This is a genomic window from Streptomyces sp. NPDC020983 (assembly GCF_044333485.1).
GTDB lineage: Bacteria > Actinomycetota > Actinomycetes > Streptomycetales > Streptomycetaceae > Actinacidiphila.
Genome location: NZ_JBIRRA010000008.1, coordinates 278,651 through 335,013 on the forward strand (window position 1 = coordinate 278,651; position 56,363 = coordinate 335,013).

Annotated in this window: 46 protein-coding genes, 1 pseudogene and 1 riboswitch; of the genes and pseudogenes, 25 read left to right on the forward strand and 22 right to left on the reverse strand. The window is 74.6% G+C overall.

The features are described 5' to 3' along the window. The first annotated feature begins 47 nt into the window (after window positions 1-47). Together ACH4SE_RS20350 and ACH4SE_RS20355 are read left to right on the forward strand one after the other, a co-directional pair. Window positions 48-1,445, forward strand: a complete 1,398-nt coding sequence (locus ACH4SE_RS20350) for a PspC domain-containing protein (RefSeq protein WP_398544785.1) — start codon at window positions 48-50, stop codon at window positions 1,443-1,445. Then, window positions 1,442-2,128, forward strand: a complete 687-nt coding sequence (locus ACH4SE_RS20355; RefSeq protein WP_398544786.1) for a LuxR C-terminal-related transcriptional regulator — start codon at window positions 1,442-1,444, stop codon at window positions 2,126-2,128. The genes ACH4SE_RS20350 and ACH4SE_RS20355 overlap by 4 nt, the downstream gene beginning before the upstream one ends. Window positions 2,129-2,186: 58 nt before the next feature. Here ACH4SE_RS20355 and ACH4SE_RS20360 read toward each other — a convergent pair whose 3' ends face one another. After that, window positions 2,187-2,972 (reverse strand): SDR family oxidoreductase, encoded by a 786-nt coding sequence (locus ACH4SE_RS20360; protein ID WP_398544787.1) that lies wholly within the window; start codon window positions 2,970-2,972, stop codon window positions 2,187-2,189. A 101-nt stretch (window positions 2,973-3,073) separates the two neighbouring features. Between ACH4SE_RS20360 and ACH4SE_RS20365 the strand changes: the two genes are divergently transcribed. Continuing rightward, window positions 3,074-3,733, forward strand: a complete 660-nt coding sequence (locus tag ACH4SE_RS20365) for a TetR/AcrR family transcriptional regulator (protein WP_398544788.1) — start codon at window positions 3,074-3,076, stop codon at window positions 3,731-3,733. A gap of 132 nt (window positions 3,734-3,865) precedes the next feature. Next, window positions 3,866-4,795, forward strand: a complete 930-nt coding sequence (locus ACH4SE_RS20370; protein WP_398544789.1) for a transglutaminase-like domain-containing protein — start codon at window positions 3,866-3,868, stop codon at window positions 4,793-4,795. A gap of 34 nt (window positions 4,796-4,829) precedes the next feature. Here ACH4SE_RS20370 and ACH4SE_RS20375 read toward each other — a convergent pair whose 3' ends face one another. The 3 genes from ACH4SE_RS20375 to ACH4SE_RS20385 all read right to left on the reverse strand — a co-directional run bounded on the left by ACH4SE_RS20375 (window position 4,830) and on the right by ACH4SE_RS20385 (window position 8,734). Next, entirely contained in the window at window positions 4,830-5,951 is a 1,122-nt protein-coding gene (locus ACH4SE_RS20375; RefSeq protein WP_398544790.1) for an NlpC/P60 family protein, read from the reverse strand. Window positions 5,952-6,260: 309 nt separating this feature from the next. Continuing rightward, complete coding sequence (locus ACH4SE_RS20380; protein WP_398544791.1) at window positions 6,261-7,301, reverse strand: NlpC/P60 family protein; 1,041 nt, start codon at window positions 7,299-7,301, stop codon at window positions 6,261-6,263. 6 nt (window positions 7,302-7,307) lie between these two features. Further along, window positions 7,308-7,465: riboswitch (cyclic di-AMP (ydaO/yuaA leader) on the reverse strand. A gap of 141 nt (window positions 7,466-7,606) precedes the next feature. Then, complete coding sequence (locus ACH4SE_RS20385; protein ID WP_398544792.1) at window positions 7,607-8,734, reverse strand: NlpC/P60 family protein; 1,128 nt, start codon at window positions 8,732-8,734, stop codon at window positions 7,607-7,609. Window positions 8,735-8,934: 200 nt separating this feature from the next. On the opposite strand from ACH4SE_RS20385, the gene pcrA reads away from it, so the two are divergent. Beyond that, the gene (pcrA, locus tag ACH4SE_RS20390; RefSeq protein ID WP_398544793.1) at window positions 8,935-11,400 is read left to right on the forward strand and encodes a DNA helicase PcrA; all 2,466 of its coding nucleotides are present in this window, start codon (window positions 8,935-8,937) and stop codon (window positions 11,398-11,400) included. A 99-nt stretch (window positions 11,401-11,499) separates the two neighbouring features. Here the strand turns inward: pcrA and ACH4SE_RS20395 are convergent, their stop codons facing one another. Beyond that, complete coding sequence (locus ACH4SE_RS20395; RefSeq protein ID WP_398544794.1) at window positions 11,500-12,945, reverse strand: peptidoglycan DD-metalloendopeptidase family protein; 1,446 nt, start codon at window positions 12,943-12,945, stop codon at window positions 11,500-11,502. A gap of 139 nt (window positions 12,946-13,084) precedes the next feature. Next, the gene (locus ACH4SE_RS20400; protein ID WP_398544795.1) at window positions 13,085-14,053 is read right to left on the reverse strand and encodes an esterase/lipase family protein; all 969 of its coding nucleotides are present in this window, start codon (window positions 14,051-14,053) and stop codon (window positions 13,085-13,087) included. A gap of 401 nt (window positions 14,054-14,454) precedes the next feature. Between ACH4SE_RS20400 and ACH4SE_RS20405 the strand changes: the two genes are divergently transcribed. Both ACH4SE_RS20405 and ACH4SE_RS20410 read left to right on the forward strand, forming a co-directional pair. Continuing rightward, window positions 14,455-14,862 (forward strand): cobalamin B12-binding domain-containing protein, encoded by a 408-nt coding sequence (locus ACH4SE_RS20405; protein ID WP_398544796.1) that lies wholly within the window; start codon window positions 14,455-14,457, stop codon window positions 14,860-14,862. A gap of 496 nt (window positions 14,863-15,358) precedes the next feature. Next, complete coding sequence (locus tag ACH4SE_RS20410) at window positions 15,359-16,834, forward strand: FAD-dependent monooxygenase (RefSeq protein WP_398544797.1); 1,476 nt, start codon at window positions 15,359-15,361, stop codon at window positions 16,832-16,834. Window positions 16,835-17,444: 610 nt separating this feature from the next. Here ACH4SE_RS20410 and ACH4SE_RS20415 read toward each other — a convergent pair. Both ACH4SE_RS20415 and ACH4SE_RS20420 read right to left on the reverse strand, forming a co-directional pair. After that, window positions 17,445-19,037 carry a DUF5691 domain-containing protein gene (locus tag ACH4SE_RS20415; RefSeq protein WP_398544798.1) on the reverse strand — a complete coding sequence of 531 codons (1,593 nt, stop codon included), beginning with the start codon at window positions 19,035-19,037 and terminating at the stop codon, window positions 17,445-17,447. 106 nt (window positions 19,038-19,143) lie between these two features. Then, window positions 19,144-20,490: an SWIM zinc finger family protein gene (locus tag ACH4SE_RS20420; protein WP_398544799.1), complete on the reverse strand. Its 1,347-nt coding sequence runs from the start codon at window positions 20,488-20,490 to the stop codon at window positions 19,144-19,146. 138 nt (window positions 20,491-20,628) lie between these two features. Between ACH4SE_RS20420 and ACH4SE_RS20425 the strand changes: the two genes are divergently transcribed. The 5 genes from ACH4SE_RS20425 (at window position 20,629) to sucD (ending at window position 28,174) form a co-directional block, all read left to right on the forward strand. Then, the gene (locus ACH4SE_RS20425) at window positions 20,629-21,741 is read left to right on the forward strand and encodes an AAA family ATPase (RefSeq protein WP_398544800.1); all 1,113 of its coding nucleotides are present in this window, start codon (window positions 20,629-20,631) and stop codon (window positions 21,739-21,741) included. Further along, a complete protein-coding gene (locus ACH4SE_RS20430; RefSeq protein WP_398544801.1) occupies window positions 21,738-24,374 on the forward strand; it encodes a DUF5682 family protein in 2,637 nt (878 codons plus the stop codon). Before ACH4SE_RS20425 ends, ACH4SE_RS20430 begins: the two co-directional genes overlap by 4 nt. 266 nt (window positions 24,375-24,640) lie before the next feature. Beyond that, window positions 24,641-25,747 (forward strand): VWA domain-containing protein, encoded by a 1,107-nt coding sequence (locus ACH4SE_RS20435; protein ID WP_398544931.1) that lies wholly within the window; start codon window positions 24,641-24,643, stop codon window positions 25,745-25,747. A gap of 337 nt (window positions 25,748-26,084) precedes the next feature. Continuing rightward, the gene (sucC, locus tag ACH4SE_RS20440; RefSeq protein ID WP_398544802.1) at window positions 26,085-27,263 is read left to right on the forward strand and encodes an ADP-forming succinate--CoA ligase subunit beta; all 1,179 of its coding nucleotides are present in this window, start codon (window positions 26,085-26,087) and stop codon (window positions 27,261-27,263) included. 26 nt (window positions 27,264-27,289) lie between these two features. After that, window positions 27,290-28,174 carry a succinate--CoA ligase subunit alpha gene (sucD, locus tag ACH4SE_RS20445; RefSeq protein ID WP_398544803.1) on the forward strand — a complete coding sequence of 295 codons (885 nt, stop codon included), beginning with the start codon at window positions 27,290-27,292 and terminating at the stop codon, window positions 28,172-28,174. Between the two features lie 88 nt (window positions 28,175-28,262). Here the strand turns inward: sucD and ACH4SE_RS20450 are convergent, their stop codons facing one another. After that, window positions 28,263-29,390: an RNA polymerase sigma factor gene (locus ACH4SE_RS20450; protein ID WP_398544804.1), complete on the reverse strand. Its 1,128-nt coding sequence runs from the start codon at window positions 29,388-29,390 to the stop codon at window positions 28,263-28,265. A gap of 162 nt (window positions 29,391-29,552) precedes the next feature. Between ACH4SE_RS20450 and ACH4SE_RS20455 the strand changes: the two genes are divergently transcribed. Next, window positions 29,553-31,631: a DUF6350 family protein gene (locus ACH4SE_RS20455; protein WP_398544932.1), complete on the forward strand. Its 2,079-nt coding sequence runs from the start codon at window positions 29,553-29,555 to the stop codon at window positions 31,629-31,631. Window positions 31,632-31,637: 6 nt separating this feature from the next. Here the strand turns inward: ACH4SE_RS20455 and ACH4SE_RS20460 are convergent, their stop codons facing one another. Continuing rightward, window positions 31,638-32,453, reverse strand: a complete 816-nt coding sequence (locus ACH4SE_RS20460) for a hypothetical protein (RefSeq protein ID WP_398544805.1) — start codon at window positions 32,451-32,453, stop codon at window positions 31,638-31,640. A 320-nt stretch (window positions 32,454-32,773) separates the two neighbouring features. On the opposite strand from ACH4SE_RS20460, the gene purN reads away from it, so the two are divergent. Next, entirely contained in the window at window positions 32,774-33,442 is a 669-nt protein-coding gene (gene purN / locus ACH4SE_RS20465; RefSeq protein WP_398544806.1) for a phosphoribosylglycinamide formyltransferase, read from the forward strand. Continuing rightward, window positions 33,439-35,022: a bifunctional phosphoribosylaminoimidazolecarboxamide formyltransferase/IMP cyclohydrolase gene (gene purH / locus ACH4SE_RS20470; RefSeq protein WP_398544807.1), complete on the forward strand. Its 1,584-nt coding sequence runs from the start codon at window positions 33,439-33,441 to the stop codon at window positions 35,020-35,022. The genes purN and purH overlap by 4 nt, the downstream gene beginning before the upstream one ends. Window positions 35,023-35,142: 120 nt before the next feature. On the opposite strand, the gene ACH4SE_RS20475 is transcribed toward purH, so the two are convergent. After that, complete coding sequence (locus tag ACH4SE_RS20475) at window positions 35,143-35,799, reverse strand: RDD family protein (protein WP_398544808.1); 657 nt, start codon at window positions 35,797-35,799, stop codon at window positions 35,143-35,145. Window positions 35,800-35,944: 145 nt separating this feature from the next. Between ACH4SE_RS20475 and ACH4SE_RS20480 the strand changes: the two genes are divergently transcribed. The 3 genes and pseudogenes from ACH4SE_RS20480 to ACH4SE_RS20490 all read left to right on the forward strand — a co-directional run. Further along, complete coding sequence (locus ACH4SE_RS20480) at window positions 35,945-36,871, forward strand: bifunctional methylenetetrahydrofolate dehydrogenase/methenyltetrahydrofolate cyclohydrolase (protein WP_398544809.1); 927 nt, start codon at window positions 35,945-35,947, stop codon at window positions 36,869-36,871. After that, window positions 36,861-37,259 (forward strand): DUF3017 domain-containing protein, encoded by a 399-nt coding sequence (locus tag ACH4SE_RS20485; RefSeq protein WP_398544810.1) that lies wholly within the window; start codon window positions 36,861-36,863, stop codon window positions 37,257-37,259. Before ACH4SE_RS20480 ends, ACH4SE_RS20485 begins: the two co-directional genes overlap by 11 nt. Window positions 37,260-38,345: 1,086 nt before the next feature. Continuing rightward, a pseudogene (locus tag ACH4SE_RS20490) lies at window positions 38,346-38,441 on the forward strand (hypothetical protein); the annotation flags it as partial. Window positions 38,442-38,488: 47 nt separating this feature from the next. Here ACH4SE_RS20490 and ACH4SE_RS20495 read toward each other — a convergent pair. After that, on the reverse strand, window positions 38,489-38,995 hold the full coding sequence (locus ACH4SE_RS20495) for a hypothetical protein (protein ID WP_398544944.1): 507 nt from the start codon (window positions 38,993-38,995) through the stop codon (window positions 38,489-38,491). Between the two features lie 274 nt (window positions 38,996-39,269). Between ACH4SE_RS20495 and ACH4SE_RS20500 the strand changes: the two genes are divergently transcribed. Next, the gene (locus ACH4SE_RS20500; protein ID WP_398544811.1) at window positions 39,270-40,259 is read left to right on the forward strand and encodes a malate dehydrogenase; all 990 of its coding nucleotides are present in this window, start codon (window positions 39,270-39,272) and stop codon (window positions 40,257-40,259) included. Window positions 40,260-40,328: 69 nt separating this feature from the next. Here the strand turns inward: ACH4SE_RS20500 and ACH4SE_RS20505 are convergent, their stop codons facing one another. Beyond that, window positions 40,329-41,810 carry a PLP-dependent aminotransferase family protein gene (locus ACH4SE_RS20505; protein WP_398544812.1) on the reverse strand — a complete coding sequence of 494 codons (1,482 nt, stop codon included), beginning with the start codon at window positions 41,808-41,810 and terminating at the stop codon, window positions 40,329-40,331. Between the two features lie 49 nt (window positions 41,811-41,859). On the opposite strand from ACH4SE_RS20505, the gene ACH4SE_RS20510 reads away from it, so the two are divergent. Beyond that, a complete protein-coding gene (locus ACH4SE_RS20510) occupies window positions 41,860-42,342 on the forward strand; it encodes a carboxymuconolactone decarboxylase family protein (RefSeq protein ID WP_398544813.1) in 483 nt (160 codons plus the stop codon). A 60-nt stretch (window positions 42,343-42,402) separates the two neighbouring features. On the opposite strand, the gene ACH4SE_RS20515 is transcribed toward ACH4SE_RS20510, so the two are convergent. The 5 genes from ACH4SE_RS20515 to rocD form a co-directional block, all read right to left on the reverse strand. Next, window positions 42,403-43,215: a hypothetical protein gene (locus ACH4SE_RS20515; RefSeq protein ID WP_398544814.1), complete on the reverse strand. Its 813-nt coding sequence runs from the start codon at window positions 43,213-43,215 to the stop codon at window positions 42,403-42,405. A gap of 63 nt (window positions 43,216-43,278) precedes the next feature. After that, window positions 43,279-44,538, reverse strand: coding sequence for an iron uptake transporter deferrochelatase/peroxidase subunit (gene efeB, locus ACH4SE_RS20520; RefSeq protein WP_398544815.1), 1,260 nt, complete (start codon window positions 44,536-44,538; stop codon window positions 43,279-43,281). After that, entirely contained in the window at window positions 44,538-45,686 is a 1,149-nt protein-coding gene (gene efeO, locus ACH4SE_RS20525; protein ID WP_398544816.1) for an iron uptake system protein EfeO, read from the reverse strand. Before efeO ends, efeB begins: the two co-directional genes overlap by 1 nt. 57 nt (window positions 45,687-45,743) lie before the next feature. Next, window positions 45,744-46,643 carry an iron uptake transporter permease EfeU gene (gene efeU / locus ACH4SE_RS20530; RefSeq protein ID WP_398544817.1) on the reverse strand — a complete coding sequence of 300 codons (900 nt, stop codon included), beginning with the start codon at window positions 46,641-46,643 and terminating at the stop codon, window positions 45,744-45,746. A gap of 149 nt (window positions 46,644-46,792) precedes the next feature. Continuing rightward, complete coding sequence (gene rocD, locus ACH4SE_RS20535; RefSeq protein ID WP_398544818.1) at window positions 46,793-48,037, reverse strand: ornithine--oxo-acid transaminase; 1,245 nt, start codon at window positions 48,035-48,037, stop codon at window positions 46,793-46,795. A gap of 239 nt (window positions 48,038-48,276) precedes the next feature. Between rocD and trpS the strand changes: the two genes are divergently transcribed. From trpS to ACH4SE_RS20555, 4 genes are all read left to right on the forward strand, one after another. Further along, window positions 48,277-49,287 carry a tryptophan--tRNA ligase gene (gene trpS, locus ACH4SE_RS20540; protein ID WP_398544819.1) on the forward strand — a complete coding sequence of 337 codons (1,011 nt, stop codon included), beginning with the start codon at window positions 48,277-48,279 and terminating at the stop codon, window positions 49,285-49,287. A 116-nt stretch (window positions 49,288-49,403) separates the two neighbouring features. Continuing rightward, the gene (locus ACH4SE_RS20545) at window positions 49,404-49,985 is read left to right on the forward strand and encodes a 2'-5' RNA ligase family protein (RefSeq protein WP_398544820.1); all 582 of its coding nucleotides are present in this window, start codon (window positions 49,404-49,406) and stop codon (window positions 49,983-49,985) included. Window positions 49,986-50,077: 92 nt separating this feature from the next. Next, complete coding sequence (locus ACH4SE_RS20550; protein ID WP_398544821.1) at window positions 50,078-51,613, forward strand: alpha-N-arabinofuranosidase; 1,536 nt, start codon at window positions 50,078-50,080, stop codon at window positions 51,611-51,613. A 4-nt stretch (window positions 51,614-51,617) separates the two neighbouring features. Then, on the forward strand, window positions 51,618-52,625 hold the full coding sequence (locus ACH4SE_RS20555) for a LacI family DNA-binding transcriptional regulator (protein ID WP_398544822.1): 1,008 nt from the start codon (window positions 51,618-51,620) through the stop codon (window positions 52,623-52,625). Between the two features lie 66 nt (window positions 52,626-52,691). On the opposite strand, the gene ACH4SE_RS20560 is transcribed toward ACH4SE_RS20555, so the two are convergent. The 4 genes from ACH4SE_RS20560 to ACH4SE_RS20575 all read right to left on the reverse strand — a co-directional run bounded on the left by ACH4SE_RS20560 (window position 52,692) and on the right by ACH4SE_RS20575 (window position 55,417). Next, a complete protein-coding gene (locus ACH4SE_RS20560; RefSeq protein WP_398544823.1) occupies window positions 52,692-53,180 on the reverse strand; it encodes a lamin tail domain-containing protein in 489 nt (162 codons plus the stop codon). Between the two features lie 290 nt (window positions 53,181-53,470). Then, a complete protein-coding gene (locus tag ACH4SE_RS20565) occupies window positions 53,471-54,286 on the reverse strand; it encodes a class I SAM-dependent methyltransferase (RefSeq protein ID WP_398544824.1) in 816 nt (271 codons plus the stop codon). A 3-nt stretch (window positions 54,287-54,289) separates the two neighbouring features. Beyond that, entirely contained in the window at window positions 54,290-54,763 is a 474-nt protein-coding gene (locus ACH4SE_RS20570; protein WP_398544825.1) for a GNAT family N-acetyltransferase, read from the reverse strand. 135 nt (window positions 54,764-54,898) lie between these two features. Next, entirely contained in the window at window positions 54,899-55,417 is a 519-nt protein-coding gene (locus tag ACH4SE_RS20575) for a GNAT family N-acetyltransferase (protein ID WP_398544826.1), read from the reverse strand. Window positions 55,418-55,514: 97 nt separating this feature from the next. Between ACH4SE_RS20575 and ACH4SE_RS20580 the strand changes: the two genes are divergently transcribed. Next, window positions 55,515-56,111 (forward strand): GNAT family N-acetyltransferase, encoded by a 597-nt coding sequence (locus ACH4SE_RS20580; RefSeq protein WP_398544827.1) that lies wholly within the window; start codon window positions 55,515-55,517, stop codon window positions 56,109-56,111. Window positions 56,112-56,363 lie beyond the last annotated feature (252 nt).

Genomic DNA, 56,363 nt, shown 5'->3' on the forward strand with positions numbered 1-56,363 from the left:
GTCAACCCTGATGCCCGGCGGGGGCCGGACGTGTGACGATCGGGGGTATGTCAGCGAGCAGCGCCCCGGCCGGGGCGCACACCGGACCGCCGGGCGGCGCCGCGCGCGCCGCGGGCGGCACCGGCGGATCCGCCGGTACGGGCGGCGGCGCCCGTCCGGGTACGGGCGCCCGTAACGGCGCGGGTGCCGGGCCCACGGGCGCGTCGTTCCTCAACCCGCCCGACCCCGCCGGCGGCCCGCGCCGCCTCTACCGCAGCTCCGAGGGGCGCTGGGTCGGAGGCGTCGCGCGCGGGCTGGCCGGGCACCTCGGGCTGCCGGTGCTGTGGGTCCGCGTGCTCTTCCTGACGCTCGCCTCCTTCAACGGCATCGGCGTGCTGCTCTACGCCGTCTTCTGGTTCTTCGTCCCGCTCGGTGTCGGCGGCGTCGCGGAGGCCAAGGAGCCGCGCGACGCCCGCTCGTGGCTGGCCGGCCGCCGTCCCGACAAGGGCCAGGTCATCGCGCTGGTCGCGCTCGCCGTGGGCACGGTCGTCCTGATCGACAACCTCAACCTGGGCGTCGCCAACCGCGCGGTGTGGCCGCTGCTGGTCATCGGCCTGGGCGCCGCGCTGGTGTGGCGGCAGGCGGACAACGCGCGCAAGGCCCGCTGGGTCGAGATGAGCCAGGGCAAGCGCTTCTGGCCGCTGGTGCGGGCGGCGGGCGGTATCGCCCTGGTCGTCGCGGGGGTGACCGGCTTCATCGTGGTGCGCGGCTCCGGCAGCCACCTCGGCGCGATCCTCCAGGCCGCGCTCGCCGTGCTGGTGGGTGTCGCGCTGATCGCGGGCCCCTACCTGGTGCGGATCACGCAGGACCTGTCGGCGGAGCGGCTGGCCCGTATCCGCGCGCAGGAACGCGCCGAGGTCGCCGCGCACGTCCACGACTCGGTGCTGCACACGCTGACGCTGATCCAGCGCAACGCCGACGACCCGCGCGAGGTCTCGCGGCTGGCCCGTGCGCAGGAGCGCGAGCTGCGCGCGTGGCTCTACCGTCCCGAGGGCACCGGCCGCGACGACGAGCCCACGACGCTCGCGGACGCCGTGCGCGCGGCCGCGGCCGAGGTGGAGGACGCGCACGGGGTGCCGGTCGAGGTGGTGTGCGTCGGCGACTGCCCGCTCGACGACCGCCTCGTCGCGACGATGCAGGCCGCGCGCGAGGCCATGGTCAACGCGGCCAAGTACGGTGGCGGCGGGGCCGTGCAGGTATACGCCGAGGTCGAGGACGGCAAGGTCTTCGTGTCGGTGCGCGACCACGGGCCGGGCTTCGACATCGACGCGGTGCCGGAGGACCGGATGGGCGTCAGGGAATCGATCATCGGCCGGATGCGGCGCAACGGCGGCGAGGCGCGGCTGCGCCCCGCCCCGGGCGGCGGCACGGAAGTCGAACTGGAGATGGAGAGGGCCACGACATGACGGACACCGAGAGCGGCGGCCACCGCCACGTGCGGGTGGTGCTGGTGGACGACCACCGGATGTTCCGCACCGGCGTGCAGGCGGAGATCGGGGCGACCGCCGAGACGGGCGTGGAGGTCGTCGGCGAGGCGGCCGACGTCGACCAGGCGGTCTCCGTCGTCACCGCGACCCGCCCGGAGGTCGTCCTGCTCGACGTCCACCTCCCCGGCGGCGGCGGTGTCGAGGTGCTGCGCCGCTGCGCGACCCTCGCGGCCGACCCCGAGCAGCCCGTGCGCTTCCTCGCCCTGTCCGTGTCGGACGCGGCCGAGGACGTCATCGGCGTCATCCGCGGCGGCGCGCGCGGCTACGTCACCAAGACCATCACCGGCCCCGACCTGGTGGACTCCATCTTCCGGGTGCGCGACGGGGACGCCGTCTTCTCCCCGCGGCTGGCCGGCTTCGTCCTTGACGCCTTCGCCTCCACCGACGCCCCGCCCGTCGACGAGGACCTCGACCGCCTCACCCAGCGCGAGCGCGAGGTCCTGCGCCTCATCGCCCGCGGCTACGCGTACAAGGAGATCGCGAAGCAGCTCTTCATCTCGGTGAAGACGGTCGAGTCCCATGTCTCCGCGGTGCTGCGCAAGCTCCAGCTCTCCAACCGCCACGAGCTCACCCGCTGGGCGACGGCCCGCCGGCTGGTGTGACGGCGGGGTCCGGCGCCGCCTCCGCCGCGGCGCCGGCCCGCCCCCGTCCCGCCCCCGGCTACAGGCCGGAGCCGCCCGTCGCGTCGATGACGCGGCCGGTGACCCAGCGGGCGTCGTCGGAGGCGAGGAAGGCGACCACGTCCGCGACGTCCTCGGGCTCGCCGACGCGGCCGAGGGCGGACAGGGCGGCGGCCTCGGCCTCCGCCTCCGGATTGCCCTGGAGCCAGGACGCGTTGATGTCGGTGTGGATGATGCCGGGGGCCACCGAGTTGGCGGTGATGCCGCGCGGGCCCAGCTCCTTCGCGAGGTTGAGGGTGAAGGTGTCGAGGGCGCCCTTGGTGGACGCGTAGGCGATGATGCGCGGCAGGGCGATGCGGGCGGCGCCGCTGGAGACGTTGACGATCCTGCCCCCGTCGCGCAGGCGCGCCAGGCCCTCCTTGACGATGAAGAAGGGCGCCCGGACGTTCACCGCGTAGACGGTGTCGAAGGTCTCCTCGTCGATGCCGGCCAGCTCGCTGTCGTAGCCGACGCCCGCGTTGTTGACGATGATGTCGACCACCGGCCGGTCCTCGTACGCGCGTACGCCCTCGTCGAACGCCGCCCAGAGCCGGGCCGCGTCGCCGTGCGAGCCCAGCTCCGCGTGCACCGCGAACGCCCGGCCGCCGTCCTTGGTGATGCGCCCGACCACCTCGCGCGCCGCCGCCTCGTCACGCGCGTAGCCGACCGCGACGGTCGCGCCGTCCCGGCCGAGCCGCTCCGCCACGGCCCGGCCGATTCCCCTGCTGCCACCCGTGACCAGCGCGACCTTGCCCGCGAGCCTGCCCTCGACTGCGTTCGTACCCATGGCTGTTCCACCCTTCCTTCGGTGCCCCGGTATTTGTTGAGCGATGACTCAACAAATCGACGACGCCGACGCTAGCACGCTTTTTGAGCGAACGCTCTAGAATGGTCGGTGTGAGCGAGACGACACCCCCCAGGCGCGGACGCCCCCGCGCCTTCGACCGTGACGAGGCCCTCGCCGCCGCGACCCGACTGTTCTGGGAGCGCGGCTACGAGGCCACGTCGATCGGCGATCTGACCCAGGCCATGGGCATCAGGCCCGGCAGCCTCTACGCCGCCTTCGGTGACAAGAAGTCGCTCTTCCGCGAAGTCGTCCGCGTCTACGGCAGCACCCCCAACGGCGCCTTCCTCGGCCGCGCACTCACCGAGGAGCCCACCGCGCGCGGCGCCGTCGCCCGCATGCTGAGCGAGGCGGCCGCGAACTACGCCTGCCCCGACCATCCCGGCGGCTGCCTGACGATCAGCGCCGCCACCAACGTCAGCCCGCAGGACGCCGAGATCCAGGACTTCCTGTGCGGCCTGCGCGCCGCGAACATCGACGCCTTCGAGGCCCGGCTGCGTACCGCCGAGCAGGCCGGCGAGCTGCCCCCCGGGACCGGCGCGCGGCCGCTCGCCGCCTACTTCGCCGCCGTCCTCCAGGGCATGTCGCAGCGCGCCCGCGACGGCGCCACCCCGCAGGAGCTGGCGGCCACGGCCGAACTGGCCCTCGCCGCCTGGCCGGAGCCCGCGCCCCCGCCGAAGGAGGACGCCCCGGGAGGGGGTTGAGCTGCGGTCGGCGGGTTAATGCCCTGGACACCGAGCGGCCAATTTTGGCACGGTGGACCGCGGCCGGCCGCGACCCCGGACGGGACCCACGACGGCGCCGGCCCACCCCTTCCGCCTCCCGGAGGTACCGCTGTGCCCGTTCCCCGTCTCGCCCCCGAGGTCGCCGCGTACTACGCCGCGCAGAGCCCCACGTCCGACCCCGGGGCGTACACCGGGCTCCTCGCGGACCTGCCACGGGACGCCGGCGCGCTCGCCCGGGTCGTGCGCGGGCTGATGATCCACCGGGTCGAGGGCGGGCAGTGGGACATCCCGATCGCGGACGACCGGATGCGCGACGACGCCGAGACGCGCTACATCGACGACATCCTCGCCCTCGTCGCCGCCCGCGACCCCGCCCCGCTGACCACCCCGCGCGCGTGGTCCGACCGCTTCGTCGGGATCTGCCGGGACTTCACGCTGCTGCACGTCGCGCTGCTGCGCCACGTCGGCATACCCGCCCGGCTGCGCTCCGGCTTCGCCACGTACTTCTCCGACGAGGGCTTCCACTGGGACCACGTCGCCACCGAGTACTGGGACGACGAGCGGGGCTGGCTGCTCGCCGACGCGCAGATCGCCGACCCCGGGCGCTACCCGTACGGCTTCGACCCGGTGGACGTCCCGCGCGACCGCTTCCTCGTCGCCGGGCAGGCCTGGCAGGCGATCCGCGCGGGCGACGCCGACCCGCTGCGCTTCGGCCTCGACCTGGAGGACACCCCGATGCTGGGCAAGCGCTTCGTGGCGGGCAACATCCGCTACGACCTCTCGGCGCTCAACAAGGTCGAGACCCTGCTGTGGGACGTGTGGGGTGAGGGATCGCAGGTCACTCCCGAGACCTTCATGGACGAGGAGCTGTCCGAGGAGACCTGCGTCCTCTACGACCACGCCGCCGCCGTGACGGCGGGCCCCGACCCGGACTTCGCCGCCGTCCGCGAGCTCTTCACCACCGACGACCGCCTCCGCACCCCGCGGACGCTGCGCTCCCTCGCCCCGCTGCGCGGCCCGGCGACGGTCACCCTGCGCTGAACGGGGACGGTACGGGGAGGGGCGGAGAGAGGGATCAGCTCGGGCGGACCGCGCCCGCGAAGGGCATCTCGCTGATCGGCGCGATCCGCACCGTCGAGCCGGGGTGCGGGGCGTGGATCATCTTCCCGGCGCCGATGTAGATACCGACATGGCTCACACCCGAGTAGAAGAAGACCAGGTCACCGGGCTGGAGCCGGCCGCGCGGCACACGCGTGCCGGCATTGATCTGGGTGTAGGTGGTGCGCGGCAGCGTCACACCCGCCGCCTTCCACGCCGCCTGCGTCAGCCCCGAGCAGTCGTACGCGCGCGGGCCCGTCGCACCCCACACGTACGGCAGGCCGAGCGCCCGGAAGGCGAACGCCACGGCCCTGGCGGCGCGCGGGGAGGGGGCCGCGACCGCGGGGAGCGACGGGCGGCCGTCGCCACGCGAGGCGGCGGGGGCGCCGGAGGACTCCGCCGCGGGACCGTCGTCCGCGGTGAGGGCCGTGCGCTGGGCGGCCGTCAGCCCGGCCAGCAGCGCCTGGGCGGCGGCGAGCTTGCGAGCGACGGTGTGGCGGTGGTCGGCGACGGCGGCCTGCGCGGTGCGCAGCGCCGCGAGCCTGCCGGTGGCCTGCGCGCGGGTGCCGGCGATGTCGCGCTGCTGGGCGGCGAGCTGGTGCAGCGTCACGGACTGCACGCCGCCGGCCTGGGCGAGGAAGGCGGCGCGCTCCAGGTAGGTGCCGGGCGAGGAGCTGAGCGCGAGCTGCAGCAGCGGGTCGATCCCGCCGGTGCGGTACTGGGCGGCGGCGAGACTGCCGAGCGCGTCCCGCGTGGTGTTGAGCGCGGCGGTCTTGCGGGCCAGCTCGTCCTGGAGGGCGGTGACCGCGGCGTTCGCGCTGTCGGCCCGCTCCTTGGCGCCGTCGTAGTCCTGTGTGGCCTGCTCCGCCTGCTGGTAGAGGGCCGCGACCTGGGCGCGTACCTGGTCGGGGGTGAGCCGGGGCTCGGCGTGGGCGGTCTCGCCGAGCAGCGAGACGGAGGCGGCCGAGGCGAGGGCGAGGGTGACGCCGACCCGCTTCGTGGCCGAGGCGGGGCCGCCGGCCGACGGGGGGCGTCTGCGGTGCGCGCCCGGGCCGTCGGGACTGCCGGTGGGACTGCCGGCGGGACTGTGGGAGGCCATCGCGGCCGTCACTCCTTCCAGGGGACGGCCCGGCGGCGCCTGCACGGGGGAGCAGGGCGCCGCCGGGCCTTCGGCGGGGGTGGCCGATGCCGTCCACGAACCGGGACGGCAGTGGGTTGTCGGCCACCTGAGGAGCGACGCTAGACCCGCCGGGGGCGGAAAAGGGGCGCACTGACCGGGACTGACCTCATCCGGTCGGCCCTGCCCGCTTTCGACCGCTGTTCGACGGGTGATGTGCCCGGGTCCGCCCGCAGCCTGACCGGACGACCCGGAAGGACAGCGCGCGGACCCCGGGACCGCCCGGACGCGTCAGGCGACCCGGCGCGCGGTCGAGAAGGGCATCCAGCTCATCGGGGCGACCTCGACGACCGCGCCGGTGTGCGGGGAGTGCACGATCTGGCCGTTGCCGAGGTAGATGCCGACGTGCGAGTTGCCGGAGTAGAAGAAGACCAGGTCGCCGGGCCGCAGATCGGACTTGGAGACGGCCACCCCGTCGTGGACCTGGTCCTGGGTGGTGCGCCCGAGCGTCACGCCCGCCGCGCGGAAGGCGGCCTGCGTGAGCCCGGAGCAGTCGTACGAGCCGGGGCCCGTGGCGCCGCGCACGTACGGCTTGCCGCGCTGCGCCAGCGCGAACTGGATGGCGGCGGCGGCGCGGCCGCTCGCGGGCCCGGAGTACGTGTAGTCGGACTTCGACGACGTGCCCTTGTGGATGTTCGCGACCTGGGCGCGCTGCTGCGCGGTGAGGCTGTTGAGCAGCTTCTGCGCCGCGGCGAGCTTGTCCTCCATCGTCTTCTTCTGCGTCGCGAGCTGCTGCTGCGCGGCGGTGAGCCGGGTGAGGCTCGCCGTGGCCTGCGCCCGCTTGATGGAGGCCTGCTCCTGCTGGATCCGGAAGTTCTTCAGCGCCGCGGTCTGGCTCGCCGACAGCTGGCTGAGCGTGTGCGACTGGTCCAGGAAACCGGCCGGGTCGCTGGACAGCAGCAGCTGGACGGTCGGGTCGATGCCGCCGTCGCGGTACTGGGCGCTCGCGAACTGGCCCAGCAGCCGCCGGGTGGCGTTCATCTGCTCGGTCTTCCTGGCGACCTCGGACAGCAGCGTGTTGGTCTTGTCGCGCTGCGCCTTGGTGTTCTCCACCGCCTGGTTGTACGCCTCCGTCGCCACCTCGGCCTGCTCGTTGAGGGTGTCGACCTGCTTCTTGACCTCCGCGACGGAGGGCTTGGGCTTGGCGGGCGCGGCGCTGGCGCTCTCGCTGAGCAGGGTGACGGAGGCGAGGGCCGCTGCGGTGACCCCGACCGCCGCGCGCGGGGCGGTGATGGCCAGCCGGCTCTGACGCGGCTTGCGGTGCGACGCCACGAAGGCGACTCCTTCCGTGAACCGCCGACCGGGTTAGCTGACGGGTTCGGGCCGGGAAGGTTGGCCCTACGGTCCGGCGCCTCGCGGCACCGTGTCCGATTCACCCCAACTGTGCTTGGTGGGTCCCCGGTTCCGGCCTGGGCCGGATTGAGCGGAGGCGCCGCGCAGCCGGTACGTCACCGGCGGGAAACGCGTCGCCTAGCGGGCTACGGTAGTTCAAACTCTCCCGTCTCTGGGAAGTTTGGATCGAAACGTGACCGAAATCGCTTTGTGATCTTACGGTTGGTGACCCCTCACCCGGGGCGTCAGTACGGGCGGACCACTCCGTAGATCGGCATCTCCGTGATCGGCGCGATCTTCACGACCGTGCCGGTGTGCGGCGCGTGGATCATGTTGCCGCCGCCGATGTAGATACCGACGTGGCTGTGGTCGCTGTAGAAGAAGACCAGATCGCCCGGCTGCATGTCGGACTGCGACACCCGGGTGCCGACGTTGACCTGGTCGCCCGTGGTGCGCGGCAGCGTCACGCCCGCCGCCTTGTACGCCGCCTGCGTGAGCCCCGAGCAGTCCCACGAGCCGGGGCCCGTCGCGCCCCACACGTACGGCTCGCCTATCTGGTCGCGGGCGAAGGCGATGGCCTTGTCGGCGATCGAGGTGTTCGCGGCGGAGGCCGAGGTGGTGGAGCCGGCCTGCTGGGCCTGCTGGGCCGCCGCGGCCTTCCTCGCCTGCTCCTGCTTCGCGATCTCGGCCGCCTTCTTCGCGGCCTCCTGCTCCTTCTTCTTCTCCAGGGCCGCGAGCCGCGCCTTCTCCTGCGCGGTGAGGCTGTTGAGGAGCTTCTGCGCGGCGCCCAGCTTCTTCTGCACGTCGGCCTTGGCGGACTTCAGCTGCGTCTGCTTGCTGGTGAGCGTCTGCAGCGCCTGCGCGGCCTCGATGCGCTTCTGCGTCGCGTCGGCCTGCTGCGCCCGGAAGTCCTCGACGGCGGCCTTCTGCCGCTTGCCGAGCAGGTCGGTCAGGTGCCGCGCGTCCAGCAGGTCCTGCGGGCTGGCCGCCAGCAGGTAGTTGGCGGTCGTGTCGTCGCCGCCGCTGCGGTACTGCGCGGCGGCGTAGATGCCCAGTTGCCGGCGGGAGTCGTTGAGGACCTGCGTCTTCCGGGCGGCCTGCGCCAGCAGCGTGTTGACCTTCGCGTTCTGCTGGCCGGTGGCCTCCTTGACCGCGTTGTAGTTCTCCGTGGCCACCTCCGCGTCGTGCTGGAGGGCGTCCACCTTCGCCTGGACCTCGGCGATGGAGGGCTGGGCGGACGGGGCCCCGGGCGCGGCGCTCGCCGCCTCCGCGAAGATGGTCATCGTGGCCAGCGCGGCCGTCGTCAGCCCCACGGCCGTGCGCGGCCCCGGGGTGCTGAGTAGCGCGGTGCGGGACCTGCGGTGTGTCGCCATACCCGACGGACTCCTTTCGGACGCTGCCTGGTGCGGCACCGTAACCAAAGGCCGGAGCCAGGGGAAGGCCGGTGTCCGGTTGGCCCCGATACCTTTTCGTAATCAATTGCTGTTCTCACTGAGTGTGATTCGCGAGCTACGGGGAAAGAGGGGCCGAACCGGACGCCGCTGTCGGTGCGGGCGCCTAGACTCGGGAGGCGATGAGCAGCCTCTTTGACGACGACTTTCTCTCCGGCCTCCAGTCCGGTCTGCACGTGGCACCCGAGCCCGCGGACCCGGACGCCCCGCCGCCCCCGGAGGACCCGGAGTTCGGCGGCGGTGCCCCCGCAGGCGGGCGCGATGCGTACTACCGCAACGGCGCCCCCCGCCCCGCCACCGACCCGGCGCAGCTCCTCGAAGGGCTGAACGAGCAGCAGCGCGCCGCCGTCGAGCACACCGGCGGGCCGCTGCTCATCGTCGCCGGCGCCGGCTCCGGCAAGACCCGGGTGCTCACCCACCGCATCGCGTACCTGCTCGCCGCCCGGGACGTCCACCCCGGCTCGGTCCTCGCGATCACCTTCACCAACAAGGCCGCGGGCGAGATGAAGGAGCGCGTCGAGGAGCTGGTGGGCCCGCGCGCCAAGGCGATGTGGGTGTCCACCTTCCACAGCGCGTGCGTGCGCATCCTGCGCCGCGAGTCCAAGGTGCTCGGCTTCACGTCGTCCTTCTCCATCTACGACGCCGCCGACTCCAAGCGCCTGATGGCCCTGGTCTGCCGCGACCTGGACCTGGACCCGAAGCAGTTCCCGCCGAAGTCCTTCAGCGCGAAGATCTCCAACCTCAAGAACGAGCTGATCGACGAGGAGACCTTCGCCGCACAGGCCGACGGGGGTTCCTCCCAGGGCGCGGGCTTCGAGAGGAAGCTCGCCGAGGCCTACGCGCTCTACCAGGCCCGGCTGCGCGAGGCCAACGCCCTGGACTTTGACGACATCATCATGACGACGGTCAACCTGCTCCAGGCCTTCCCGGACGTCGCCGAGCACTACCGGCGGCGCTTCCGGCACGTCCTCGTCGACGAGTACCAGGACACCAACCACGCGCAGTACACGCTGGTGCGCGAGCTGGTCGGGACGGGCGAGGACGCGGGGGAGCTGTGCGTCGTCGGTGACGCCGACCAGTCGATCTACGCCTTCCGCGGCGCCACCATCCGCAACATCCTCCAGTTCGAGGAGGACTACCCGCAGGCCCGCACGATCCTGCTGGAGCAGAACTACCGCTCCACGCAGACGATCCTGTCCGCCGCCAACGCCGTCATCGAGCGCAACGCCGGACGCCGCGCCAAGAACCTGTGGACACAGGCCGGCGACGGCCCCGTCATCACCGGCTACACCGCCGACCAGGAGCACGACGAGGCGCAGTTCGTCGCCGACGAGATAGACCGCCTCACCGACGCCGGCGACGCCCGCCCCGGTGACGTCGCCGTCTTCTACCGCACCAACGCGCAGTCCCGCGTCTTCGAAGAGGTCTTCATCCGCGTCGGCCTGCCGTACAAGGTCGTCGGCGGCGTGCGCTTCTACGAGCGGCGCGAGGTCCGGGACGTGCTTGCGTACCTACGCGTCCTCGCCAACCCCGAGGACGGCGTCCCGCTGCGGCGGATCCTCAACGTGCCCAAGCGCGGCATCGGCGAGCGCGCCGAGGCGATGATCGAGGCGCTGGCGCTGCGCGAGAAGATCTCCTTCGCGGCGGCGCTGCGCCGGGTCGACGAGGCGTACGGCATGGCGGCGCGCTCCGCCAACGCGGTCAAGCGCTTCACGACGCTCATGGACGAACTGCGCACCGTCGTCGAGTCCGGTGCGGGCCCCGCCGTGGTCCTGGAGGCGGTGCTGGAGCGCACGGGGTACCTCGCCGAACTCCAGGCGTCCACCGACCCGCAGGACGAGACCCGGGTGGAGAACCTCCAGGAGCTGGCCGCGGTCGCGCTGGAGTTCGAGCAGGAGCGCGGCGAGGAGGAGCCCGGCTCGCTGTCGGAGTTCCTGGAGCGCGTCGCGCTCGTCGCCGACTCCGACCAGATCCCGGACGACGACGAATCCGGCGGCGTCATCACCCTCATGACGCTGCACACGGCCAAGGGCCTGGAATTCCCGGTCGTCTTCCTGACCGGCATGGAGGACGGCGTCTTCCCGCACATGCGGGCGCTGGGCCAGGTCAAGGAACTGGAGGAGGAGCGCCGGCTCGCGTACGTCGGCATCACGCGCGCCCGCGAGCGGCTCTACCTGACCCGGTCGATGATGCGCAGCGCCTGGGGCCAGCCCGCGTACAACCCGCCGTCGCGTTTCCTGGAGGAGATCCCGGACAGCCTCATCCAGTGGCGGCGCACCGGCTCCGACGCGAAGGGCCCCGGCTTCGGCGGCCCGGCCTCCAAAGCGGCCGCGTCCCTGTCCTCGACCCTCGGTGCCGGTACGGGCGCGGGGCGGCGCGGCGCGGGCGGCTTCGCGACCCGGCGCGGGGCGGCCGACCGCCCGGTCATCTCGCTCGCGGTCGGCGACCGCGTCACGCACGACCAGTTCGGGCTCGGCACCGTCATCGCGGTGACCGGCCGCCCGGGTGACGAGAAGGCGACGATCGACTTCGGCGACGAGCGGCCCAAGCAGCTGCTGCTGCGGTACGCGCCGGTGGAGAAGCTCTAGGGGCCGGCTCTTCCGGGCCGGTCCTCCGGGCCGTCCGGGCCGCCTCGTGCGGGCCGGGCGGTTTCTCCGTGCGAACGGTTTCCCGTACGGCCGGGGGCGTCAGCGCGGGTCGAGGCCGTGCTTGAGGAGCCAGGCCAGCGGGTCGATGGGTGAGCCGCCGTTCGGGCGCACCTCCAGGTGCAGGTGCGGGCCCGTGGTGTTGCCGGTGTTGCCGGAGTAGGCGATCACCGTGCCCGCCTTCACCTTGCCGCTGCGGATCTTCGTGCTGCTCAGGTGGCAGTACCAGGTCTCGGTGCCGTCCGGCGCCGTGACGATGGCCATGTTGCCGTAGGAGCTGTTCCACTGCGTGCGGACCGTGCCGTCGGTCACCGCCATCACCGGGGTGCCGACCATGACCGGGAAATCGATGCCGGTGTGCACCGACATCCAGTTCACGCCCGACTGGCCGAAGTACGCACTGAGCCCGTGCTGCTTGACCGGCAGCACGAACTTCGGCCGCAGCGCCTCCTTGCGGGCGGCCGCGGCCTGCGCCGCCTTCTTGGCCGCCGCCTGCCGGTCCTTGAGGTCGATGCGCTCCTGGGTGCGGCTGGCGCGGTCGGCGAAGTCGGTGGCGTCCGCGCTCACACCGGCGAGCTGCCGGTCGAGCTGCGTCGAGGGCGCCTTGCCGCTGCTCGCGTCGGTCTTCGTGCCGCCGCCGTCCTGGGCCACGCCCACGCCGGTCACGGCCGCGGCGCCGACCGCCGCCACACCCATCACGGCGACCGAGGGGACCGCCACGGTGAGCAGCGCGGAGCGCCGCGCGGGCTTGCGGCGGCGGCTCCGGGCGGCGGGCACCTCGGGGTCGGGTCCGTCCGCGGCGAAGTCGTGCCGGTCCGCCTCGGGGGAGGCGGCCTCGGCCCGCGCGGCGGTGCCGAGGCCGGCGTCCGCCTGCTCGGGCTCCGCGGGGCCGGGATGGCCGGCGGGCGGCTCCGGCTCGTACGCGGCGGGCGCCGCGTAGCCGTACGGGTCCGTTTCCGGCTCCGCGGCGTAGTGCTGCGGGGCGGTCTGCGCGGAGTAGCCGTCGTAGCCGCCGGCCGCGTACGGGTCGTGGGCCTGCTGCTGCGGGGGGAACTGCTCGTAGACCCCGGTGTCGCCGCTCGCGTCGTAGCCGTAGCCGTACGCGGGGTAGCTGCCGGAGTCCCAGTCCTGCGACGGGTACGCGGGCTGGGCCTGCTGCTGCGGCTGCGCGTAGGACGCGAACTGGCCGGCGTCGAAGGTGCCCGTGTCGTAGTACGTCGTCCCGGACGGGTACGCGTACGGGTCGTAGGCCTGCTGCGGGGCGGTGCCGTCGTACCCGTACCCGTAGCCGCCCGTGCCGTAGCTCACGTCCGCGGACTGCTGGTCGTAGCCGTAGCCGGGGACCTGCTGCGGGACGTAGCCGTAGCTCCCGGTCGTGGTGTCGTCCGCGAAGGCGGTGCCGACAGCCTGGTAGGAGCCCGTGGAAAAGGCGTCGTACGTGTAGGCGTCGTGGTCGGGGGTGTGGCCCGACGGGTGACGTTCGTTCACCGCCAGCTTCTCTTTCGCCTCGGCAGCAGGAGAATTAGCGGTGACTGTAGCTGCCGGTGGGGGACCGGGACAATCTCTGCCCGTAACCTGACGTCCGCCTTGCCCGGTGTTCGGTCGGTATCCGGCCGTTACGTGTCCGTTATGCGGCCTCGATCGCCGGGCGCAGCGGACCGGCCCCGAGCAGGGCCCGGCGGATCTCCGTGACGACCGTGCCGTGCACCGGGAGCGCGAGGTGGCCCACCCCGCTGACCTGCACGTTTTCCGCGGGCAGATCCGGGTGCACCAGCCGCGCCGCCTCCACCGGGATCATCAGCTGATCCAGATCGCTCCAGAAGGCCACGAAACGCGTCCGGCACCCGGGCGACGGCGCGGCCAGCTCCTGAAGCACCCCGGAGCCCGGCCGCAGCTGCCGGATGATCGGATGCGGCGCGAGCACGGGCACCGCGCGCGTGCCCGCGTGCGGCGTCCCCAGGGTCACCAGCGTGCGGACGCGGTGGTCGCCGCCGAGGCGCTGGACGTAGTAGCGGGCGATCAGACCGCCGAGGCTGTGGCCCACGATGTCCACCCGGCGGCGGTGGCTGCGCGCGCACACCTCCTCCACGTGCCGGCCCAGCATCTCGGCCGCGGTGCGGATGTCGCCGATCAGCGGCGAGTAGTTCAGCGCCTGGACCTGCGGCCAGCCGTGCTCGTGCAGCGAGCGGCGCAGGACGGAGAAGGCGGAGCGGTTGTCGACGAAGCCGTGCAGGAGGAGGACGGGCGGGCGCGTCCTGGCCGCCGCCGCGGCGCGGGCGCGGCCGTGCGCGTCCGCGCGCCCGCTCTCCCGGGCTTCCAGGTGCTCGTGCTCGGGAAACATCCCGGTGGGGTAGAGGACCAGGTGGCGGGCCAGCACCGCGAGATCGGCCGCGGTGGCCCTGGCCAGGCCCACGCTGTGCCACAGGCGGCCGGCCGCGGTGGCGGCTTCGGCTTCGGCGTCTCTTTCCGCTGCGGGGCCGGCTCCGGTGGGCCCGGCTCCGGTGGGCCCGGCCTCCGCGGACCCGCCGTCCGGTTCCCCGCCGGACGCGCCGGACGTCCCGGACCCGCTGGACCTGCTCGACGACTGGCCGGCCATGGCCCACCTCCCGTCGCGGCCCGGATCCGCACCGACCCGGACGCGCACCGGAGGAACCGCCGCTCGGGCGGGGCGTCCGCGGTGGCCCGCGGGTGCTTCCGCGGATGCCGCACCGCCGCGCTCTGCGGCTGGGAGCGCGGCGTGCGGCGTCCTGACAGCGGCTCCTCGAAAACCAGACGAGTCGGCGTACCGCCCGGGCGTGTCCCGTGCCCGCCGGCAGCCCCGCCGGCCCGACCTTGCGGGGAATGTGTCCCACTGTGTGATTTCCCCCTCGGTGCCGTCCGTAAAACTGACGGCCGGCGGGGGGTGGGGATAACGTTCGTTCACACGGTTCGCGCACAGTGCGGTCCACGCGCGGCCGGACGGGCCGGCGCGAAGGCCGCGTACGCATGGAGGCAGAGATGGGTGTGTCCGGTCCGATCCGCGTGGTGGTCGCCAAGCCGGGACTCGACGGCCACGACCGCGGAGCCAAGGTCATCGCCCGCGCCCTCCGGGACGCCGGCATGGAGGTCATCTACACCGGCCTCCACCAGACGCCCGAGCAGGTCGTCGACACCGCCATCCAGGAGGACGCCGACGCCATCGGCCTGTCGATCCTCTCCGGTGCCCACATGACGCTCTTCGCGAAGGTGGTCGAGCTCCTCAAGGAGCGCGACGCCGCCGACATCACCGTCTTCGGCGGCGGCATCATCCCCGAGGCCGACATCGCCCCGCTCAAGGCGCTCGGCGTCGCCGCGATCTTCACTCCCGGAACGCCGACCGGTGACGTCGTCGAATGGGTCACCGCGAACGTCGCGACCGCGGTGTAGGCGCGGGGCGCCTCCCGCGCGGGGTGCGCCCGTGTGGGGGGCTTGCACGGGGGTGCGCCCGTGTGGGGTGCTGTTTTCGGGCGAGGCGCGCCTCTTGCGCGGGCTGCGGGTGCGCCTTCCACGCAGGGTGCGGCGCTCGCGCGGGGTGCGGCGCATGTCTGGGGCGCGGCGCTTGTGTGGGGGCTTCCGCGCGGGGTGCGCTCGCGGGGGTGTTTTCACGGGGGGCGCCCGTGTGGGTGCGTGCGCGGGCTGCGGGTGCGCCTTCCGCGCCGGTGCGCCGATCCTGCCCGTCCCGGGAACGCCGCGGGGCGGGCAAAAAAAAGAGGGCAAGGACGTCGTGCTCTCCTTGCCACTACTAACCTATAGCGCACCTGGGGGCTTGCCGCAAGGCCCGCTCGATGCCGCACAATGACCGGCCCGAGGTGCTGTGGCCTGCGCAAACGCGTATTTCCCGGCCGGCGCCGCGGAACGGAAAAGCACCCTCAGCGAACGGGCCATGGTGATGACTGACGTGACGCACGCCCCCCGTATCCATGACGTGATCGTGATCGGCGCCGGGCCCACCGGCCTCATGCTCGCCGGCGAACTGCGGCTACACGGCGTGGACGTCCTCGTGCTGGAACGGACGGCCGCACCGGTCGACCAGCCCCGCGGGCAGGGCCTGCACACCCGCAGTGTCGAGATCATGGACCAGCGAGGCCTCCTCGACCGCTTCCTCGCCATCAGCGAGAAATTCCAGATCGGCGGCTTCTTCGGTGGCATCCACAAGGACTGGCCCGCCACCCTCGACACCGCCCACCCGTACGGCCTCGCCGTCTCCCAGCCCGCCACCGAGCGGCTGCTGCGCGAGCACGCGGAGAGCCTCGGCACCGCGATCCGCTTCGGCAGCGAGGTCACCACGGTCGGCCAGGACGAGGACGGGGTGACGGTCGGACTCGCGGACGGCACGCGGCTGCGATCCCGTTACGCCGTCGGCTGCGACGGCGGCCGCAGCGTTGTGCGCAGGGCCGTCGGCATCGGCTTCCCCGGCGAGCCCGCGACCGCCGAGACGCTGCTCGGCCACATGGCGCTGGCCGAGGACCCGGAAAAGATCGCCGCGGTCGTCACAGAGGTCCGCAAGACGCAGCTGCGCTTCGGCGCACACCCCCTCGGGGACGGCGAATACCGCATCATCGTTCCCGCCGACGCCGTCTCCGAGGACCGGGCGGCGCCCACCCTCGACGAATTCCGCGCCCAGCTGCGGGCCCACGCCGGCACCGACTTCGGGGCGCACTCCCCGACCTTCCTCTCCCGCTTCACCGACGCCACCCGGCAGGCCGAGCGCTACCGCGTCGGACGCGTCCTCCTCGCCGGCGACGCCGCGCACATCCACCCGCCGACCGGCGGACAAGGCCTCAACATCGGCGTCCAGGACGCCTTCAACCTCGGCTGGAAGCTCGCCGCACACATCGCGGGGTGGGCCCCGGAGGACCTGCTCGACACCTACCACGCCGAGCGGCACCCTGTCGGAGCCGCCGTCCTCGACAACACCCGCGCCCAGATGCTGCTGCTCGGCACCGAACCGGGCGCGGTGGCACTGCGGGGGCTGCTGTCGCGGCTCATGGACTTCGAGGAGGTCAACGCGTACATGACGGGCGTCGCCACGGGGGTCGGGGTGCGGTACGACGTCGGCGGCGCGGCCGAGGACGAGTCGGGCCTGCTCGGCCGGAGGATGCGGGACCTCCCTCTTCCCCCGGAGGGGCGGCTCTACGAGCGGATGAGGTCGGGGCGGGGGGTCCTGCTCGACGCGACCGGGACGTTGACGGTGGCGGGCTGGTCCTCCCGCGTCGACGTCCTCCCGGCGCCGGCCGCCGAACTCCCCGCTCCGGCGGTGCTCTTGCGCCCCGACGCGCATGTCGTGTGGCTCGGCGCCGCGCAATCCGCTCTCGCGGAAGCGCTGACCAGGTGGTTCGGCGCGCCCCGGGGCGCGTGAGGCGGGTTCCCCGCGCGGTGGGTGGGGCGTGTTCGCGGGGATCCCCGCGGGCCTTTTTGCGCTGCGGGGTGCCACTTGCGGTGGTGGTTCGCCGTTCGCCCGGTGGTGGGTTGCTCGCGCAGTTCCCCGCGCCCCCGGGTTGCCCGGCGGGGCATCGCGCTCTTACTCGGGGGGTGGGGTCGGGTGCCACTCCGGGGGTACCTCCTCGGAATGCGCGTCTGACCTCTTTCGTGAGGTGGCGGGGAGAGGGTGCGCATTCCTGCGGGGGCACCCCCGGATCGTCCCCCTCCCGGTGTCTCGTCGGCGGCTGCCTGCCGGTGGGGGTGAAGTCCTTGAGGACTGCGGTTCGCCCCCGACGGCGAATGCGCCCCACAGGTGGACCGTCAGCCGACGTCGAATCTGCACGGGTGGTGGGGGTGGGAACACCCCGCGCCGCCAGGCGCGGGCACCACGGCGGCGGGCCAGCCGCCAACGCACCCCGGGCGGACACCGCCCGAAGCAGCGCGCCGCCAGGCGCGGGAAATTCCCACGGCGGGTCAGCCGCAAGCCCCACCGCAATGGGCACCGCCCGAAGCGGCGCGCCGCCAGGCGCGGGAACCCGGCGGCGGGGTCAGGGGGCGGGGGAGCGGAGCTCGTGGAGCATGGCGGCCCGCAGGCGAAGCGTGCCGGCGAGGCGTTGGAAGGCCTCGGCCCAGTACGCGGCGGCGCCCGGCGCGTGGTCGGCGGCGTCGTCGCCCGCGGCGGCGAGGAGGGCGACCTGTTCGGCCCCCGCAGGGTCGAGGCAGCGCTCGGCGAGCCCCATGACGCCGCTGAAGCTCCAGGGGTAGCTGCCTGCGTCGCGGGCGATGTCGAGGGCGTCGACCACGGCCCGCCCGAGCGGCGCGGCCCACGGCACGGCGCAGACGCCGAGCATCTGGAAGGCCTCGGAGAGCCCGTGCGCGGCGACGAACGCCGCGACCCACCGCGCGCGTTCGTCCGCGGGAAGTATGGAGAGGAGTTTGGCCGGGTCGCCGATGGCGAGGATCGGGGTGGTGGGTGCGGGTGGCGGCCCGAGGAGCGCCCGCGCCCATACGGCGTCGCGCTGCCGGACCGCCGCGCGGCACCAGGCGGCGTGCAGGTCGGGCTGCCAGTCGTCGAGTACGGGGAGGGCGATGATCTGCTCGGGGCTGCGGCCCCCGAAGCGGGTGGTCCACAGGGCCAGGGGTGCGGCGTCGACCAGTTGGCCGAGCCACCAGGCGCGTTCGCCGCGGCCGTTCGGGGGGCGGGGGGCGACCCCGTCCCTTTCCATCGCGGCGTCGCATTCGTAGGGGGCTTCGACGACGATGCCCTCGGGCCCGAGGGAGACGCAGGTGCGGGCGCGCGCGGCCATGCGGGCGGCGAGGGCGGATTCGGGCAGGGCGGAGAGCAGTTCCGCGGCGGTGGCCCGTACGTTGCGGCTGCGGTCGGACAGGGCCTGTTCGAGGAAGGGCTCGTCCGCGGGGGACAGGCCTGTGCGCAGGGAGTCGAGGAACATCAGCCGGTCCTCGGCGCGTTCGCTCTTCCATGTCGCGGCGAGGAGGGCGAGACCGGTGCCGGGGGCGCTCGTCCGGAGCCGGGCGAGCAGCGCGACGCGCTCGGCGAACAGGCCCTCCTCCCACAGTCGCGCGGCCTCTTCCTGGTCCTCGTCACCGGCGCCGGGGGTGCCCGGTTCCGGGACCGCGGCCGCGCCTGCCCGTAGTGCGTACGCCCAGTCGGGGTTGAGCCGGGCGAGCCACTGCCCGCGCGGGCCGGCGAAGGCGAGGGCCTCGGCCCGCAGGTCGGTGCGGGCCCGGGCCACGTCGAGCAGCGCGGGCAGCAGTTCGGGCGGGGCGGCGTAGCCCTCGCGGCGGGCGGCGGCCAGCCACTGCGGCAGCAGTTCGGCGAGGTTCGGTGCGGCGCCGCGCCGGTTGCCGCCGCTGCCGGGGCCGGAGCGGTCCGCCAGCAGGGCGGTGAGGCGGCGGCGGGCGGCGGGCGGCAGCTCGGGCCGCCGGTCGGGGGCGGCGGGCTCGGGCCGCGGGCCGGCCGTCCCGGGCAGCAGCCCGGCGCGCCGCCGTACGACGCCGGCCGCGGCGGCGTCCAGCAGGCTCGCCGCGGCCTCCGCCGCGTCGCCTATGACCCCGGCCGGGCGGCGCCGTTCGGTGCCGAGCAGCGCGATGCCGATGAGGTCGTCCCACCGCGTCTCCATGAGGCCTCCTCCGTGAGCCGTCCCTCGCCACCTGATCGGGGGCCGGCTCCTCGCCGTGTGTGGTCGTCTGTCGGGGTGTGGTGGGTCGGGCCGGATGCGCCTCGCCTCACACCGGGAGCGGGGTGGGCGAGGCCGGGGGCCAGGCCGCGAGGGGGCGGAGGCCGCTGGGGGTGGCCTCCGCGAAGAGGGTGACGGGGCGCCCGCCGGATATGGCGGCCAGGCGCCACAGGGGGGTGGGGCCGGTGAGGGGGGCCGCGGCGTCGGACCGCGCGTCGGCCACCTGCCAGTGGTCCTGGCCCGGGAGGGGTACGACGTCCGTGAGGACGACGGGGAAGGCGTCCAGCCACGGGTCGTCCGCGAGGGCTGTCCCGTAGGCGTCGAGGGCGGTGGCCACCGATGCGCCCGGCGGGGTGCGGTCGGGGGTGCCGGTCGCGAAGACCTCGCCGAGCACCGCGCGCAGCGGGACCGCCGCCGGGTGGTAGGCCAGCTCCGCGTCGAGGACCGAGCCGACGGGGAGAGTCAGTTCGGGGGCGCGGCCCGCGGCGCCGAAGGAGAGGAGCAGCGCGAAGCGGCCGGACGCGGCGTCACGGAGCCAGATCCGGCGGGTGGTCAGCCGTTCGTCCGCCGTGTCGTACTGCGCGAGGACGAGCCACCGGCCGCGGATCCGCGGGCCCGCGAGGACCTCCGCGGAGTCGGTGGTGAAGCCGATCCGTGTCCGTACCGTCTCCGCGAGGGGCGGCGGGAGGCGTTCGCGGCCGAGATAGCCGCGGGCCAGCAGATGCAGCAGTCCCGTCTCCTCCAGCATCCGCGACGGCCAGTCGCCGCCCGCGGCGGCGGCCGCGCCCAGCGCGCGGACCCGGGCGGCGAGGCCGGGGGCCTGCGCGTCGACCATGCGGGCCGCCATCTCGTCCCACTGCTGGTAGCCCGCGCGTTCCGCCCCGGCGAGGCCGCCCCGCAGCAGGTCGGTGAGGCGCTGCTCCAGCTCGGCGGCGCCGCCCTCGACCCGCACCGCGCGCCGCTCGGCGCGCTTCCGGGCGGCGTCCGCCGGGGGCGGGCCGGGCGGGCCGCCGTCCTCCCCGGCGGCCGCGGTGGCCGCTTCGGCCGCCTTCGCGCGGCGGGCGGTGAGCCACTGCCCGGCCCATTCCGGCGTGGTCGCCCCCGCGGCGACCGCTCCTCCGCCGCCCGCCCACAGTAAAAGCAGCCCCAGCGCGTGCTTGCAGGGGAACTTCCGGCTCGGGCAGGAGCACGCGTACGCGGGGCCCCGCAGATCGACGGCCGTCTGGTACGGACGGCTGCCGCTGCCCGCGCACAGGCCCCACACCGCGTCGCGCGAGGCGCCCGCGCCGGACCACGACGCCTGCGTCGCGAGCCGCGCGGCCGCGGTGCGTGACGCCGCGTCAGGCGCGAGCGCGAGCACCTGGTCGGGCGTCCACCGAGCTTCCGTTTCGTCCATGTCCACCACGCTAGGTCCGGCCACTGACAATCGCTGTGACCTGCGGGGATCGCGGGCCGTGACGGATTGTCAGTGGTGGGGTGCACAGTGGGATCAGCACGGACCGAGGGGGTCCGTTCGAACGAGTGGGGGAGAGTTATGACCGCTTCGACGAGCGTCGCGGCCGGCACCGGGGAGGCCCTGCGGCCGCACGCCGAGGAGGCCTTCGCGGCCGAGCTGGCCGCGCTCGCCGCCGCCGACGACCGCCCGCGCCCGGCCCGCTGGAAGCTGTCCCCCTGGGCGGTGGCCACCTACCTGCTCGGCGGGACGCTTCCGGACGGCACGGTCGTGACCCCCAAGTACGTGGGCCCGCGCCGGATCGTCGAGGTCGCGGTGACGACGCTCGCGACGGATCGGGCGCTGCTGCTGCTCGGCGTGCCGGGCACGGCGAAGACATGGGTCTCGGAGCATCTCGCGGCCGCCGTCAGCGGCGATTCGACGCTGCTCGTGCAGGGCACCGCGGGCACACCGGAGGAGGCCCTCCGCTACGGGTGGAACTACGCGCAGCTGCTCACGCACGGCCCGAGCCGGCAGGCGCTGGTGCACAGCCCCGTGATGCGGGCGATGGCGGAGGGCCGGATCGCCCGCGTGGAGGAGCTGACCCGCATCCCGGCCGACGTGCAGGACTCCCTCATCACGATCCTGTCCGAGAAGACGCTGCCGATCCCCGAGCTGGGGACGGAGCAGCAGGCCGTCCGCGGCTTCAACCTCATAGCGACGGCCAACGACCGCGACCGCGGGGTGAACGAGCTGTCGAGCGCGCTGCGCCGCAGGTTCAACACGGTGGTGCTGCCGCTGCCCGCGAGCGCGGAGGACGAGGTGGACATCGTCTCGCGCCGTGTCGCCCAGACGGGTCGCAGCCTCGACCTGCCCGCCGCGCCGCGCGGCGCCGACGAGATCCGCCGCGTCGTCACCGTCTTCCGCGAGCTGCGGTCGGGCGTCACGGAGGACGGCCGTACCAAGCTCAAGACACCCTCGGGCACGCTCTCCACGGCCGAGGCGATCTCCGTCGTCACGAGCGGCCTCGCGCTGGCGGCCCATTTCGGCGACGGCGTCCTGCGCGCGGCCGATGTCGCCGCGGGCATCCTCGGCGCGGTGGTCCGCGATCCGGCGGCGGACCGCCTGGTCTGGCAGGAGTATCTGGAAACGGTCGTCCGCGAGCGCGACGGCTGGAAGGACTTCTACCGGGCCTGCCGTGAGGTGACGTCATGAGGCCGCCCGGCGGGGCGGCCCGGCGGCCTGGTGGCGGACCCGCGGCCGGTACGCCGTCCGCCGGACGGGCGTCCGGCGGCGGCAGGGTGGTCGCGACGGGGGCGCAGGCGGCGGGATCACCGGCGCGGCAGGCCGTCGTCGAGGCGGGCGCTGCCGGGCCGCCGGAGGAGGCGGGGGCCGGTGCGGGCGGCGGGCCCGGGCCGCGGGGCAGGGCGCGGGACGTGTCGGCCGCGACGGTGCTGGCGCAGGGCGCGGGGGATGCGGTGCTGCTCGGGGTGCGGCACCACGGGCCCGGATCCGCGCGGGCGGTGCTCGCCGCGCTGGAGGCGTATCGGCCGCAGGCGGTGCTGATCGAGGGGCCGCCGGAGGCCGACACGCTGGTGGCGCTGGCCGCCGATCCGGCGATGCGGCCGCCGGTCGCGCTGCTGTCGCACGTGGCCGACGACCCGGCGCGGGCCGCCTTCTGGCCCTTCGCGGAGTTCTCGCCCGAGTGGGTCGCGCTGCGCTGGGCGGCGGCCGCGGGTGCGGAGGTCCGCTTCATCGACCTGCCGGCCGCCGTCAGTCTGGCCCTGCGGCCCTCACCGGAGGAGCAGGCCCTCGCCGAGGGCCCCGGCGGTGCGGACGGGGAGGCTGCGGACGGCCCCGGCCCCGCGGCGGACGTACGGATCGACCCGCTTGCCGTGCTCGCCGAGACCGCCGGGTACGACGACCCGGAGCGGTGGTGGGAGGACGCGGTGGAGCACCGCGGCGACGGCACGGGCGGGGACGGTGGCGCGGGGGACGGCGGGGAGGCCGATCCGCTCGCCCCGTTCGCGGCGCTCGGCGAGGCGATGGCCGCGATCCGGGCCGTGCACGGCGACGGCGGCCATCCCCACGACCCCGTGCGGGAGGCCCACATGCGGCTGCGGCTGCGCGAGGCCCGCCGGGCGCACGCGCGGACGGCCGTGGTGTGCGGGGCCTGGCACGTACCGGCGCTCGCCGCGCGGACGGCGGTCGCAGCGGACCGGCAGCTGGTCAAGGGCCTGCCCAGGGCCCGGGTGGAGACGACGTGGGTGCCCTGGACGCACCGCAGGCTCGCCCGCGCGAGCGGATACGGGGCGGGCATCGACTCGCCGGGCTGGTACCGCCACCTGTTCACCGCGCCCGACCGGCCGGTGGCCCGCTGGATGACGAAGGTCGCCGGGCTGCTGCGGGCGGAGGACATCCCGGTCTCGTCCGCGCACGTGATCGAGGCGGTGCGGCTGGCCGAGACGCTGGCCGCGCTGCGCGGCCGGCCGCTCGCCGGGCTCGGTGAGGCGACGGACGCGGTCCGCGCGGTGATGTGCGAGGGATCCGACGTGCCGCTCGCCCTCGTCCGCGACCGCCTGGTGGTCGGGGACGCGCTCGGCGAGGTGCCGCCGGACGCGCCCGCGGTGCCGCTGGCCCGGGACCTGGCCCGGCAGCAGCGCACGCTGCGGCTCAAGCCGGAGGCGCTGGAACGCCACCTGGAGCTGGATCTGCGCAAGGACACCGACGCCGCCCGCAGCCGGCTGCTGCACCGGCTGGCGCTGCTCGCCATCGGCTGGGGTGAGCCGGCCGGGCGGCGGGGGAGCACGGGCACCTTCCGCGAGGAGTGGCGGCTGCGCTGGGAGCCGGAACTCGCGGTGCGGGTCGCGGAGGCGGGGATCTGGGGGACGACGGTCGCGTCCGCGGCGGCAGCGAAGGCGGCCGACGCGGCGGCGCACGCCGGGACGCTCGCCGAGGTCACCGCTCTCGCCGAGGCCTGCCTGCTGGCCGGGCTCGCGGAAGCGCTGCCCGTGGTGATGCGGGTGCTGGCCGACCGCGCGGCCCTGGACACGGACGTGGCGCACCTGGCGGAGGCGCTGCCCGCGCTGGTGCGGGCGGTCCGCTACGGGGACGTGCGGGGGACGGACGCGGCGTCGCTCGGCGAGGTCGCCGCGGGCCTCGCGCTGCGGATCTGCGTCGGGCTGCCGCCCGCCTGCACGGGGCTGGACGGGGACGGGGCGGCGGCCATGCGCGAGCACCTCGACGGGGTGCACCGCGCGGTCGCCCTGCTGCCCGACCCGGAGCTGCGGGAGCGCTGGGCCGCGGCTCTGCGCGGGCTCGCCGAGCGCGGCGACCGGCCGGGCGGGGCCCCGGGCGGCATACCGGGGCTGCTCCGCGGCGCCGCGGCCCGGCTGCTCCTGGACGACGGGCGGCTGACGGCCGAGCAGGCGGCCCGGCTGATGGGACTGACGCTGTCACCGGGCACCGCCCCGGCGGAGGCGGCCGGCTGGATCGAGGGCTTCCTCGCGGGCGGCGGCATGCTGCTCGTGCACGACGAGCGGCTGCTCGCCCTGCTCGACGCCTGGATATGCGCGGTACCGCCGGCGGCCTTCACGGATGTGCTGCCGCTGCTGCGGCGGACGTTCGCGGAGTTCGAGCCGGGCGTCCGCCGCACGGTCGGCGAGCTCGTACGCCGTGGCCCGGCCACCGCCCGACGCCCCGCCCCGGGCTCGGCCGAACCCGGCCTGCCCGGCTTCGGCCCGGTACTCGACGCCACCCGCGCCTCCGCCGCGGCGCACACCGTCCGCCTGCTGCTCGGCACGACCACGACCACCGACCTGGGAACCCACCCCACCGGGGGAGCCTGACGATGACCGATCCCCACCACCACCCGACCCCTGCCCCCGGCCCCGCCGCCACGGCCGGGGGAGCCCCGGGCGCGGGCCCGGCCGCCGCGTCGCCTCCCGGTGCCCGCGCGCCGCTCCCCGCCGGCCGGGCGGGCGAGCCGGTTCCGTTCGCCCCCGCCCCCGCCGCAACCACCCGCACCGCTCCCGCAACCACCCGCACCGCTCCCGCTCCCGCCGGCGGAGCCCCCGCTCCCGACGCGGGGGAGGAGCGGTTGCGGCGGTGGCGGATGGTGCTCGGCGGAGGGCCCGGGGGAGAGGGGACGGGCCACACGCCGGCCGGGCGGGACGCCGGGATGGACCGGGTGCTCGGCGCCCTCTACGGGGGGAACGGCGCGGCCGCCGGGGAGCGGGGGGCCGGCCTGGGCGCCTCGGCGCCGCAGGTCGCGCGGTGGCTCGGGGACATCCGCCGGTATTTCCCCAGCTCCGTGGTGCAGGTGATGCAGCGGGACGCCATCGGCCGGCTCGGCCTGTCCACGCTGCTGCTGGAGCCGGAGATGCTGGAGGCCGTGGAGGCCGACGTGCACCTGGTGGGCACGCTGCTGTCGCTCCACAAGGCGATGCCGGAGACGACGAGGGAGACGGCCCGTGCCGTGGTGCGCAAGGTCGTCGCGGAGCTGGAGGCCCGGCTCGCGACACGCACCCGCGCCACGCTGACCGGCGCGCTGGACCGGTCGGCCCGCGTCGGCCGGCCGCGGCACCGCGACATCGACTGGGACCGCACGATCCGCGCCAACCTGCGGCACTACCTGCCGGAGCACGGCACCGTCGTGCCGGAGCGGCTGGTGGGCTACGGGCGCGCGGACCGCTCGGTGAAGAAGGACGTCGTGCTGTGCATCGACCAGTCCGGTTCGATGGCGGCCTCCGTCGTCTACGCCTCCGTCTTCGGCGCGGTGCTCGCGTCGATGCGCTCGATCGCGACCCGCCTGGTCGTCTTCGACACGGCGGTGGTCGACCTCACCGACCAGCTCTCCGACCCGGTGGACGTGCTGTTCGGCACGCAGCTCGGCGGCGGTACGGACATCAACCGCGCGCTGGCGTACTGCGCCTCCCGCATCACCCGTCCGGCGGACACCGTGGTGGTGCTCGTCAGCGACCTCTACGAGGGCGGGATACGGGCCGAGATGCTGAAGCGGGTCGCGGCGATGAAGGCGTCCGGCGTGCAGTTCGTGGCACTGCTCGCGCTGTCGGACGAGGGTGCGCCGGCGTACGACAGGGAGCACGCGGCGGCTCTGGCAGCACTCGGAGCGCCCGCGTTCGCCTGCACGCCCGACCACTTCCCCGACGTCATGGCGGCGGCCATCGAGAAGCGCCCCCTCCCGATACCCGAGGCCTGAGCCTTTCGGGAGCCTGATCCCGCGGCCCGCCGCCCGCTCCGCGGCCCCCTCCGGCGGTGGCCCGAACGGGCGGGTTGTGACCGTTCTCACCGCTCACGGCCGTGCTCGGATTTCGGCAGCGCCACCGCACGGCGATAACCTGCAAGACGGACATGCCGCGTACCCGGACACCGCGTGCGCTCATCTGGTGACAGCTGGTGGTGCAGTCGCCCTGCCCGTGCGGCACGCCCAGCCGGCAGGCGGCGCTGTACGTGTTCACGACGGCAGCCTCCTGTCGACGCCGTACACCATCCGGGCTTACTCCAGCCGATTCCAGGGAAAAGGGAGACGGACGCGCGTGGACCTGTTCGAGTATCAGGCGAGGGATCTCTTCGCCAAGCACGGGGTACCGGTGCTGGCCGGTGAAGTCATCGACACGCCTGAGGCGGCGCGCGAGATCACCGAGCGGCTCGGCGGCAAGTCGGTCGTCAAGGCCCAGGTCAAGGTCGGTGGCCGTGGCAAGGCGGGCGGCGTGAAGCTGGCCGCGACCGCGGACGAGGCCGTCGCCCGCGCGACGGACATCCTCGGCATGGACATCAAGGGCCACACGGTCCACAAGGTGATGATCGCCGAGACGGCCCCGGAGATCGTCGAGGAGTACTACGTCTCCTTCCTCCTGGACCGCGCGAACCGCACGTTCCTCTCCATCGCCTCCGTCGAGGGCGGCATGGAGATCGAGGAGGTCGCGGCGAACCGCCCCGAGGCCGTGGCGAAGACGGCGATCGACGCGATCGACGGTGTCGACAAGGCGAAGGCCCAGGAGATCGTGGCCGCCGCGAAGTTCCCGGCCGAGGTCGCCGACCAGGTCGCGGACGTGCTGGTGAGCCTGTGGGAGGTCTTCATCAAGGAAGACGCCCTGCTCGTCGAGGTCAACCCGCTGGCCAAGGTCGCCTCCGGCCAGGTCATCGCGCTGGACGGCAAGGTCTCGCTGGACGACAACGCGGAGTTCCGCCACCCGGACTTCGAGGAGCTCCACGACAAGGCCGCCGCCAACCCGCTGGAGGCCGCCGCCAAGGCCAAGGGCCTGAACTACGTCAAGCTCGACGGCCAGGTCGGCATCATCGGCAACGGCGCGGGCCTCGTCATGAGCACCCTCGACGTCGTCGCGTACGCCGGTGAGGCGCACGGCGGCGTGAAGCCCGCCAACTTCCTGGACATCGGCGGTGGCGCCTCCGCCCAGGTCATGGCCAACGGCCTGGAGATCATCCTCGGCGACCCGGACGTCCGCTCCGTCTTCGTCAACGTCTTCGGCGGCATCACCGCGTGCGACGAGGTCGCCAACGGCATCGTCCAGGCGCTGAAGCTGCTGGAGGACCGCGGCGAGCAGGTCACCAAGCCGCTCGTCGTCCGCCTCGACGGCAACAACGCCGAGCTGGGCCGGAAGATCCTGACCGACGCCGCGCACCCGCTGGTGCAGCGCGTCGACACCATGGACGGCGCGGCCGACAAGGCCGCCGAGCTGGCCGCCGCGAAGTAAGCACGAGGACGAGGACACACACCACCATGGCTATCTGGCTCACCAAGGACAGCAAGGTCATCGTCCAGGGCATGACCGGCGCGACCGGCGTCAAGCACACGAAGCTGATGCTGGGCGACGGCACCAACGTCGTGGGCGGCGTCAACCCGCGCAAGGCCGGTCAGAAGGTCGACTTCGACGGCACCGAGGTACCGGTCTTCGGCAGCGTCAAGGAGGCCATCGAGGCCACCGGCGCGAACGTCTCGGTGATCTTCGTGCCGGAGAAGTTCACCAAGGACGCCGTCGTCGAGGCGATCGACGCGGAGATCCCGCTCGCCGTCGTCATCACCGAGGGCATCGCCGTGCACGACTCGGCGGCCTTCTGGGCGTACGCCGGCAAGAAGGGCAACAAGACCCGCATCATCGGCCCGAACTGCCCCGGCATCATCACCCCGGGCCAGTCGAACGTCGGCATCATCCCGGGCGACATCACCAAGCCGGGCCGTATCGGCCTGGTGTCGAAGTCCGGCACGCTGACGTACCAGATGATGTACGAGCTGCGGGACATCGGCTTCTCCACCGCGGTCGGCATCGGCGGCGACCCGATCATCGGCACCACGCACATCGACGCGCTCGCCGCCTTCGAGGCCGACCCCGACACCGACCTGATCGTCATGATCGGCGAGATCGGCGGCGACGCCGAGGAGCGGGCCGCGGCCTTCATCGAGAAGAACGTGACGAAGCCGGTCGTCGGCTACGTCGCGGGCTTCACCGCGCCCGAGGGCAAGACCATGGGCCACGCCGGCGCCATCGTCTCCGGCTCCTCCGGCACCGCGCAGGCCAAGAAGGAGGCCCTGGAGGCCGCGGGCGTCAAGGTCGGCAAGACGCCGTCCGAGACCGCGCGGCTCGCCCGGGAGATCCTGGTCGGCTGAACAGGCCTGCCGCCACGCACACCACGGACGGCCCGCTCCCCTGGAATTCGCCCAGGGGAGCGGGCCGTCCGCCGTTTCCGGCCCGCGGTCAGGGTGCGGACTGCGCCACCTGCCCGTGCGGCGGCACGGGGTCGTGGTGGCGGGACTCGCCCGGCCGCTGCGGTCCGACGATCATGCAGACGGTCGTGACCAGCAGCACCGTCCCCGCCGCGGCGAAGGACGCGACCGTACGGCGCCGCGTCCCGCGCTCGCTGGCCGCCCGCACGCCCGCGGGCCGCGCGGGTACCTCACGGGCGCCCTTCCGCGCCCGCGCGGAGGGCGGCGGTTCCGGCACGGCCGCGAGAAGACCGGCCAGGTGCCCGGCGGCGTCGCCCCCGTCGTACGCGTCCGGCGCCGCCGCGGCGAGCTCGCGGCGGGCCCCGATGATGCGGGACGCGGCGGCCGCGGGGCTCGACTCGACCTCGGCGGCGGTGCGCGCCAGGCTCATGCCGAGCCCGTCGTGCAGCAGCAGTGCCCGCCGCCGTTCCGGGTGCAGCCCCGTCAGCGCGCGCCACAGACCGTCCTCGGGGGCGGGCGCCGGCGGCCGTCCGCGCACCCGCTTCCAGTGCCGCTGCCACGGCGCGAGCGCGTACGTGTGCGCGCTCGCGCGCAGCCAGCCCGCGGGGTCGCTGTCCCGCGCGACCTCCGGCCACCGCTGCCAGGCCTGGTCGAAAGCCCGCCGCACCGCTTCCGCGGCCAGCTCCGCGTCCCCGGTGAGGACGACCACCTGCCGCCGCAGCGGCCCCGCGCACCGCAGGTAGAGCGCGTCGAACGCGGCCTCGGGGTCGAGCGTGTCGGCCGGGTCGAGCAGGGCGTCGCCCGCATCCACCGCCGCCCGCGGGCGGTCCGGCGCCCCACCCGCCTCCGCCGCCGCGTCCGCCTGCGCTGCGTCCGCCTGCGCTGCGTCCGCCCGCGCCGCGTCCGCCCGCGCCGCGTCCGCCCGCGCCGCCGCGGCCGGCGGCAGGAGCTCCGCGGCCACCGCCGGGTAGACGGTGACCGCCCGCAGCGGAAGAGGCCGCGCCCGTACGGCCGCCGTCCGCCGCGCGTCCGCGGGGGCGGCGCCGGAGGCGGCGGGTTCCGGGGGCGCGGCAGGGGAAGCGGGAACGGGCGCGGGGGCGGTACGGGTGCGGGCGGCGGCCCCGGGCCGGGACGTACGGGGCCGCTTGCGCCTGCTCACGGGATACGCCTGCTCACGAGTAAGGCCTCTCATCCGACTCGTCGTACACATCAGACAGTCCGAAAAACCGTGTATATGCCGCATCATGGGCGACACGTCGACCAACCGCCCGCTGCACGGGCGAAACGGGTGTTGTTGGCACCATGGGACGCCGTGACCCATATGACGCAGCCGGCGGCCCCGCCCGGAGCGGCGCAGGAACCCGCCCCCGACGCTCCCCGTCCGCTCCCCGTGCTGCGCGCGTCGGCCCTCGCCGCGGGCATGGCCGCGGCCGGCCTCGCGCTGCTCGGCCTCGCGGCGGCCGTGCTGCTGCTCTGGGTCGTCTCGCCCTTCCCCGACAGCGGCCTCGGCGGAGCCCTGCACATCGCCGCCGACCTGTGGCTGCTGGGGCACGGCGCCGACCTGGTGCGCGACACCACGCTCTCCGGGGCCGCGGCGCCGGTGGGCGTCACGCCGCTGCTGCTGAGCGTGCCGCCCGCGTGGCTGCTCCACCGCGGTACGGCGTCGGCCGTGGCGAACGGCACCCGGGCCTGCGCGGGCTGGGTGCTGGGGGGCTACCTCGCCGTCGCCGCGCCGGTCACGGCCTACGCGGCCGCCGGGTCGCTGCACGCCGACGTCCGGTCCGCGCTGCTGCACGTACCGCTCTTCGCGGCCGCCGCGACCGCCACCGGGGCGTGGGCGGGCCGCGGGTGGCTCCTGCCCGCCGCCCTGCGCGCGCGGGGCGCCGACGCGGCGCTCGCGCTGCGGGCCGGCGGCATCGGGGCGGGCGTCCTGGTGGGCGGCGGGGCGGTCGTCGGCGGCGTCGCCCTCGGCTGGCACGCCGGTCCGGCGGGGCGGGCGTTCGGGCAGCTCAGCGCGTCCTTCACGGGCCAGCTCGCGGTGCTCCTGGTGTGCGTCCTGCTCGTGCCGAACCTCGCGGTGTGGTCGGCGGCGTACGCGCTCGGCCCCGGCTTCTCCATCGGCGCGGGCAGTACGGTCGCGCCCTCCGGCGCCTCCGGCTACCCGCTGCTGCTGCCGCGCTTCCCGCTGCTGGCCGCGCTGCCGGGCCAGGGCGGACCGCACCCGGCCGGCTGGGCGACCCTCGCCGTACCGGTGCTGGCGGCCGCGGCCGTGGGCTGGGTGTGCGTCAGGGCCCGGCTGCGCCCCGGCCGTACGGCGCTGGCCACCGCGGGGGCCGCGGTGGCCTGCGGGCTGGTGTTCGGGGTGCTCGCGGCCGCCGCGGGCGGGCCGCTGGGGGTGAGCACCCTCGCGCACGTGGGGCCGGCGTGGTGGCTCGCCGGTGCCGCGGCCGCGGCCTGGCCGCTGGTCCTCGCGGTGCCGCCGGCGGTGGCCGTCGCGTGGTTCCGCACCCGCATGCCGCGCACGGCTGTGACGCCGCAGCCGTCCTCGCCCGTGCGGCTCCGCCCCCCGCAGCCGCCCGTGCCCCCGGCGCCGCCCCGGCCGCCCACGCCGTCCCCGGTGGGGCAGATGCCGATTCCGCCGGAGCGGCCGATGTCGTGCCCGGTGCGGCAGCCGTCCACGCTGGAGCCGCCCGCGTCGTCGCCGGTGCGGCAGATGCCGGAGCCACCCCGGCCGCCCGCGTCGTCTGGGCCAGTGGCGCCGTCCGTGCGGCTGGAGCCGCCCGTGTCGTCGCCAGCGCGGCTGCCGTCCACGCTGGAGCCGCCCGTGTCGTCCGGGCCGGTGGCACCGCCCGTGCCGCTAGAGCCGCCCGTGTCGTCGCCGGTGCGGCAGATGCCCGCGTCGTCTGGGCCGCTGGCACCGTCCGTGCCGCCGGAGCCGCCCGCGCTGGAGCCGCCCGTGTCGTCCGGGCCGGTGGCACCGTCCGTGCCGCCGGAGCCGCCCGCGCCCTCCGGGCCGGTGGCACCGCCCGTGCCGCCCGAATCGCCCGCGCCGTCCCCGGTGCGGCAGATGCTGATTCCGCCGGAGCGGCCGATGTCGTCCCCGGTGCGGCTGCCGTCCACGCTGGAGCCGCCCGTGTCGTCCGGGCCGGTGGCGCCGTCCGTGCGGCCGGAGCCGCCCGCGTCGTCGCCGGTGCGGCAGCCGCCCGTGCCGTCTGGGCCGGTGGCACCGCCCGCGCCGCTGGAGCCGCCCGCGTCGTCCGGGGTGCCGCCCCGGCCCCCGGCGTCGTCCGGGTCCCCCTCGCCGTCCGGGCCCCTGGCACCGTCCGAGCCCCCGGTGGGGGGTGCGGTGTCCGGGCCGGATCTTCCGGTGCGGCCCGTGGATCCGCCCGGCGGGTCCTGAGGTGGCTTACGGGCGCATCGACGGCAGGTCGCGCAGCGGCTTCGGCAGGAGCTTCTGGCACGCGTGCGCGGCCGGCGTGGTGAGCGCGTCCTGGCGGCAGGTGTAGTAGTCGCGGTAGGCGAGGTGGAAGGCGTACGTCCCCGCGACGATGACGAGGGCGAGCCCGCTCGCCACGATGCCCGTCCAGGCCGCCGTCACGAACGAGCGCTGCGCGTCCGGGCCCGGCGCGGGCGGTGCGGGCCGCGGCGACTGTGTGGCGTCGGCCAGCGCGGAGGCGGCGGCGGCGCGGGCCTGGGCGCGCTCCTCGGAGGGCATCCGCAGGGCGCTGATGCCCCAGTAGAGCGCGAGTGCGCCGAGCAGCAGGCCGACCGGCGTCCAGCCGAGCAGCGCGAAGAGCAGGCCGCAGCTGCCGAAGAAGAGGGCGTAGCGGGAGCGGCGGTGGGCCGGGTCGGTGGGGTCGAAGCGCGGTCCGGTGCCCTGGGGCCCGGTGGGGCCCTGCAGGGGGTCGGGCCGCCGCCCGTACGGGTCGGGCCGCCCGCCCTGCGGCTGCCGGCTGCTCCACTGGCTGCCCCATGCCTGCGGTGCGCCCGGCGGCGGGGTGGGCGGTGTGGAGCCGGGGCCCGGGGAGCCGGAGGAGCCGGACGCATCGGGGGAGTCCTGGCCGGAGCCGGAGCCGCCGGAGCCCGAGGGCTGCCGCGGCTGCCAGGGCCGGTCCGGCGTGCCCTCGGGCGGCGGCGCGAACGGGTTCTCCTGGTCCTGGTCGCCCTCGGGCGCGCGCAGCGCGAGACGAATACGGCCGCTGCTCATGATGTGATGCGCCATCCCCTGGGCTCGACTCCTCGTGCGGGCAGTGCGGTCTGGTGAAATCCTCCGTCCTGTGCGGCGGTATGGGCGCCATACGCGACACAGGTGTCGGATACGTCACGTTCACCCTCGCGCAGGGCGCGCGAAGTCCGTGCTCCCAGCAGACGCTACCCTCCGCGCGGTCCCCCGTCCCGCGGGGGCCGTCCGGAGTGCCGGTATCGTTGCTGACGGTCGGGGGTCTCGTAGGGTTCCCCGGAATCCGGCCAATCCCTGACTCGTACGATCATCCTAAGGCTGCCGGTGCCTGCCCGGCGGCCGCGAGAGAGAGCCTCCCGCCAGTGGCCGCCCGTACTCCCGCCCCGTTCGTCGTCCCGCCCGCCGCCGGATCCCCCGGCTCCGCCGCACGCGTGGTCGTGCTCGTCTCCGGCTCCGGCACCAACCTCCAGGCACTGCTGGACGCCATCGCGGCCGATCCCGGCCTCGGGGCCCGGGTCGTCGCCGTCGGGGCCGACCGCGACGGGATCGCCGGCCTGGAACGCGCCGAGCGCGCCGGCATCCCCACCTTCGTCGTACGCGTCAAGGACCACCCCGACCGCGCCGCCTGGGACGCCGCCCTCACCGCGGCGACCGCGGCGTACGAACCGGACCTCGTCGTCTCCGCCGGCTTCATGAAGATCGTCGGCGGGGAGTTCCTCGCCGCTTTCGGCGGCCGGTTCGTCAACACCCACCCGGCACTGCTGCCGAGTTTCCCCGGGGCCCACGGCGTACGCGACGCGCTCGCGTACGGCGCCAAGGTCACCGGGTGCACCGTCCACTTCGTCGACGACGGCGTCGACACCGGCCCGGTCATCGCCCAGGGCGTGGTCGAGGTCCGCGAGGACGACACGGAGGAAGCGCTCCACGAGCGCATCAAGGACGTCGAGCGGCGGCTGCTCGTCGACGTCGTAGGGCGGCTGTCGCGCGACGGCTACCGCATCGAAGGACGAAAGGTACGGATTCCGGCATGAGCGCCGACACCACCGAAGGCCAGGACAAGCGCCCGCTGCGCCGCGCGCTGATCAGCGTCTACGACAAGACCGGCCTGGAGGAGCTGGCCCGCGGGCTGCACGAGGCGGGCGTGGAGCTGGTCTCGACCGGCTCGACCGCCGGCCGGATCGCCGCCGCCGGCGTGCCCGTCACGCCCGTCGAGGAGCTGACGGGCTTCCCCGAGTGCCTGGACGGCCGGGTCAAGACGCTGCACCCGCGCGTGCACGCCGGCATCCTCGCCGACCTGCGCCTCGACGACCACCGGCGGCAGCTGGAGGAGCTGGACGTCAAGCCCTTCGAGCTGGTCGTCGTCAACCTGTACCCCTTCCGCGAGACCGTCGCCTCCGGCGCGTCCGACGACGAGTGCGTCGAGCAGATCGACATCGGCGGCCCCTCGATGGTGCGCGCCGCCGCCAAGAACCACCCCTCCGTCGCCGTCGTCACCAGCCCCGCGCGCTACGCCGACGTGCTGGCCGCCGCGCGGACCGGCGGCTTCGACCTCACCGCCCGCAAGCAGCTCGCCGCCGAGGCCTTCCGGCACACCGCCGCCTACGACGTGGCCGTGGCCTCCTGGTTCGCCGACGGCTACGCGGCCGAGGGCGAGGGCGGCTTCCCCACCTTCGCCGGCGAGGTCTACACCCGCCGCCAGACCCTGCGCTACGGCGAGAACCCGCACCAGGCGGCCGCCCTGTACGTCAGCGCCGACGCCCCCGCGAGCGGACTGGCCGGCGCGGAGCAGTTGCACGGCAAGGAGATGTCCTACAACAACTACGTGGACACCGAGGCCGCCCGGCGCGCCGCCCACGACCACGACGAGCCGTGCGTGGCGATCATCAAGCACGCCAACCCGTGCGGCATCGCGGTGGGCGCCGACGTCGCCGAGGCGCACCGCAAGGCCCACGCGTGCGACCCGCTGTCGGCGTACGGCGGCGTCATCGCCGTCAACCGCCCGGTGTCGGTCGCGATGGCCGAGCAGGTCGCGGAGATCTTCACCGAGGTCATCGTCGCCCCGGCGTACGAGGACGGTGCCGTGGAGGTGCTCGCCCGCAAGAAGAACATCCGGGTGCTCAAGGTCGAGGAGGCCCCGGCCGCGGTCACCGAGCGGCGCCCGATCGAGGGCGGCGTCCTGATCCAGGCCAAGGACCGCTTCCAGGCCGAGGGCGACGACCCCGCCACCTGGCGGCTGGTCAGCGGCGAGCCGCTGGCGCCCGCCGAGCTGGCCGACCTGGCCTTCGCGTGGCGCGCCTCGCGCGCGGTGAAGTCCAACGCGATCCTGCTGGGCAAGGACGGCGCCACCGTCGGCGTCGGCATGGGCCAGGTCAACCGGGTCGACTCCGCGAAGCTCGCGGTCGCCCGCGCCGGCGCCGAGCGCGCCGCCGGCTCGTACGCCGCGTCCGACGCCTTCTTCCCCTTCCCGGACGGCTTCGAGGTGCTCGCCGAGGCGGGCGTCAAGGCCGTCGCCCAGCCCGGCGGCTCCGTCCGCGACGACGCGGTGATCGAGGCCGCGAAGAAGGCCGGCGTGACCATGTACCTGACGGGCACGCGGCACTTCTTCCACTGAGCCGCGACGCAGCGGCGGCCGCGGCCGTACCCCCCTTGTCCGGGACGGGGTACGGCCGCGGCCGCGTCGGCTGCCGTTCCGGTACCGGCGCGGCAGAAGCCGTGTACCGGGAACGGCGTATCAGAACTGGTCTCTGACGACCACCGTGCCGACCATCTTGTCGGCCCACGTCTGGTTCTTGGCGTCCCACAGCGGCCACAGGTACCCCAGGGCGCACGGGATGGAGTCCAGCGCGTGCAGCCAGCGGCGGCCGAAGGCGCGGCCGAAGCCGGTCGTCGAACCGTCGTACTCGCGCAGCAGCCGGATGCCGACGATCTTGCGGCCCGGCGTCTGGCCCGTCCGGCCCTCGCGGTAGCTGAGGAAGACCAGGGCGGCCAGCATCAGGATGCCGCCGACCACCATCAGCGTCACGTTCGTGCCGGTCGGATCGGGCACGTTCGGGCAGTTCTTCCTCGCGATGCCGTGGTCCTTGCACTTCTGGTAGGCGTCCTGCACCTTGATCGAGAAGGGCAGGTAGCCTCCCAGGAACAGCCCGACGGGCACCAGGTTGACGATCAGGAAGTCCAGCAGCAGCGCCCCGAGCCGGGCACCCCAGCTGGCCAGCGGCGGCATCCCCGCCGGCACGCCGCCCGGCTGCGGATAGCCGTAGGGCTGCTGGTAGCCGTACCCGGCCGGCTGCCCGTACGGGACCTGTGGCGGGACGCCGGGCGGCTGCTGGCCGTACGGCTGCTGGGGCTGGCCGCCGTACGGGTACGGGGGGCCGGGAGGCTGGCTCACGGGCGGATTCCTTCACGGGGGGCGGGACGGGCGGCAGCGAACCGCCACATCGTCCGACCAGGTGACATCGCCGCGCAAGGGTTCTCCGCGTACGGGAACCGCACGGATTTGCTGACCCGTACCCCCGATCGACGACAATGGGCCCATGAGCGCCCAGATTCTCGATGGCAAGGCCACCGCAGCCGCGATCAAGTCCGAACTGACCGAGCGTGTCCAGGCGCTCAAGGCCCGCGGTGTCGCCCCCGGGCTCGGCACTCTGCTGGTCGGCGACGACCCCGGCAGCAAGTGGTACGTCGCCGGCAAGCACCGCGACTGCGCGCAGGTCGGCATCGGCTCCATCCAGCGCGAGCTGCCCGCGACCGCGACCCAGGAGGACATCGAGGCGGTCGTCCGCGAGCTCAACGAGGACCCCGCCTGCACCGGCTACATCGTGCAGCTCCCGCTGCCCAAGGGCATCGACACCAACCGCGTCCTCGAACTCATGGACCCCGCCAAGGACGCGGACGGGCTGCACCCCACGAACCTCGGCCGGCTCGTCCTCGGCGTGCCCGCCCCGCTGCCCTGCACCCCCAACGGCATCGTCGAACTCCTGCGCCGGCACGGCGTCGGCATCAACGGCGCGCACGTCGTGGTCGTCGGCCGCGGCATCACCGTCGGGCGCTCCATCGGGCTGCTCCTCACCCGCAAGTCCGAGAACGCGACCGTGACGCTGTGCCACACCGGGACGCGCGACCTGTCCGCGCAGCTGCGGCAGGCCGACATCGTCGTCGCCGCCGCCGGCGTGCCGCACATCGTCAAGCCGGAGGACGTCAAGCCGGGCGCCGCCGTCCTCGACGTCGGTGTCAGCCGCGACGAGGCCGGCAAGATCGTCGGCGACGTCCACCCCGCGGTCGCCGAGACCGCGGCCTGGCTCTCCCCCAACCCCGGCGGCGTCGGGCCCATGACGCGGGCGCTGCTGCTGCAGAACGTCGTGGAGGCGGCCGAGCGTGCGGCCCTCGCCGGGAGCGCCGGGAGCGCCGGAGGCGCCGCGGGCGGGCACGGGGACGGGCAGGCGGCGGGCCGTGTCGGCTGAGCTCGGCCCCGGGGGCCGCCCCGCCGTCACGACGTCCACCGCACGCCCCGAGGGCGGCGGGCGCGCCGCCCCGGGCGCCGCGCCCGCGCCGGCCCGCCAGTGGCCCATCCTCGTCGTCCTCGCCGGCATCGTCGCGGGCCTCGTGACCACCGCCGCCGACGCGTTTCGCGCGGGCGCGATCACGGTCGGCGTCGCGCTCCTCCTCGGCGGAGTCCTGCGCTGGACGCTCCCGTCCGTCGGCATGCTCGCCGTCCGCAGCCGGTTCACCGACGTGATCACGTACGCCGTGCTGGGGCTGGCCATCATCCTCCTGGCCCTGATGGCCCAGCCCGACCCGATCCTGCGCGTGCCGTTCCTGGAGGACATCATCCACTTCTCGGTGCGCTGAGTTCTGCGCAGGCGGGTGGGGGCGGGGCGTTTCCGCGCGCCTTTGCGCGCTGCGGGGCGCGTGTCGCTGTGGGCCGCGCGGCCTTCTGGCGGTGGGTGGGCGGTTCGCCGTTCCGCCGGTGGGGGCTGGTCGCGGGGTTCCCCGCGGGTCTTTTGCGCTGCGGGGTGCCTGGTGCGGTTCGCCGCGCGATCTTGCGGTGGGTGGGGGGTTGCTCGCGCCGTTCCTCGCGCCCCTGAGGGGGTGCGGCTTGCGGTGGCGGTTCGCCGTTCTGCCGGTGGTGGGTTGCTCGCGCCGTTCCCCGCGCCCCTGGGTTGCCCGGCGGGGCATCGCGCGTCCTGTGTGGGGGTGGGGTCGGGTGCCACTCCGGGGGTACCTCCTCGGAATGCGCGTCTGACCTCCCCCTTGTCCGGTGAGCGGCGGGGGTGCGCATTCCTGCGGGGGCACCCCCGGATCGTCCCCCTCCCGGGCCGGTGTGGCGGCTGCCTGCCGGTGGGGGTGAATCTGTCCAGGGACTGCGGTTCGCCCCCGACGCCGAATGCGCCCCACAGGTGGACCGTCAGTCGACATCTGTCCCGCACGGGTGGTGGGGGTGGGAGCACCCCGCGCCGCCAGGCGCGGGAAACCCCGGCGGCGGGCAAGCCGCCCACGTACCGGCAACCGGGCAGCGCCCGAGCGCGGCGCCGCCAGGCGCGGGAAACCCCGGCGGCGGGTCAGCCGCTCACGCACCCCGGGCGGGCACCGCCCGAGGCGTCCCCGGCGGCGGGTAGCCGCAAGCCCCACCCTGAGCGGGCACCGCCCGAAGCGCGTCCCCCGCGGCGGGGCAGTCGCACGCTCCACCGCAAGCGGGCAGCGCCCGCCGTCGCACCGCCCGAGGCGGCGGGCGCGCGGGATGCGAGGGGGTGGGCGGTAGCACATGGGTGCCGCCCGCGGAGGGGGTTGAGTGGAAAGAACATCCGTACGGCACGGGTGTTCTATCGTTGCCCTCGGTATCCGCCGGGACACGAAGGGTGCGGCATGGGTCAATGGGAGCCGCTCACGGACCAGATCCCCCTGGACATGCGGCGGCTCGCGACGCAGCTGCGGCGCATGAAGGACCGCAGCGGTCTCACCGTGCCCGCGCTCGCCGCGCGGACCGCGGAGTCCGCGGAGGCGTGGGCGTCGTATCTGGCGGCGCGGCGCGTGCCGCCGCTCGCGGCTGTGGAGGTGCTGGCGCAGGCGAGTGGTGCGGATTACGAGCGGGTGGGTGCGCTGTGGCGGCTCGCGGACAGGGCGGCGAGGGGCAGGGGGGGCCGGGGCCGGGGGGAGCCCGTGCCGGTGCCGGATCCGCTGGACCCGCTGGGCGCGGAGGAGGGGTTGCCGCGCGGGCGGAGGCGGGCGGTGCTGGTGGGGGCGGCGGGGGTGTGCGCGGTGGGTGCGCTCCTGGCGGTGGTGCTGCTGGCGGGTACGGGCAACAGCAGCGCTCCGGGCCACGGTGCCGCCCCGACGGCGACGGTGACGACGGCGCCCGCGTCCCGTACCCCGGCGGTGTCCCCGTCGCACACCGGGGCCCGTGCCTCGGCGCGACCGCCGTCCGGTACGACCGCGCCGCCCGTTCCCGGCAGTTCGCCGCAGACGCTGCCTCCGGTGACGTCGGCCCCGCCGGTGCGGACGTCACCGCCGGTCTCCGCGCCGCCCGCCACGCCGAGCGTCTCGGACAGGCCGACGTCCGCGGCGCCGGTGCCGACTCCTTCGCCCACGGGGACGGGGCTGTGCCTGGACCTGATCGGTCTCGGGGTGTGCCTCGGGTGAGGCGGGCCACCGCGGGGTGGCCGGAATCGCACGTCGGAGGCACGGGCGGGCGGGGCCGGGTCTGCGCGGCGGCGGCCCCGCGATAGCCTGGCGGGTGGCTCTCCCGACGACGGGGAGATCCGCGATCTGGGCCGCCGCCCAGCCACTGCCGAGCGGCCGCACAGGCCGCACCCCCGACCCCAGCAGCACGCGCGGTCACCGCGCACAGGCCAGGAGAAGGCAATGACTCGCACTCCCGTCAACGTCACCGTCACCGGAGCGGCCGGCCAGATCGGCTACGCGCTCCTCTTCCGCATCGCCTCGGGCCACCTGCTCGGCGCGGACGTACCGGTGAAGCTCCGGCTGCTGGAGATCCCGCAGGGGCTCAAGGCCGCCGAGGGCACGGCCATGGAGCTGGACGACGCGGCCTTCCCGCTGCTGCGCGGCATCGACATCACCGACGACCCGAACGTCGCCTTCGACGGCGCGAACGTGGCCCTCCTCGTGGGTGCCCGCCCGCGGACGAAGGGCATGGAGCGCGGTGACCTGCTGGAGGCCAACGGCGGCATCTTCAAGCCGCAGGGCAAGGCCATCAACGACCACGCGGCCGACGACATCAAGGTCCTGGTCGTCGGCAACCCGGCGAACACCAACGCGCTGATCGCGCAGTCCGCCGCCCCGGACGTCCCCGCCGAGCGCTTCACGGCGATGACGCGGCTGGACCACAACCGGGCGGTCGCACAGCTCGCGAAGAAGACCGGCGCGGCCGTCTCGGACATCACGCGCGTCACCATCTGGGGCAACCACTCGGCGACGCAGTACCCGGACATCTTCCACGCGGAGGTCGCCGGGAAGAACGCGGCGGAGATCGTCAACGACGAGCAGTGGCTCGCCGACACCTTCATCCCCACGGTCGCCAAGCGCGGCGCGGCGATCATCGAGGCGCGCGGCGCCTCCTCCGCGGCGTCCGCGGCGTCCGCGGCGCTCGACCACGTCCACACGTGGGTGAACGGCACCGCCGAGGGTGACTGGACGTCCATGGGCATCGTCTCGGACGGCTCCTACGGCGTGCCCGCCGGCCTCATCTCGTCCTTCCCGGTCACGACGAAGAACGGCACGTACGAGATCGTCCAGGGCCTGGACGTCAACGAGTTCTCCCGCCCGCGGATCGACGCCTCCGTCAAGGAGCTGGAGGAGGAGCGCGCCGCCGTGCGCGAGCTCGGCCTCATCTGAGCCCGGCCTCTTTCCCGCGACGCCCCGGGCCTCCCGCCCGGGGCGTCGCGGTCTTCCGCCCAGGGCCGCTCACGGGGTGTCCTGGAGCGCCGCGCACAGCAGGTTCAGCGCATGCGTGAACGCGTGGTCCGGCGGGGTGCCGTAGCCCACGACGAGGGCGGGCGGGTGGGTGGGGGGAGCCCCGAAGGCGGGGAGGCCGGGGACGGAGAGGCCCAGCCGGTGCGCCCGGGCCACGACCGCGTCGGCCGGGCCCGCGGCGGCGGGCAGCTCCACCACCGCGTGCAGCCCGGCGGCGATGCCGGACACCCGTACGCCCGGCGCGCAGCCGCGGAGCACCTCCACGAACCGGTCCCGGCGGGCGCGGTAGCGCGTCCGCATCCGGCGCACGTGCCGGTCGTACGCCCCGGAGCGCAGGAACTCCGCCAGCGTCAGCTGGTCCAGCACCGCCGACTGGTGGTCGGCGAGCCGTTTCTCGCGCACGACCGCGTCGAGCAGGTGCGGCGGCACGGCGAGCCAGGCGAGCCGCAGCGCGGGCGCGAGGCTCTTGCTGGCGGTGCCGGCGTAGACGACGTGGTCGGGGGCGAGCGCCTGGAGCGCGGCGACGGGCTGCCGGTCGTAGCGGAACTCGCCGTCGTAGTCGTCCTCCAGGACGATGCCGCCGGTGGAACGTGCCCAGGCGACGGCGGTGGTGCGCCGTGCGGGCGACAGGCTGACGCCGAGCGGGAACTGGTGCGCGGGGGTGAGCAGCACCGCGGCGACGTCGCCGCCCAGCTCCTGCACGCGCGCCCCGTCCGCGTCGACGGGCAGCGGGCGCGGTTCGAGGCCGGAGGCCCGCAGCACGGTGGGCACGTCGGGCAGGCCCACGCTCTCGTACGCGGCGCGGCGTGCGCCCCGGGCGTGCAGGGCGCGGGCGAGCAGGCCGACGCCCTGCGTGTAACCGGTGCAGATGACGATGTGCTCGGGGTCGGTGCGCACCCCGCGGACGCGCGCGAGGTAGTCGGCGAGCGCGGCGCGCAGCTCGGGGCGGCCGCGCGGGTCGGTGTAGCCGAAGGCGTCGTTGGGCGCGGCGGTGAGGGCGCGGCGGGCGGCGCTCAGCCAGCCGGTGCGGGGGAAGGACCCGAGGTCGGGGGAGCCGGGCCACAGGACGTACGGCAGCCCGGCGTGGCGCGGCGCCAGCTCGGCGGGGCCGCTGCGGGGCGCCTCGGGTCGGGGCCGGGCGTCGCGGCGGGCGGGGACGGCGGGCCGCGGGGCGACCGTGGTGCCCGCGCCCTGCCGGGCGGTGAGCCAGCCCTCGGCGACGAGCTGCCCGTAGGCGTCGGCGACGGTGTTGCGGGCGAGGCCGAGGTCGCGGGCCAGGACCCGGCTGGACGGCAGCCGGGTGCCGGGGGCGAGCCGCCCGTCGCGTACGGCCGTGCGCAGCGCCTCCTCCAGGCCGGCGCGCGTCCGCTGGCCCGCGAGGTCGAGCAGGAGGTCGTAGTCGCCGCTGCCGCGCCGCGGGTTGCCGGGACCGGGGGGAGTGGCGGGATCGTCGGGATTGGCCCACGCGTTCATGCCTCTAGTGGACCATGAGCCGGTGCCATTTGATGACTACGGTGAGGGCATGACCACGAACGAAGCAGCCGACCCGACCGTCCCCGCCCCCGCCCGCCGCATCAACCTCATGGACCGCGCCCCGGACTTCTACGAGGCCATGTACGCGCTCGACAAGGCCGCCGCCCGCGGCCTGGACCCGGTGGTCCGCGAGCTGGTGCGGGTGCGCGTCTCGCAGCTCAACGGCTGCGCCTTCTGCGTCGACAAGCACAGCCACGCGGCGCTGGCGGAGGGGATGGCCCAGCAGAAGCTCATCGGGGTGACGGTGTGGCGCGAGACGCCCTTCTTCACCGCCCGCGAGCGGGCCGCGCTGGCGCTGGCGGAGGCGGTGACGGAGCTGGGCCCGCACGGCGTCGCCGACGACGTCTACGACGAGGCGGCGAAGCTCTTCGACGAGGACGAGATGCCGAGGCTGCTCGCGATGTGCGTGACGATGAACGCCTGGAACCGCATCGGCGTGACCTGCCGGCTCTCGCCGGCGCCCCGCGCCTAGAGGTCCTTCCCGCGCCCCGGGCACGGCCCCGCGCCCCCGGACGGCGGGGCGCAGCCGGCCTCAGGCCGCCGGTTCCCCGAAGCGCGCCAGGGCCAGCGCCCCCAGGAGGGCGAGGGCGAAGCCGGTGGCGGCGACGGGGGTCCAGCCGGGGCGGGTGCGGTCGTCGAGGGCGAGGACGCCGACCAGGGCGGGGGCGATCGTCTCGCCGACGACCATCGCGGCGGTCGCGGTCGTCACGGAGCCCTGGCCGAGGGCGGAGGTCAGGAGGAGGAAGGCGGCGCCGCCGCCGAGGAGCAGGGCGTAGAGCGGCGGGCCGGTCACGCCGTCGACGAGGCGGACGGCGACCTCGACGACGCCGAAGCCGAGTCCCGCCCCGAGGCCGAGGACGGCCGCGCGGGCCCTTCCGGGCAGGCGCCCGCCGGCCGCGCCGATCAGCAGGACGGCGCCCGCGGCGGCCAGCGTGCCCCAGCGCAGCGCCGTACTGCCGTGTGCGCCCCCCTCGTCGCCGGAGGCGAGCCCCAGCAGGGCGAGGCCCGCGCAGACGGCGGCCACCGCGCTCCACTCGGCCGGGCGCAGCGCCGTGCCGAGCAGGCGTCCGGCGGCGACGGCGGTGACGGCGAGGCTCGCGGCGAGCGCGGCCCCGACGGCGTAGATGGGCAGCCGGCGCAGGGCGATCAGCTCCATGGCGAAGCCGGCGGCGTCGAGGGCGAGCCCGGCGAGGTAGACGCGCTGGGCCAGGGCGCGGGCCAGCAGTCTCGTGTCGACGCCCGAGCCGCTGCCCGGTTCCGCGGCCCGCGCGCCCTTCGCCTGGAGTACCGAGGCCACACCGAAGCACACGGCCGCGCACAGCGCCGCCACCATCCCGAGGGTCACCTGCGCACCCTACGGCCTCGGCGGGAGGCACCCTCACGGGCGCCTCCCCGGGCACCGCGGCGCCTACGCGAGCAGTTCCTCCGCCCAGTGCTTCCCGGCCGCGGCCGGCGCCGGCGGGCAGGCGAAGAGGCCGGAGCCGACGTGCTGGATGTACTCGTTGAGCGCGTCGTGCGCGCCCAGCCTGGTCTGGAGCGGCACGAACTGCTTGCGCGGGTCCTTCTGGTAGGCGATGAAGAACAGGCCCGCGTCCAGCTCGCCGGTGGCGGGGACGATGCCGTCGGTGAAGGAGTAGCCGCGGCGCAGGATGCGCAGGCCCGCGTTGTTCTCGTGCGCGGCGAGCCGGATGTGCGCGCCGGCGGGGATGACGGGCTCGCCGCCCGCCTTCTTCGCCGAGAAGTCCGGCTGGTCGGTCTCCTTCCTGCCGGTCAGCGGCGCGCCGGTGTACTTGGCGCGGCCGAAGACGTCCTCCTGGTCGGACAGGAAGTCGCGGTCCCACGCCTCGATGCGCATCCGGATGCGGCGGGCGACGAGGTAGCTGCCGCCGCGCATCCACGGCTGGTCGGTCTCGGAGCCGACCCACACGTGCCCGTCCATCAGGGCCTTGTCGTCACCGGCGATGTTGCGGGTGCCGTCCTTGAAGCCCATGAGGTTGCGCGGGGTCTCCTTGCCGCCGCCGTTGCCGGTGGCGTTGCCGAAGCCGAGCTGCGACCAGCGCATGACGACCGTGCCGCGGCCGATACGGGCGAGGTTGCGGATGACGTGGAAGGCGACGATCGGGTCGTCGGCGCACGCCTGGATGGCGAGGTCGCCGCCGGAGCGCTCGGGGTCCAGGTTCTCCGGCGGGAGCTTGGGCAGGTCGGCGAGCGCGGCGGGGCGGTGCGCGGCGAGGCCGAAGCGGTCGTCGAAGAGGGACGGCCCGAGGCCCAGGGTGATCGTCAGGTTGGCGGGGGCGAGCCCGTAGGCCTCCCCGGTGTCGGCGGGCGGCGCGGCGGGGTTGGTGTTGTCGCCGGGCACCGGCTTGCCCTGCGCCATCGCGGCGGCTGCGGCCGTCCACTGCTGGAGCAGGCTGCGCAGGGCGGCGCGGTTCTCCTCGACGGAGCCGCTGACGGTCAGGTCGTACGTCGCGAAGGCCAGCCGGTCCTGGGCGGGGGTGGCGATGCCCGCCTGGTGGGTGCCGTAGAAGGGGACGGTGGCGGTCGCCGCCTTGGAGGCGGGCTTGTCGTCGTCGCTGCATCCGGCGAGCGCGGCCCCGGCGGAGCCCGCCAGGGCCGCGCCGCCGAGGGTGGCGAGCAGGCCCCGGCGGGTGGTGCCCGGCGTGGTCATCAGCCGTTCACCTTCCCGGCGACCTGGGAGAGCGGCTCGGCGAGCGCGTCGACCTTCTGGGTGAGCACGCGGCGCTTGTCGTCGCCGACGGTGGAGTAGTCGACGAAGCCGCTGCCCTTCCGGTACGGCTCGAGGGCGGCGAGGACGGCGGCGAACTGCGTGCCGATGCTGCTCGACAGGCTCGCGTCGATCTTGTCCACCGCGGGCTTGAGCAGCTCGAACGCCTTCTGCGCGCCGATGACGTTGGCCTCGAAGTCCGACAGGTCGGTGTGGCTGTAGCGGTCCTCCTCGCCGGTGACCTTGCTGGCGGCGACCTCGTCGAGCAGCCCGGTGGCGCCGTTGGCGAGCTGGGCGGGCTGGTAGGTGGTCGTGGCCACGAGCGTCCTGAGCCTGGCGACGTCCGCGTCGAGCTTGTCGGCGACCGGCTTCATGCCGGCGAGCGACCTGTCCTTCCACAGGGCCTTCTCCAGCCGGTGGAAGCCGGTCCACTTCGAGGGGTCGGTGACGTCGTCCTCGCGCGCGTCGAGGTCGGGGTCGAGGTCACCGAAGCTCTCCGCGACGGGCTCGATCTCCTCGTAGTGGTAGCGCGCCTGGGCGAAGGACGCCTTGGCCTTCTCGACGTCCCCGGCGCGCACCGCGTCGGTGAAGGTCTTCGTGGCGGGCAGCAGCTTGTCGACCTCGGCGACGACGTACGCCTGGTAGCCGGTGGTGGCCTGCTTCAGCAGCGCCGTGACGGCCGGGTCCTGGGAGGGCGCGGCGGCGGAGCCGGTCACGGTGAAGGCGGTCTTCTCGGTCTTCGCGCTGGGGCAGTACATCTGGTACGTGCCGCTCTTGAGGGTCAGCGAGAAGCTGCCGGACAGGCCCGGGGTCAGGTTCTCCTTCTCGCCGATGATGGTGTCGCCGCTGAGCAGCTCGGCCTCGGTGACCTTGCTCGCGCTGACGTTCTTGACCTGGAAGGTGACGGGGCCCGCGGGCACCGAGGCGGGGGAGGGGGCGCAGCTGTCGTCGGTGAGGGTGACGGTGACCTTCGAGGAGCCCTTCGGCGCGCTGTCGTCCTTGCTCTTCGCACACCCGGTGGCGACCAGCCCGGCGATGGCCAGCAGGCCGGTGGCCCGCAGGACGCGGGGGGTGGTGGTGGACATGGGCATGGGCGGGCGCTCCTAGGGCGGGTCTGCTCGGGGGACGGGAGGAGAGGGCGGCGCGGGTCAGCTGCCGGTCGCGGGCTTCGGCTCGGACCGGTCGGCCGGCGCGGCGGCGGCACCGGCCGGGGCGGGCGCGGCGGCGGGCTTGGGGGCCGGGCGCCTGCCGCCGCGCGGCCAGCCGACGAAGGCGAGCATCGGCAGCGCGTAGACCAGCCACAGCGTGACCTCGGCGACGGTCGGCTCCGGCTGGATCCCGAGCACGCCCGTCAGCAGCGAGGACAGCACGGTGCCGGGCCGCACCAGCCAGCTCAGGTCGAGGGCCTGGGACTGGCCCGCGTCGATCCAGCCGGCCTCGTGCGCGGTGTGCGCGACGGTCATCGCGAGCCCGGCCGCGACGAGCACCAGCACCAGGCCGGTGATCTTGAAGAAGCGGCCGAGGTTGAACTTCACGCCGCCGCGGTAGATGCCGTAGCCGATGACGACCGCGATGGCGATGCCGACGAGGGCGCCCGTGGTGCCGGTGCCGACGCTCGTGCTGTTCTCGATGACCGAGACGAGGAAGACCGCGGTCTCGAAGCCCTCGCGCAGCACCGCGAGGAAGGCCATCAGCACCAGGGCCCGCGCCGAGCCCTGGGCGAGCGCGCTCGCCGCCTGGCCCTCCAGCTCGCGCTTCATGCCGCGGGCGTGCTTGTTCATCCACAGGATCATGCCGGTGACCATCACGACGGCGAGCGCGCCGATGACCGTCTCCATCGCCTCCTGCTGCTGCTGGGGCAGCTCGCGGGAGAGCGTGACGAGGGCGACGCCGATACCGAGGCAGACCACGACCGCGATGGACACGCCGATCCAGACCTGGCGCAGCGCGTCGCGGCGGCCGTTGCGGCCCAGGAAGGCGGCGATGATGCCCACGATGAGGGACGCCTCGATACCTTCACGCAAACCGATGACGAGGGTGGGGATCACCTGGTGTCCTTCCGGGACAGGCCGCCTGTGCTGGGGTGAGGGTACCCTAACCGGAAGACTATAAGGTGAGCCTGCCCTAAGGACAGGGTGTACGGCGGTGGTCCTGCGGTCTGCGGTGAGAGATGCGCTACACCGCCGGGGGCGGGACGCTACGCCGCGAGCGACGCCCGCAGCCGGTCCAGGGACCAGTCCAGGTCGTCCTTGGAGATGACCAGCGGCGGCGCCAGCCGGATCGTCTCGGTGTGGGTGTCCTTGACCAGGACCCCGCGCGTCATCAGGTCCTCCGACACCTCCCGGCCCGTACCGCGCTCCGGCGGGATGTCGAGGCCCGCCCACAGTCCGCGGCCGCGCACCTGCGTGAGCAGGCCCGAGCCCAGCAGCCCGGCCAGCTCGGCGTGCAGGTGGTCGCCCAGCTCGGCGGCCCGGGCCTGGTACTCGCCGCTGCGCAGCATCGCGACGACCTCCAGGCCGACGGCGCAGGCCAGCGGGTTGCCGCCGAAGGTCGAGCCGTGCTCGCCGGGCCGGAAGACGCCGAGGACCTCCCGCGAGGACACCACCGCGGAGACGGGCACCACGCCGCCGCCGAGCGCCTTGCCCAGCACGTACACGTCCGGTACGACGCCCTCGTGCTCGCACGCGAACGTCCGCCCGGTGCGGCCCAGCCCCGACTGGATCTCGTCGGCGACGAAGAGCACCCCGCGCTCGGCGGTGATCCGCCGCACCCCGGCGAGGTAGCCGGGCGGCGGCACGAGCACGCCCGCCTCGCCCTGGATCGGCTCCAGCAGCACCGCCACCGTCGTGTCGTCGACGGCCGCCTCCAGCGCGGTCAGGTCGCCGTACGGGACGATCTCGAAGCCGGGGGTGTACGGGCCGAAGTCCGCGCGGGCCTCGGGATCGGTGGAGAAGCTGATGATCGTGGTCGTGCGGCCGTGGAAGTTGCCGGCCGCGACGACGATCTTGGCCTGCCCGTCCGGTACGCCCTTGACGCGGTAGCCCCACTTGCGCGCGGTCTTGACGGCCGTCTCCACCGCCTCCGCGCCCGTGTTCATGGGCAGCACCATCTCCATGCCGCACAGTGCGGCCAGCTCGGCGCAGAAGCGCGCGAAGCGGTCGTGGTGGAAGGCCCGCGACGTCAGGGTGACCCGTTCCAGCTGGGCCTTCGCGGCGGCGACGAGCCGGGGGTGGGCGTGCCCGAAGTTCAGCGCCGAGTAGCCGGCGAGCATGTCGACGTAGCGGCGCCCCTCGACGTCGGTGACCCACGCGCCGCGCGCCTCGGCGATCACCACGGGCAGCGGGTGGTAGTTGTGCGCGCCGTACGCCTCGGCCTCGGCGATCTGCCGCTCGGTGGCCGTGCGGCCCTCGGGACCGGGGGTGCTGCTGCTCCGCTGCGTCACTGCGTACTCCGTTCGTCGTGCGTCGGGAGCCAGGCGGCGGGCGTACGGTCCGGGGTGCGGGCCGCGGCGCGGGGCCTGGAGGGGGGCGGGATGGGGCCCCCAGCGCATTTGTCTGGTGTTTCTATCGTCGCTCACCGGGGCCCGCGCGAAACCTTCCCGTGTCCGCGCTCTTCCGGCGTGGATCCGCCCGCCGCGGTCGGGGGTACGGCTCCGCGGCCCGACCTGAGAGAATGGGGGGCATGGCCTCTCGTCCCCGCGCCCTCTCGGGCATCCAGCCCACTGCCGGCTCCTTCCACCTCGGCAATTACCTCGGTGCGATCCGGCAGTACGTGGCGCTCCAGGAATCCCACGACGCCTTCTACATGGTCGTCGACCTGCACGCGATCACGGTGCCGCAGGATCCCGCGGAGCTGCGCGCGAACACCCGGCTGGCCGCCGCGCAGCTGCTGGCGGCGGGGCTGGACCCGGACCGCTGCACGCTCTTCGTCCAGAGCCACGTGCCCGAGCACGCGCAGCTCGGCTGGGTCATGAACTGCATCACGGGATTCGGCGAGGCCTCCCGGATGACGCAGTTCAAGGACAAGTCCGCGCGGCACGGCGCCGACCGCGCGACCGTCGGCCTCTTCACGTACCCGATCCTCCAGGTCGCCGACATCCTGCTCTACCAGGCGGATTCGGTGCCGGTCGGCGAGGACCAGCGCCAGCACATCGAGCTGACGCGCGACCTGGCCGAGCGCTTCAACGGCCGCTTCGGGCAGACGTTCACCATCCCGGCTCCCCACATCGTCCGGGAGACGGCGAAGATCTACGACCTCCAGGACCCGAGCGCCAAGATGAGCAAGTCGGCGGCCACCCCCAAGGGCCTGGTCAACCTGCTCGACGACCCGAAGGTCTCGGCGAAGAAGTTCCGCAGCGCCGTCACGGACACCGACACGGTCATCCGGTACGACGAAAAGGAAAAGCCGGGCGTCAGCAATCTCCTCACCATTCACTCCGCCCTCACCGGTACCGGAATTCCGGAACTGGAACGGCGGTACGAGGGCAAGGGTTACGGTGCGCTCAAGACCGACCTCGCGGAGATCTTCGTGGAGTGGGTCACGCCGTTCCACGAGCGCACGAAGGAGTATCTGGGGGACCCGGAGACGCTGGACTCGATCCTCGCCAAGGGCGCCGAGAAGGCCCGGAGCGTGGCGGCGGAGACACTCGCCGCGACCTACGACCGGATCGGTTTCGTGCCCGCCAAGCACTGACCGGAGCGGGACGGCGGGTGCGGCGGCCGGGCGGGGCGGACGGGGCTTTCGGGGAGCGGCACGCGCCCGCGCGCTCGCGGGTATGGGCACCGACCTGGGGGAAAAGGGGTGAACGCATGGAGACCACCACGACGATCGGCGTGTCCCTCGCGGTCCCGGAGCCGTACGGACGGCTGCTCCAGGAGCGGCGCGCCGGGTTCGGCGACCCGGCCGCGTACGCCATCCCCACCCATGTGACGCTGCTGCCGCCCACCGAGGTCGGCCGCTCCGAGCTGCCGCCCTTCCGCCGCCACCTCGCGAAGGTCGCGGCGGAGGGCCGCCCCTTCGCGATGCGCCTGCACGGCACGGACACCTTCCGCCCGCTCTCCCCGGTGGTCTACGTCCACCTCGCCGAGGGCGCCGGGGAGTGCGCGGAGCTCCAGGAGCGGCTGCGTTCCGGGCCGGTCGAGCGGGAGCTGCAGTTCCCCTACCACCCGCACGTCACCGTCGCCCACGCCATCCCCGACGCCGCCCTGGACCGCGCCCAGCGCGAGCTGGCCGACTTCGCGGCCGCGTGGACGGCGACCGGCTTCGCCCTCTACGAGCAGGGCGGTGACGGCGTCTGGCGCAAGATGCGCGACTACCCTTTCGGCGCTGAGCCCCCGTCCCCGGCCGTCCCCCACCAGGGCGCGGTCCGTACGGCGGCGAGCCCCCGCTAGATCCGCGTCCACCGCGGGCGGTGTCTTGACACCGCCCGGGCGGGCTGCCAATTTGTATCGATCCAATGTATCGATAAAAACGGAGACCGCCCATGTCCGCGTCCGCCGCAGCCACCGCCGTGATCAACCTGGACCTCGAAGGCCCGCGGATCAGCCGCCACCTCTACGGGCACTTCGCCGAGCACCTCGGCCGCTGCATCTACGGCGGCTTCTGGGTCGGCGAGGACTCCCCGATCCCCAACGAGGGCGGCATCCGCCTCGACGTCGTGGAGGCGCTGCGCGCGCTGCACATCCCCAACCTGCGCTGGCCCGGCGGCTGCTTCGCCGACGAATACCACTGGAAGGACGGCGTCGGCCCGCGCTCCGAGCGGCCGCGCATGGTCAACACCCACTGGGGCAACGTCGAGGAGAACAACCACTTCGGCACGCACGAGTTCATGGCCCTGTGCGAGCTGCTGGGCGCCGAGCCGTACATCAACGGCAACGTCGGCAGCGGCACCGTGCAGGAGATGAGCGAGTGGGTCGAGTACCTGACGCGGGACGGCGACAGCCCGATGGTGCGGCTGCGCAAGGCCAACGGGCGCGACGAGCCGTGGCGGGTCCGCTTCTGGGGCATCGGCAACGAGACGTGGGGCTGCGGCGGCAACATGCGCGCCGAGTACTCCGCCGACCTCGCCCGGCAGTACGCGACCTACTGCCGCGACCACGGCGACAACACCCTCTACCGCGTCGCGTCCGGCGCCAACGGCGACGACTACCAGTGGACCGAGACGCTCATGCGGCAGATCAGCTGCTTCGGCTGCGAGGCCACCCCGCGCACCTTCTTCCAGGGTGTCTCCGTCCACCACTACACCCTGGCCGGGCCGTGGGAGGCGAAGGGCAGCGCGACCGCCTTCGACACCGACGACTACTACCGCACGATGGCCTCCGCCCGCCGCATCGACCGCATCCTCACCGGCCACTCCGCCGTCATGGACGTCTACGACCCGGGCCGCAAGGTCGGCCTCGTCCTCGACGAGTGGGGCACGTGGTGGGACGTGGAGCCCGGCACCAACCCCGGCTTCCTCTTCCAGCAGAACACGATGCGCGACGCCCTCGTGGCGTCCACCCACTTCGACATCTTCCACCGGCACGCCGGGCGCCTGGTCATGGCGAACATCGCCCAGACCGTCAACGTCCTCCAGGCGATGCTGCTGACGGACGGCGACGCGCTCGTGCGCACCCCCACCTACCATGTCTTCGAGATGAACAAGGGACACCACGACGCCGCCTCGCTCGACGTCCACCTGCGCACGACCGCCGGCACCGCCCGCCGCACCGTGGGGGACACCGAGCTGGACACGCTGTCGGTGTCCGCGAGCGTCAAGGACGGCACGCTGCTGGTCTCGCTCAGCAACCTCGACGCCGACGAGAGCGCCGAGATCACCCTCGACCTGCGCGGCGGCCGCGTCGGCACCCCGACCGCCCGGCTGCTGACCGCCGACCGGGTGCAGGCGCACAACACCCCCGCCGCGCCGGACGCGGTCGCGCCGCGCGCCTTCGACGAGGTCGCGGTGACGGAGAACGGGCTCACCCTCACGCTGCCGCCGCACTCCTTCCTGACGCTCAGCGCACCGCTGGCGGCCTGACCGGATGGCGACGATCCAGGACGTTGCGAAGGCGGCCGGAGTCTCGGCGATGACGGTCTCCAACGTCATCAACGGCCACCCCAACGTCCGCCCCGCGACCGCCGCGAAGGTCCGCGACGCGATGGCCGCGCTCGGCTACCGGGTCAACGTCGCCGCCCGGAACCTGCGCAAGGGGCGCACCGGCACCATCGGCCTGGCCGTCCCGGAGATCAACCGCCCCTACTACGGGCGCCTGGCGGCGGCGGTCATCGCCGCCGCCGGGCGGCACGGGCTGCGGGTCGGCATCGAGCAGACGGGCGCGGTGCGGGAGAACGAGGTCGCCGCCCTCGAACTGTCCCGCACCCGGCTCTACGACGGGATCGTCCTCAGCGCCGTCGGCATGAGCGCCGCCGACGTCGAGTGGCTCAGGGTCGACCATCCGGTGGTGCTGCTCGGCGAGCGCATCTTCGGCGGGCCCGTCGACCATGTCGCGATGCCCAACGCCGAGGCCGCGCGCGCCGCGACCGCGCATCTGGCCGAGCGCGGCTGCCGCCGGATCGCGATCGTGTGCGGGCCGGTCGGTCCCGAGCCGGGCGTGTCCGCGCTGCGGCTTGCCGGCTACCGGCAGGCCCTCGCGGACGCCGGCCTGCCCGCCGACCCGGCCCTCGTGCGTACCGTGCCCGAGCTGACGATGGCGGCGGGCGCGGCCTGCGCGCGGGAGCTGGCCGACGCGGGGACGGGTGCGGACGGGGTCTTCTGCGTGACGGACACCGTCGCGATGGGCGTGCTGCGCGGGCTCGCCGACCGGGGGCTGCGGGTGCCGGAGCAGGTCAAGGTCATCGGCTTCGACGACATCGACGAGGCCGCCTACCTCGTCCCGTCGCTGTCGACGGTGGACCCGGACCACGACGCGATGGCCCGCCGCACGGTGGAGCTGCTGGTGCGCCGGCTGGAGGCGGCCGATCCGGGACCGCCGCCGGAGGAGGTCGTGGGACCGTTCTCGCTGGTCGTGCGGGAGTCGACGGGGGGCTGAGGCGGACGGCCGCACGGCGGTGCCCCGCCGGTGGCACCGGCGGGGCACCGCTCGTGTCAGGGGCGTTCAGCGGAGGTCGCGGCCCCACGACTCGGTGTCGACGACGTACCCGCGCTCGTCGCGCAGGGTCGCGCGGTCGCCGTCGCGGTTCCACAGCGGGCGGTCGCGGTCCTGGTAGAGGTCGCGGGAGGTGTCGCGGCCGCTGCCGCTGTGCACGCGCAGCGAGTCGTGCGCCCGCAGCGTGACACGGCCGAAGCGGTAGACGTGGTGGTCGGCGTCGGTGAGTGTCCAGCGGTCGAGGTCGACGGCACGGCGGCCCTCGTTGGTGACCGTGATCCACTCGTCGTTCAGCCCGCGGGCCGAGCGCCTGTCGCGCGTGTGGTGGACGCTGCCGAGCGCGACCTGCGCGCCCATCTGCTGGTGCCGCCCGTGACGGTCGTGCCGGTCGTGACGGTCGTGCCGGTCGGGCGCGGCGGACGCCGGGAGCGCGACGACCGCGACGAGCGCGCCGGCCGCGAGCACGGTCGCGGCCAGGCGGGATGCGATACGGGACACGTGGTCCCCTTTCGTGTTGGTGCTGTTCCTCGTGGTCCGGCGCGGGATGGCCGTGCCGGGGACCACACGGTCGCCCCGGCGCCCCCGCGGAGGGCCGAGGGACGGCACCGTGTTACCGATTCCGGACAATTCCGTAATTGTCGGCTGCGTGGCGCACGGGTCCGCCGGTTCGGCGTGTCGTTCGTGCGGTCCGCGTGCCGCGGCGGGCCGCCGCCGCACGCCACCCCGCGGGCCACCCCGAACGCCCGCCCGGACGGCGGGGGCCCGGCGGGGCCGTCGCGCGTAACGCCTCAGCGGCGGTGGGACACGGCCAGCTCGGTGAGGTAACGCTTCGTCACCCGGCCCCCGTACCGCCCGTCGATGAGGGCGCCGAGGCAGCCCAGCAGTCCGCCGCGGGCGGGCCCGGGGAGGGCGCGGTGCCCGGAGTAGGTCATCAGCAGATCCAGGTACTCCGCCGTGGTGTACGTCAGGTCGCGCTCGTAGCGGCGGAAGAGGGTCGGCCCGAAGCGCCGGCTGCGGGCGACCTCGACGGCGTGGTCCGAGCCGTCCACGTCGGCGGCCGCGGGCGGCCGCAGGCCCGGCTCGGTGGCCGGGTCGAAGCGCTCGTAGCAGGCCTGGGCCTCGGCGAAGAAGTCCTCGGTGCCGCCCCGCACGTGCTGCGTGCGGACGACGGCGAGCGCCCCGCCCGGCCGCAGCGCGTCGGCGGCCTTGACCACCCGCACGGCCGGGTCGATCCAGTGGAAGGCCGTCGCGGCGAGGACGGTGTCGTACGGCTGCGCGGGCAGCTCCCACCCCTCGAACGCCGCCGTCACGACCTCGGCGTCCAGGTGCGCCGCCAGCCTGCGGCGGGCGACCGCGGCCATCCGCGCCCCCTGCTCCACCGCCGTGACGCGGCACCCGCGCGCCGCCAGCGGCACGGTCGCCTGCCCCGTGCCGCACCCCATCTCCAGCACCCGGCTGCCGGGCACCGCACCGGCGAGCCGGGCCAGGTCCCCGTACATCCGCTCCGGATAACCGGGCCGGGCCCGGTCGTAGCGCTCGGCGTCCTCGTCGAAGGTCCGCGCGAGCCGGACCCGCAGCCCCTCCGCGGGCCGGTCGTCACGCACCACTTACGGCGTCCAGCGCATGGTCATGTCCGGCAGTTTTTCCATGTTGCGCTCCCCGTCGTTCGTGTCCAGCACGGTGAAGCCGTGCCGCACGTAGAAGGCCCGCGCCCCGGTGTTCTGCTGGAAGACGTGCAGGGACAGCCCGCCCGGGCTGTGCCGTCTGGCCTCGTCGAGCAGGAGCGTGCCGACGCCCTGTCGAAGCACCTCGGGCCGCAGGTAGAGCGCGTCGAGCATGTCGCCGTCGAGCGCCGCGTACCCCAGGACCTGCCCGCCGCGTTCCGCGACCCACACGCGGCACTGCGCGAGCACGATCTCCCGTACCCAGTACGCCACTTCCTCGTGCGTGCGCTTCTGCGGCGGCAGGTACGGCATCGTGGCCGCCCGCGAGTCCCTGTGCACCCGCGCGATGGCGTCGGCGTCCTCGGCCGTCGCCGCCCGCACCACTACCCTGTCGCCCGCGTCATCCGTATCCCCCACGCGCGCGACGGTACCGCCCCGACCGGGTGGCGCTCCACCGGTTAATCCGGCGGGGGTGCCGCGTCCCGCCGCCGCGGGCGCTCGGCGTGGCCGGCCGCGCGGTTCCCCGCGTGTCGCGGGAGGGAGCGTCCCCCGCTAGAGATCGGCGGCGTGGACGTACACCGGCAGCTCCTGGCGGGAGATCGCCGTCCGCTCGAAGGGCAGGCCGATCTTCTCGGCCACCCGCTGCGAGGGCAGGTTCTCCGGCCTGACGATCGCGACCAGCCGCTTGGCGTCGAGCACGTCGCGGGCGAAGTCCCGGCAGGCGGCAGCCGCTTCGGTGGCGTAGCCGCGGCCCTGGAGGGCGGCGCGGACGTGGTAGCCGACCTCGATCTCCGTGACGTCCTCGATGAGCTGCGGGGTGAGCCCGCAGTCGCCGACGAATTCGCCGGTGTCGCGGAGGGTGACGATCCAGAGCCCGTGCCCGGCCTCGCGGTAGAGGCGGCGGTTCCACGCGATCCAGTCGGCCGCCTCCTCCCGCGTCCTGGGCCGCGGGTAGTACCGCATGACCTCGGGGTCGCCGAGCAGCGCGGCCATCACGTCGAGGTCGTCCTCGGTCATCTGCCGGAAGGCGAGCCGCGCGGTGGGGAGCGGTACCAGGTCCTGGGACAGCAAGAAGGCCTCCTTCCGGCGGATGAGCAGCGACACTACACGCTCCGTGTACGGCGAACCGTTTTGCCCGGCGCGTCAGGGTGTGCCTAGTGTCTGGCCCATGACCGCCACACATCCCGGGCCGGTGACCCTGACCGGCGGCACCGTCCGGCTCGAACCGCTCACGCCCGCGCACCTGCCCGACCTCTTCGCCGCGGGCGGCGGGGACGAGGAGGTCTGGCGCTGGCAGGGCGGCCCCGCCCCGCGGACCGAGGACGAGCTCGCGCAGCGCCAGCGGATCGTCCTGGAGGGACCGTACGTGCCCTTCGCCGTCGTCCATCTGCCCTCGGGCCGGGCCGTCGGCTGGACGACGTACATGGACGTCGACGTCCCCAACGAGCGCCTGGAGATCGGCTGGACGTGGTACGGCCGCGCGTACTGGCGCAGCTCCGTCAACACCGAGGCCAAGCTCCTGCTGCTGGCGCACGCCTTCGAGGAACTCGGCATGGGCCGCGTCCAGTTGAAGACCGACCACCTCAACCTCCGCTCCCAGGCGGCCATCGCCCGCCTCGGCGCCCGGCGCGAGGGCGTGCTGCGCCGCCACCGCCGCCGCCCGGACGGCACCTGGCGCGACACCGTCTACTTCTCGATCCTGGCGGAGGAGTGGCCGGCGGCGAAGGCGGCCCTCGTCGCCCGCCTGGCCGCGCACGCGGGCTGAGCGCTCAGTTCCTCCGGGGACCCGGTGCCGGGACGCGGGAGCACTGCCCGGCCGGGTCCTCCCGCGGCACGGTCTCCGCGGCTCGTCGCCGGCCGGCCGCACGGGCCGGGCCGTTCGCCGAAGGACCGGTGTCCGGCCCGTAACGGCCCGCGCCCGGCAGGTCCGCGCGGGAGCGCGGCAGGGGGGAGCGTGAGGTTTTCCGCGAGCCCGGGGAGACGTTTGCCTGCGGGCCCCGGGGACTCGCGCACGCGT

Excerpts from the sequence above, each read along its gene's own strand:
- ACH4SE_RS20350 (WP_398544785.1), top strand. The coding sequence starts at position 48 with ATGTCAGCGAGCAGCGCCCCGGCCGGGGCGCACACCGGACCGCCGGGC.
- ACH4SE_RS20355 (WP_398544786.1), top strand. The coding sequence starts at position 1,442 with ATGACGGACACCGAGAGCGGCGGCCACCGCCACGTGCGGGTGGTGCTG.
- ACH4SE_RS20360 (WP_398544787.1), bottom strand. The coding sequence starts at position 2,972 with ATGGGTACGAACGCAGTCGAGGGCAGGCTCGCGGGCAAGGTCGCGCTG.
- ACH4SE_RS20365 (WP_398544788.1), top strand. The coding sequence starts at position 3,074 with ATGGTCGGTGTGAGCGAGACGACACCCCCCAGGCGCGGACGCCCCCGC.
- ACH4SE_RS20375 (WP_398544790.1), bottom strand. The coding sequence starts at position 5,951 with ATGGCCTCCCACAGTCCCGCCGGCAGTCCCACCGGCAGTCCCGACGGC.
- ACH4SE_RS20385 (WP_398544792.1), bottom strand. The coding sequence starts at position 8,734 with ATGGCGACACACCGCAGGTCCCGCACCGCGCTACTCAGCACCCCGGGG.
- pcrA (WP_398544793.1), top strand. The coding sequence starts at position 8,935 with ATGAGCAGCCTCTTTGACGACGACTTTCTCTCCGGCCTCCAGTCCGGT.
- ACH4SE_RS20400 (WP_398544795.1), bottom strand. The coding sequence starts at position 14,053 with ATGGCCGGCCAGTCGTCGAGCAGGTCCAGCGGGTCCGGGACGTCCGGC.
- ACH4SE_RS20405 (WP_398544796.1), top strand. The coding sequence starts at position 14,455 with ATGGGTGTGTCCGGTCCGATCCGCGTGGTGGTCGCCAAGCCGGGACTC.
- ACH4SE_RS20410 (WP_398544797.1), top strand. The coding sequence starts at position 15,359 with ATGGTGATGACTGACGTGACGCACGCCCCCCGTATCCATGACGTGATC.
- ACH4SE_RS20415 (WP_398544798.1), bottom strand. The coding sequence starts at position 19,037 with ATGGAGACGCGGTGGGACGACCTCATCGGCATCGCGCTGCTCGGCACC.
- ACH4SE_RS20420 (WP_398544799.1), bottom strand. The coding sequence starts at position 20,490 with ATGGACGAAACGGAAGCTCGGTGGACGCCCGACCAGGTGCTCGCGCTC.
- ACH4SE_RS20425 (WP_398544800.1), top strand. The coding sequence starts at position 20,629 with ATGACCGCTTCGACGAGCGTCGCGGCCGGCACCGGGGAGGCCCTGCGG.
- ACH4SE_RS20430 (WP_398544801.1), top strand. The coding sequence starts at position 21,738 with ATGAGGCCGCCCGGCGGGGCGGCCCGGCGGCCTGGTGGCGGACCCGCG.
- ACH4SE_RS20435 (WP_398544931.1), top strand. The coding sequence starts at position 24,641 with ATGGTGCTCGGCGGAGGGCCCGGGGGAGAGGGGACGGGCCACACGCCG.
- sucD (WP_398544803.1), top strand. The coding sequence starts at position 27,290 with ATGGCTATCTGGCTCACCAAGGACAGCAAGGTCATCGTCCAGGGCATG.
- ACH4SE_RS20455 (WP_398544932.1), top strand. The coding sequence starts at position 29,553 with ATGACGCAGCCGGCGGCCCCGCCCGGAGCGGCGCAGGAACCCGCCCCC.
- ACH4SE_RS20460 (WP_398544805.1), bottom strand. The coding sequence starts at position 32,453 with ATGGCGCATCACATCATGAGCAGCGGCCGTATTCGTCTCGCGCTGCGC.
- purH (WP_398544807.1), top strand. The coding sequence starts at position 33,439 with ATGAGCGCCGACACCACCGAAGGCCAGGACAAGCGCCCGCTGCGCCGC.
- ACH4SE_RS20480 (WP_398544809.1), top strand. The coding sequence starts at position 35,945 with ATGAGCGCCCAGATTCTCGATGGCAAGGCCACCGCAGCCGCGATCAAG.
- ACH4SE_RS20500 (WP_398544811.1), top strand. The coding sequence starts at position 39,270 with ATGACTCGCACTCCCGTCAACGTCACCGTCACCGGAGCGGCCGGCCAG.
- ACH4SE_RS20505 (WP_398544812.1), bottom strand. The coding sequence starts at position 41,810 with ATGAACGCGTGGGCCAATCCCGACGATCCCGCCACTCCCCCCGGTCCC.
- ACH4SE_RS20510 (WP_398544813.1), top strand. The coding sequence starts at position 41,860 with ATGACCACGAACGAAGCAGCCGACCCGACCGTCCCCGCCCCCGCCCGC.
- efeB (WP_398544815.1), bottom strand. The coding sequence starts at position 44,538 with ATGACCACGCCGGGCACCACCCGCCGGGGCCTGCTCGCCACCCTCGGC.
- efeO (WP_398544816.1), bottom strand. The coding sequence starts at position 45,686 with ATGCCCATGTCCACCACCACCCCCCGCGTCCTGCGGGCCACCGGCCTG.
- trpS (WP_398544819.1), top strand. The coding sequence starts at position 48,277 with ATGGCCTCTCGTCCCCGCGCCCTCTCGGGCATCCAGCCCACTGCCGGC.
- ACH4SE_RS20545 (WP_398544820.1), top strand. The coding sequence starts at position 49,404 with ATGGAGACCACCACGACGATCGGCGTGTCCCTCGCGGTCCCGGAGCCG.
- ACH4SE_RS20550 (WP_398544821.1), top strand. The coding sequence starts at position 50,078 with ATGTCCGCGTCCGCCGCAGCCACCGCCGTGATCAACCTGGACCTCGAA.
- ACH4SE_RS20555 (WP_398544822.1), top strand. The coding sequence starts at position 51,618 with ATGGCGACGATCCAGGACGTTGCGAAGGCGGCCGGAGTCTCGGCGATG.
- ACH4SE_RS20580 (WP_398544827.1), top strand. The coding sequence starts at position 55,515 with ATGACCGCCACACATCCCGGGCCGGTGACCCTGACCGGCGGCACCGTC.